The sequence below is a fragment of the Saccharopolyspora oryzae genome, from assembly GCF_027853915.1.
In the GTDB taxonomy this organism is placed as follows: domain Bacteria; phylum Actinomycetota; class Actinomycetes; order Mycobacteriales; family Pseudonocardiaceae; genus Saccharopolyspora; species Saccharopolyspora oryzae.
The window spans coordinates 1-48,781 of sequence record NZ_JAQGLA010000056.1; the positions used below are offsets into that span (position 1 = coordinate 1).

A 48,781-nucleotide genomic window follows, 5' to 3' on the forward strand; every position below is an offset into this window, starting at 1 on the left:
CTCCGGGACACCGGCGAAGAGGTCGTCCTCCGGGACGGTGGTGGGCACCTCCGACCTGGCGAGGTGGTAGTCCTCGGTCGGCCAGACCTCGCGCTCGATCTCCCTGGGGTGGGCGAAGAACGGGCTGATGACCGCTGTCCTGGACGGAACCCTGGACGCGCATTCCCGCGACGACCTGACCCGGATGCCGGCCCGCGAAGCAGCCGCCGAGCAGTACGAGAACGAGTTCGCCCGCTGCACCAGCCCTCGGGAGTGGTGGCGGGTCGCGACGCTGCCCGGTGGTGAGCCGGTGGGATTCGTCCTCCCGACGCACAACGGCTACAACGCCTCGATCGCCTACATCGCGGTCCTGCCCGCCCACCGCGGCAACGGCTACATCGACGACGTCCTCGCCGAGGGCACCCGCGTGCTCGCCGAGCAGGACGTCCCCCGCATCCGGGCCGCCACGGACCTCGGCAACACGCCGATGGCGAACGCCTTCCGCCGCGCCGGGTACGTCAACTTCCAGCGCGAGCTCAAGATGGCCTGGATCTGACCGACTCCGGGACACCGGCGAAGAGGTCGTCCTCCGGGACGGTGGTGGGCACCTCCGACCTGGCGAGGTGGTAGTCCTCGGTCGGCCAGACCTCGCGCTCGATCTCCCTGGGGTGGGCGAAGAACGGGCTGTCCGGTCCCATCTGCGTGGCGTGCGCGAGCGCGGCCCGGTCCCTGGTGGCGAAGTGCTCGGGGCAGTGCACGCGGGTGGTGACCTCGAGTTCCGGTGCGTCGTCCGGCCATTCGTCGAGCACCGGCCCGATCAGCGAGGGGACGCCGCGGTCCAGCATCGCCTCGTGCAGGGCCTGGAACCACCTCCGCGACAACGCGGCCTGGTAGTAGAGCTTGAGCGGTTGCCACGCGCGCCCGGCCTCCGGGTACCGCCGCGGATCGCCCGCCGCGTCGAAGGCCTCGACGGTGACGACGTGGGTCCTGATGTGGTCCGGGTGCGGGTAGCCGCCGGACTCGTCGTAGGTGATGACCACGTGCGGCCGGAACTCGCGGATCACCGAGACCAGAGCTCCAGCCGCCTCGTCCAGAGGCGCCAGGGCGAAGCAGCCCTCCGGCAGCGGATCTCCGTCCGCAGGCAAGCCGGAGTCCACGAACCCGAGGAATCGCTGCCGCACGCCGAGGATCTCGGCAGCGGCGGCCATCTCCTGCCTTCGGACCCCGGCGAGGTCGTCCCGGACCTCCGGCCGGTCCACCGCCGCGTTGAGCACATCGCCGCGTTCGCCACCGGTGCAGGTGACGACCAGGACCTCCACCCCTTCCGCCGCGTAGCGGGCCAGCGTGGCCGCCCCCTTGCTGGACTCGTCGTCGGGGTGGGCGTGCACGCTCATCAAGCGCAGGGTCATGCCGTTTCCTTCTGCCGGGACGGGAACAGGAATGCGGGGACGAGGCTCAGCGCGGTGATGCCCGACGCCCACCAGAACGTGGTGCCGAACGCCACCGCCGGGTCCGGATCACCGTTCTGCAGCACGACGACCAGCACAGCCGTGCCGAGCGAGCCGCCGATGCGGTTGAGCACGTTCAACGCGCTCGCGGCCCGCGGCGCCTCGTGCCGGGCGACGCTCCGGTAGACCGCGGCCATGCCGGGCGCCATCGTCAGGCCCATCCCGATGCCGCGCACCACCAGGGAAGCGACCAGCAGCCAGACCGGCGGCTGGGTGGCGAGCTGGGTGAAGGCGAAGGTTCCCGCCAGCGACACGACGATCCCGGTGACCAGCAGCGGGCGCGGGCCGATCCGGTCGGCCAACCGTCCCGCCAGGTAGGTGGTGATCGCGGTGCCCAACGCCTGCGGCGCCAGGAGCAACCCGGCGTCCAGCGCGCTGACCTGCTGGACCTGCTGGTAGTACAGCGGGATCAGCAGCATCGAGCTGTACAGGGATGCGCCGAGCAGGAACGAATTGCTGGTCGCAGCGGCGAATCCGCGCCGGGCGAACAACCTCAGATCGATCAGCGGCGTCGCATCACCGCGCAGCGCGTGGACCGCGTAGGTCGCCAGCAGCGCCGCACCGAGCAGAAGCGGCGCGAACGCGCCGGGTTCGGCGAAGCCGCGCGCCTCCCCTGCCGCGGTGAACCCGTAGACCACCGCGGCCAGCCCTGGCGAGATCAGCACGAGACCGCGCAGGTCCAGCCGGTTCTGCGGGGAGCGGGCGCCGATCGACGGCAGCGACCGCACCGCGATCATCAGCACGACCGCGCCGATCGGCAGGTTGACCAGGAACATCCACCGCCAGTCCAGGCCCTGCACGATCACACCGCCGAGCACGGGGCCCAGGACCGGCGCGAACATCACCGGCACCGAGCTCACGGCCATGATCCGCCCCATCCGCGACGGGCCGGCCGCCTGCGCCACCATCGCCTGGCCGATGGGCTGCATCATCCCGCCCCCGATGCCCTGCACCACGCGGAACGCGATCAGCGCCGCGGCGGACTGCGCGAGTCCGCACAGCGCTGAGCCGCCGACGAACAGCGCCACGGACAGCAGCCACATCCGCTTGGCGCCGAACCGCTCCGACGCCCAACCCGTCATCGGCATCACCACGGACACCGCGAGCAGGTAGCCCGTCATCACCCACTGGACGGTGCTCAGCGGCGCACCCAGGTCGTTGGCCACCGCGTCGATGCCGACGTTGACGATCGTCGCGTCCAGCCCTGCCAGGACCGCCGCGCACAGCAGGATCCCCGCCGTGCGCCGCAGCTCGGCGTCGGTCTGCTCGGCCGATCGCGCCGCGCGGACGCCGGTCGAAGCCGTCATGGTCACCTCCTCAGCTCGACCATGAACTTAGGTCCGACCTAGTTTTTAGGTCAAGCCTAATTTTTAGGTCTGGTCTAAACTGACGAGCATGAGCACGACGGGATTGCGGGATCGGCGCAAGCGGCAGACGCGGCAGGAGATCTCCGACATCGCCACCCGGCTGTTCGTCGCGCGCGGCTTCGACGACGTGACGATCGCGCAGGTGGCCACCGCTGCCGGGGTGGCCAAGATGACCGTCACCAACCACTTCCCGCGCAAGGAAGACCTCGTCCTCGACATCCACGAGGAGTTCATCGCCCGCCTCGGCGAGGTCGTCGCGGGCCGCGACGCCGGCGAATCACCGCTGGCGGCGCTGCGGCGCACCTACTTCGAGGACCTGGCGCAGCGCGATGCGATGCTCGGCTTCTCCGGCCAGGACTTCGCGCGGCTGATCGCCGGGAGCCCGACGCTGCTGGCCCGGTTGCGGGAGATCCACGAGGAGCGGGAAACCGCCCTGGCGGCCGTGCTGGCGCGCGAGTTCGACGAGTTCACCGCCGCGATCACCGCCGCGCACGTCATCGCCGTGCACCGGACGCTGGTCGGCGAAGTGCAGCGGCGCACGGTCGCCGGGCAGGCGACCGATGAGATCGCCGAAGCGCTCGAACCCCTTGCCGCGCAAGCATTCGACGCGCTGGAGCGGCTGGTCGACGCGGGCTAAGCGTGGTCCGGCGCCGGGACGGCGTCGAGGTGTTCGGCGATCAGGTCGAGCAGCAGGTCGACCTCGTCCGGGTCGTAGCCGCCCGCGTCGACCTCGCGGAACTGCGCGAAGCGCACGTCGGCGGCGGCGATCGCGTCGGCGCCTCGCAGGGTGGCCGACACGCGGTCGAGCAGGTCGTCGACCTGGTCGACGTCGTAGCCCTGCTCCCCCGGCGGGGCTTCGTTGAGCACCACACCGCTGATCGCTTCCGCGGTCAGCTTGGGCGTGTCGCGCACCCGGCGGAAGGCTTGGGCGATCGGCATCCGCTGCGCGGGAATCGCGCGATTGCGCGGCGACAGGTGCTTGATGCTGGTCGACACCATCACCAGGAACGCGACCACGCTGGCCTCCTGGTATCCGGGGTGGCCCGGCTGCGGCGGGTTGAACCGGGCGGTCAGCAGGTCCTGCGCGGTCAAGGTGTCCTCTCCGCGCAAGGTCGCCGAGACGCGGTCCACGAACGCGTCCACCTCCGCCTTGTCCACCGCGGCCTGCTGCGGTCCGGCCTGGTCGAAGCCCGCGTGAGGCACCAGATCGGTCGGCTTCGGCTCGGCCGACGCCTCGCTGCGCCGCACGATCTCGGTCTTCGGCGGGACCAGCTCGGCGCGCCGCACGATCTCGGGTTGCGACGGCTCCGCGAGCTCGGTGCGCCGCGTCCGCTGCGCGGTTCGCTCCGCCCTCTGCGACGCCCGGACCTCGCGCTTCATCAGGGTGAGCGCGACCTTGTCCAGGAAGGCGTCGACCTGCGTCCTCTTGTAGGCGCGGCCGCCGCGCTTGCGCGGGCTGAACTCGACGGTCAGCACATCGCGCGCGGTCACCGCCTGCTTTCCGCGCAACGTCGCCACGACTCGCTTCAGGAAGGCATCGACCTCGGCTTCGTCGTAGCCGCGTTCGCGCCGCCATGCCCTGGCGAAGACAACGTCGAGCACGTCGTCGGGGGTGAGCATCGGTGTGCCTCCAGGCGAGCTGGTCTCCACCGGACGCATTCCGGCCACCACGCCGGACCCCGACTCGCCCGTTCTGCGCCGCACAGCTTGCCCAACCCGGCGCGCCAGATCAAGTCCCGATCCACCCGCGCTGGGCCGAATGGCGCATCTCACGCAGCATGGTGACTGACCGGACGCAGGTGGTGACGCTCCGATTCGTCGTCCTGGTCCGGCGGCTCGGCCGTTCCACCGGCGCTCGCGCGCTGGCCGGGCGACTCCGCAGCACCGGGTCTCGGAGCACCGCGCTGGTCGTGGCGCACCAAGACCAGCAGCACCAGCCCCGCGACCAGGAAGCCGTGCGAGAGCAGTCGCGCCGCGGGGACCGCATCGTTGATCAGGTCCACGACGCTGAACCCGGTCAGCACCACCAGGAAGGCCGAAAGCACCGGCAGCAGGCCCGAAACCGTCCGCGGCCTGACCGCGCTCAGCAGCAGACCCACGCCCAGCGCCACGTTCCAGGCCGTACTCTCGTTGAACAGGTGCGCGCCCATCGACTCGCCGTGATCGCCGTGGCCGAGCGCGACCAGGCCGGTCGCCTGCACCAACCCGAGCAGCAGCTGGCACACCGCCACGCATCCGAGCAGCAGCCGCGGCCAGCGCCGCCGGTGCGGCTGCGCCGCCAGCACCCCGCTGACCAGGTCTGGAACCGGTTCGGCCGGGCGGATGCGCAGCCGCCTGGTCAGGTCGACGACACCGCGCTGCCACTCCCGGCATCCCGCGCAGGCTGCCAGGTGCTCGTCGAGCTCCGCCGCGGAGATCTGCGGCTCCTCGCCGTCCAGCCGCGCCGAGATCCCCTCGCGAAAGTGCGAACAGTCCACGTCCATCCAGTCGTCGCCCGCGTTCCCGTAGTTCCCGGTCTCACCCGATTTCTTCGGACCGCCGAAGGCGATCCCCCAGCAGGTCCTCCCGCGCCCGCGCGACCCTGGAGCGCACAGTACCGATCGGACAGCCGCACACCTCGGCGGTCTCCTGGTAGGAAAGCCCCAGCACCTGGGTGAGCAGCAGCGCTTCCCGGCGTTCCGGGTCCAGGCCGTCGAGCATGACGTTGAGCTCGACGATCTCCTCGAACCTGCCCCGCTGCGGACGTTCCACCGCCGAGGCGTCGACCGGGGACACCGGCCGCGCGCGCTCGTAGCGCACCTGGTCGACGGCCACCCGCCGGGCGATCGCGAGCAGCCAGGTCCGCGCCGAGGAACGTCCTTCGAAGCGGGGCAGGCTGCGCAGGGCGCGCAAGTACGTCTCCTGGGCCAGGTCGTCGGCGCTGCTGGGGGTGGCGAGGTGCGCCAGGAAGCGCCACACGTCTCGTTGCGTGGCACGCACGAACGCCTCCAGCGCGGCCCGGTCACCACGCCCTGCCGCCAGGGCCAGATCGGTCAGTCGAGCGTCCTCGACCGCGGAGTTGCTCATGATCACGCACGTTACCGGCGGATCAGGCGCACGAGAATGCTTGCGCAGCAGGCTTTCCCGCCCGGCAAGCGGCTACTCGTTTCGGGTGTTGCGCCGGATCGCCGGGAACCGCGACGCCCCCTGGCGCGACTGCTGATCCGACGATGCCGATCAGGGCGAGGAGCAGCATGCCAGTCGAGGAGTCCACCGTTCGGGAAACGGCGGAACCACCGCAGCGCTCGGACGAGCCGTGGTGGCCCGCCCTGAGACCGCTGGTGCGGCGCCTGCACTTCTACGCCGGGGTCTTCGTCGGTCCGTTCCTGCTGGTGGCCGCGCTCACCGGGCTGCTCTACATCTTCACGCCACAGCTGGAGCAAGCCGTCTACGACCACGAGCTGCACGTGCCACCGAGCCCGACCACGCAGTCGCTGGCGGCCCAGGTCGATGCCGCGCGCGACGCGCTTCCCGGCGCCGAGCTCAACGCCGTGCGCCCGGCACCGACGCCCACCGACACCACCCAGGTGATCTTCAACGCACCCGACGCGCCGTCCGACAGCTACCGCCGCACGGTGTTCGTCGATCCGCACACCTCCGAGGTCCGCGGGGTGCTGGACACCTACGGCAGCAGCCAGGCGCTGCCGGTGCGCACCTGGATCGACGAGCTGCACCGCAGCCTGCACGTCGGTGACGTCGGCCGGATCTACAGCGAGCTGGCCGCCAGCTGGCTGTGGGTCATCGCGCTGGGCGGGCTGCTGATGTGGTTGCGGCGCAAGCGGAACAACGCCCGCTCGCTGGTCGCTCCCCGACTCCGCGGCGAGGGCCGGCGACGAGTCCTGTCCTGGCACGGTTCGGTGGGTTTGTGGGCGTGCGCGGGCTTGCTGTTCCTGTCCGCGACCGGCCTGACCTGGTCGCTCTTCGCAGGTGAGAACGTCAGCCAGCTGCGCTCGGCGCTGTCGTGGGAGGCGCCGGGGGTGTCCACCGATCTGCCAAGTCCGGCCACCGGCGATGTCGGCTTCGACCGCGTGCACGCTGCTGCGATCGAGCGCGGTGTGGCCGGCCCGGTGGAGATCACCGCGCCCGGCGACGGCGCATACACGGTCACGCAGACCGAGCGGCACTGGCCGACGCAGCTGGACTCGGTCGCGGTGGACCCGGGAACCGGGCAGGTCGTGTCGGAGCTGCGCTTCGCCGACTTCCCGCTGATGGCCAAGCTCGCCCGCTGGGGCGTCGACGCGCACATGGGGCTGCTGTTCGGGTTGCCGAACCAGCTCGTGCTCGCAGCGCTGGCGATCGGGCTGATCAGCATGGTGGCCCTGGGTTACCGGATGTGGTGGCTGCGCAGGCCGACCCGCGGTTTCGGCTCACCGCCGGAGCGCGGGGCGTGGCGGCGCGTGCCCGGCCGGGTGCTGGCGCCGATCATCCTCGCCGCCGCGTTCATCGCGTACGCGTTGCCGCTGCTGGGCGCTTCGCTGCTGCTGTTCCTGGTCGTCGACGTCGCACTCGGCGCCCGCCGCACGACGGGAGTCTGACCGTGGTCGAATCACTGCTGCTCCGCTGGATCCTGACCGTCCTGTTCACCGCCTCCGCGCTCTGGGGCCTGCACCGGATCATCCGGGCGGAACCGATCTCACCGCTCTCCGGCCGGCTCACCGATCAGGACCGGGACGTTCCCGGCAGTCCCGCGGTGCGGATCAACGCCGCTTGGCACGTGGTCATGAGCGCGGCGATGGTCGCGATGTGCTGGCCGTGGGGCATGGCGATCCCCGCCACCCCGCAACTCGTGCTGTTCGCGGTCATGGCCGTGTGGTTCCTGGCGCTGACCACCGATCTCGTCGGGTGCACCGGTCATCGCCGCTGGCAGGACGCGCACCACGCGGTGATGGCGCTCGCGATGTGCTGGATGCTGACCGCGATGCCGTCGCTGTTGTCGCACGGGGAAACCGGTTCCGAGGACGTCCACCACCACTCGATGGGTTCCGGGATCCTGGCTTCGGCACCGGATCCGGCGCAGGAGAACGGGATCGCCGTGGTGTTCGCGCTGCTCGGCGTCTACTTCGTCCTGACGTCGCTGCCCTGGCTGTCGACTGCGGTGGACATCGGCCGGAAGGCCAAGACCCGACCGCAGCGCGAGGCCGCCTACGAAGCGACCTGCCACGCCGCGATGGCGGCGGGGATGGGCGTGATGTTCCTGGCCGTGAGCTGACCGGTCCGCTCACAACTCCACAGTGGACGATCAGGCCGCGCGCAGGACCGCGACCGGGCAGGGCGCGCGGTTGACCACCGCGTGGCTCACCGAACCGAGCAGGCTGCGCCGGACGCGACCGCGGCCGTGGCTGCCCACGACCAGCAGCGAAGCCTGCTCGGCTTCGCGCAGCAGCGCCTGCCGGGGCTTCTCCGGGGTGACCACGCGCCGGACCTTGACGTCCGGGTACCGCTCGCCCCAGCCCGCCAGCGATTCCGCGACCAGCCCCTCGGCGTCCTCGCGGACCTCCGACCACGGCAGTTCCCACTTGCCCACCCACGAGAACGGATCCAGCGGCAGATCGCTCCACGCGTGCACGCCCACCAGGTCGCAGCGGTTCCGGGAGGCGAAGTCGAAGGCGAAGCCGATCGCGGCGCGGCTGGTGGCCGAACCGTCCACGCCCACCACCACCGGCGCCGACTCCGCGATGTCGCGGCCGTCGCGGACCACCACGACCGGGGAGCCACCGCGCGTGGCCAGCAGTTCCGCCGAGGTCGCGCCCAGGCCGACCGCCGCTTCCAGCTGCGGCCCGCCGAGCACCAGCAGCTCGGCGTCGACGGCCATCGCGGCGAGCACCTGGACCGGATCGCCGAACGGCAGTTCGCTGCGCACCTCCATGCGGGGGTCGACCTCGTGGCACTCCTCGACGAGTCCGGCGAGCTCGCGCCGCAGCGCCTGCTGGAGGGGCTCCACCACGTTGCCCTCCCCCGGCACCCTGATCGCGGCGTGTTCCTCGAACGGCCAGGTCAGCACATGCACCAGCAGCAGCGACCGGCCCCGGCCGGCGGATTCCCGGGCCGCCCACCGCACTGCCCGCCGTGACGACTCCGACAGGTCGAACCCCACCACGACCGCGCCGCTGCTGGTTCCGGACATGACGCTCCCCCTCCTCCAGGCCCGACCTCCAGACTGCGCCACCTCTGGACCCCGACGTCAGAGCACTTCGTCACCCACTGGGATGGTGACCATCGGCTCTACCTGATCCGCCGGTGCACCAACAGGCTGGAAGAGCATCGGGGCGACGGAGGGGTCACGATGAACGCGAGCATCACGGCAGTGGGCAGCCTGACCGTCGACGAGGTCCGCGAGGTCCTGATCGCGGCCACCGCCGCTCCATCGCTGCACAACACCCAGCCCTGGCGGTTCCGCTGCACGCCGAACGCGATCGAGCTGCACGCCGATCCCGACCGCGCGCTGAAGGCCGCCGACCCGGATCACCGCGAGCTCGTGCTGGCCTGCGGTGCGGCCCTGCTGAACCTGCGGCTGGCCATCCGCTCCTTCGGAGCCGTGCCGGACGTCCGGCAATTCCCCGAGCACGAACGCCCGACCCTGCTGGCGGCCGTGCGCGCGTGCGCGCGACGACCTGCCACACCGGCCGAACGGGAGCTCGCGGCGGCGATCCCGAAGCGCCGGACCAACCGCAAGCCGTTCCGCGAAGATCTCGTTCCGACCGTGCTGCAGGAGCACCTCCGGCAGGCGGCCGAGGCCGAGCGCGGGTGGCTCGCCGTCCTGGACCGCTCGCAACGATCCGTGCTGAGCGCGCTGAGCCGGAAGGCGCACCAAGCGCAGCTCGACGACCCGGAGTTCGTGGCCGAGTGGCAGCACTGGACCGGACGCTCCGACCACGAGCGCGACGGAGTTCCCGCCCGGACCAGCGGCCCCACGCCCGAACCCCAGGACGAGTTCGTGGTGCGGGACTTCAGCGGCGGCAACTCCCGCACCCGCGTCGCGGGCAAGGACTTCGAGCCCGAGCCGCTGATCTGCGTCCTGGGCTCGTTCCAGGATTCCCGGCACGCGCAGTTGCAGGCGGGGATGGCCATGCAGCGGGTTCTCCTGACCGCGACGGCGAACGGGCTGGCCAGCTCGTTCCTCTCGCAGGTGGTGGAGGTCCCGGACACCCGCCGCGAACTGCGCGAACTCCTCGGGTGCGGCCTGTGGCCGCAGATCGTGCTGCGCATCGGCTACGGATCCCCCGTCCCGGCCACGCCACGACGTCCGCTCGAGGACGTCGTGACCGCCGAACATCGCGGCTGACCCACCGCGAGTCCGCAGTGGACACCATGTGAGCAGTGCTGATCCGACGAACCCAGCACAAGTGACACCTGCGTTGACGGACGTCCGGACATCGCTGGTAGCGTTTTAAATCAGTCAGTTGATTTAAAAATGCCGCAGCGCTGCGGCCAGCGCCACCGATGCGAGAAGGGTCAGCATGCCGACGCTCCCGCCGCAGGTCCCCGAGGAACTCGAGTTCGACCCCGACGCCCTGCGCGAGCGGTACCGCGCGGAACGCCAGCGCCGGGTCCGCCCGGACGGCAGCCAGCAGTACCAGCGCGCCGAGGGCCGGTTCGGCTACTACGCCGAAGATCCCCACGCGGAACCCGGATTCACCAGGGACCCGATCCACGACCAGGTGGACGCCGTGGTGATCGGCGGCGGCTTCGGCGGTCTGCTGGCCGGTGCGCGGTTGCGCCAGGCCGGGCTCGAGCGGATCCGGATCGTCGAGAAGGGCGGCGACTTCGGCGGCACCTGGTACTGGAACCGCTACCCGGGCATCCACTGCGACATCGAGTCCTACGTCTACCTCCCGCTGCTGGAGGAGGTGGGCCACGTCCCCGAGTGGAAGTACGCGCCGGGCGAGGAGATCCGCCAGCACGCGATGGCGATCGGCCGCACCTTCGACCTCTACCGCGACGCGTGCTTCCAGACCGCGGTGCGCGAGCTGCGCTGGGACGACGGCGAGTGGATCGTGCGCACCGACCGCGGCGACGAGATGCGGGCGACGTACGTGGTGGTGTCCAACGGGACCCTGGACCACCCGAAGCTGCCGGGCATCCCCGGCATCGAGTCCTTCACCGGGCACACCTTCCACACCAGCCGCTGGGACTACGGCTACACCGGAGGCGGGCCGGGCGGCGGTCTCACCGGACTCGCCGACAAGCGCGTCGCGGTGATCGGCACCGGCGCCACGGCCGTCCAGGTCGTGCCGCACGTGGGCCGCGACGCCGAGCACCTCTACGTCTTCCAGCGCACACCGTCCTCTGTGGACGTGCGCGGCAACCGGCGCACCGACCCGGAGTGGGCAGCTTCCCTGGAACCGGGCTGGCACTCCCGGCGCCGGGAGAACTTCCAGGCCGCGGTCACCGGGCACGAGGTGTCCGAGGACCTGGTGGCCGACGCCTGGACCAGCAGCGGGCACGTGCTGGGCAAGATCATCGCCACCGACGCCCACGCGCACCTGCCGCGCGAGGAGTGGGAGCGGATCGAGGAGATCCTCGACTTCCAGAAGATGAACCAGTTGCGCAGCCGCGTCGACGAGGTCGTCGACGACCCGGAGACCGCGGAGCGCCTCAAGCCCTGGTACCGCTACGGCTGCAAGCGGCCCACCTTCAGCGACGAGTACCTGCAGACGTTCAACCGCCCCAACGTCACCCTCGTCGACACCGCGGACCACGGTGGCGTCGAGCGCATCACCGAACGCGCTCTCGTGGTCGGCGGCACCGAGTACGAGGTGGACTGCATCATCTTCGCCACCGGTTTCGAGGTCGGGAAGTCCGATGCGATGACCGGGCGGCTCCCGGTGCACGGCAGGGACGGGATCGGGCTCCTGCAGTCGTGGGCCACCGGAGGTGTGCGCACGCTGCACGGGTTCTGCAGCAACGGCTTCCCGAACCTGTTCCACCTGGGATCGCTGCAGAACGCTCCTTCGGTGAACTTCGTGCACGTGCTCGACGAGCAGGCGATCCACGTCGGCGCCGTGGTCGCCGAGGCCCGCCGCCGCGGGGCCAAGTGCGTCGAACCGACTCCGGAGGCCGAGCAGGCCTGGGTGGAGACGATCCGGTCGACCGCACCGGACCAGGAGCGCTTCGCGGCGGAGTGCACCCCCGGCTACTACAACAACGAGGGCGTGTCCCGCGGCCCCCGCATGACCTACGGGCCCGGTCCAGCGGCCTTCCAGCGGCTGCTCCGCGAGTGGCGCGAGGGCGAGGGCATCGACGAGGTGCTCGGCGATGCGAGCTGAGCACCACCGCTACCGCGGATCCGGCCGGCTGCCGCGCAGCGAGCGGTGGCGGATCGAACGGCTCACCGAGGCGAACCCGCTGTGGGGATCCAACGGCATCGCCTTCGGACCGGACGGCAGGCTCTACGTCGCGCAGTACGTGGCGGGCCGCATCAGCGCCGTGGACCTCGGATCCGGTGACGTCGAAGTGGTGGTGGACCTGGACGGCCCGGTCCAGTCGCCCGACGACCTGGCGTTCGGCGCCGACGGGTCGATGTACATCACCGACCTCACCCCCGGCCGGGTGTGGCGGCGCACGCCGGACGGCGCGTTCACGCTGGTGTCGGACGAGGTCGCGGCGCCCAACGGCATCGCGTGCGTCGGTGATCGCGTGTTCGTCAACGAGATGCGCGTGGGCGGTCGCGTGCTCGAGGTGACCCCCGGCGCCGAACCGGTGGTGCTCGCCGAAGGGCTGGCGATGGGCAACGCGATGCAGCTCGGCCCGGACGGCTGCCTGTACTACCCGCACATGATCACCGGCGAGGTGCACCGCGTCTCGCCGGACGGCGGAGAACCGGAACTGGTCGCCGAAGACGTGCACGCGCCGGTGGCGGTCCGGTTCGACCGGGGCGGATCGCTGACCGTGCTGTCTCGCGGCGAGGAGGGCATCGTCACCCGGATCGACCTGTTCGGCTCCGGCGACCGCTCGGTCGTGCCGGGCGAGGTGTCCGGAATGGACAACGCCGCCTTCGACGCCGAGAACCGCATGTTCGTGTCCAGCTTCGCGGCGGGCGGGATCGCGGAGCTCTCCCCGGACGGACGAGCGCGCGAGGTGGTGCCGACCGGGCTCGTCGGACCGTTCGGGGTGGCGGCGCACCGCTCCGGCACTGTGTTCGCCGGGGACAACTACCGCTTGGCCGACGTCGACGACGGTCAGGTGACGACGCGCGAGCTGCTCGTGTTCAGCCATGGTGTGGCCACCGACGACCGAGGGCGGGTGCACCTCACGTCGCAGTTCGGCGACGTGCGCACCTACGAGCCGGACGACCGGGTGCTGACCACCCGCGCGCGGGAGCTGTCCCGGCCCACCGGCGTCGCCGCGCGCCGGGACGGAAGCCTCGTGGTGGCCGAGACCGGCAGGGGGCGCGTGGTGACCATCGCCGAGGACGACGCCTTGGACGTCCTGGCCGAGGACCTGGACTCCCCGGTCGACGTCGCCGTCGACGGGCAGGACCGCTGCTACGTGAGCGACGAGCGGGCCGGCACGGTGTCGCTGGTCGACGGTTGCGGGATCGCGCTCGTCGCCGAAGGGCTCGAGGCACCGCAGGGCATCGCCGTGCTCGACGGGGAACTGTTCGTCGTGGAGACGGGTCGGCGCAGGTTGCTCGCGATCGACCTGGCCACCGGTGAGCGGCGCGTCGAGGCCCGAGACCTCGCCGTCGGCCTGCCGCCGGGGACGGCACGTGCGCAACCGGCGCTGTTCCAGCACGGCCTGCCGGGCGTGCCGGTGCCGTTCGCGGGTGTGGCCGCGGGAGCCGACGGCTCGCTCTACATCTCGGCCAACGGCGAAGGCAGCGTGCTCCACCTGCGACGCCGTTCGCGCGAATAGCGCCTCCTGGAGCGCATTTCGGCCTAGAAGCCGGTTCGTCCGCTTTCCGCACTGATCGTCTTCTCGCGGAGTTCGGATCTCGCACACCGGGTGTTCACCACCGGGTGGTTCGGTGATCGAAACCGGAGTGCGGGATCCCAGGAAGGCGGTCGATGATGGCCCTCGTCGAGCTCGGGCGCCGGAAGGCGTTGAGCACCGCGGTCGCGGTCGGCGCGTTGCTGTTCTCCACGCCGGATGCGACAGCCACCGAATCGCTGCGCACCGAGACGCAATTGGCACCGGGCGTCGCGTACCGGTCGTTCGAGATGTCCACAGCGCACGGTCCGGTGGTGGCCTACCTGCTCACCGCCGACCTGAGCGTTCCGACCGTGGAGCTCGACCTGCTGCACCCGGACTCGGTCGCCGCGCGCGACGAGATCCCCGACATGACCAACGCCCAGCGGGCGGTCGCCGGCGTGAACGGCGACTTCTTCCACATCAGCGAGTCGCACGAAGGGATCCCGGCCACCGGATCGTCGGTGGGCCCGGCGATCGCCGACGGCGAGGACCTCAAGGCCGCAGTGCCCAACGGCCAGCGGTTCGGTCCCGCGCTGCCCGCCGGGACTTCCACCGAGGACGTCTTCGGGGTCGGCGCCGACCGGCGGGCGCGCGTCTCGAGCCTCGAACTCGACGGGTTGCTCCGCAGCGGTGGCCGAACCGCCGAGATCTCCGGGTTGAACCAGTACGCGCTGCCGGTGGACGGCATCGGCGTCTACAACTCGGATTGGGGCGAGGTTTCGCGCGCGAGGGCGGTGTGCGGAACCGACACCGACCGCTCGGCGCCGTGCAGCGAGCAGACCGAAGAGGTCGTTGTCCGCGACGGCGTGGTCACCTCCGCGCAGGACCAGCCCGGTGCCGGGGACATCCCGTCCGGAACGGTGGTCCTGGTGGGCCGCGAGGGCGGTGCCGCCGAGCTGGAGAAGCTCGCCGTCGGTGATCGCGTCGTCGTCGAGACGCACCTCTCGGCAGCCGAGGAGCCGCCGCTGGACTTCGCGGTCGGCGGTTTCCCGATCCTGCGCGGCGGACGTCCGCTGCCCGACCTCGACAGCGGAGAACTGGCTCCGCGAACGGCGGCCGGGGTCAGCGCGGACGGCAGCACGGCCTACCTGCTGACCGTGGACGGGCGTTCGGCGGCCAGCACCGGGTTGAGCGTGCGCGAGACGGCCGAGCTCCTGCAGTCCTTCGGCGCGGTCGACGGGATGAACCTCGACGGCGGCGGTTCCTCGACCGTGGCGGTCCGCGAACCCGGCGAGGACGCGGCGACGGTGCGCAACGTGCCCTCCGACGGTGTGCCGCGACCGGTCGCCAACGGAGTCGGCGTCTTCTCCCGCTGAAATCAGATACCCTGCAGGGGTATCTGACACGGGACGGGGAAACCGATGCGCACTCTCCTGCACCTGCAGCGGACGCACGAATGGCGCCGAACGCACGCCAGGCTGGAAGCCGTCGTGCACCTGTGCTGCCGCCGGCTCGTCCCCGCCATCACCGCCGAGTTGAGCCGCGGCGGCACCGCCGGCGAGCTGACCGCGCGGATCACCGCCCGCGCCGCAGCCCCCTGCCGCGGGAAGCGCTGATCGCGCTCACCGGAACGTGCGCTTGGCGAACTCGGCGACCGCCTTGCCCGCGTTCGCCTTGCGGGCGATCTTGTGGTTGGCGCCGAGCAGCAGGCGGAGCTGGTAGGCGCTCTCCCAGCGGAACGCCTGCCACGGGGAAACGTGCCAAACCCGCTGGAACAGGCGCTTGGTCGCGGCCACCGAGTCCGGGGAGCGGGTCGCGAGCTGCTCGGCCAGCTCCACCGCCGCCGCGTGCGGATCGTTGCCGACCTCGGTGACCAGGCCGAGCTCGTGCGCCTTGGTCCCGTCGAAGACCTCCGCGGTCATGGCCAGGCGCTTGGCGACGTCCATCGGCAGCAGCTCGCGCAGCGTCGCGGTGCCGCTCATGTCCGGCACCAGCCCCCACTTCGCCTCCATCACGGAGAACTGCGCGTCCGGCGTCGCGAACCGGAAGTCGGCACCCAGAGCCAGCTGGAGCGCACCGCCGAAGCAGTGGCCGCGGATCACCGCCAGCACCGGGACCGGCAACCGCCGCCAGGCCCAGCACGCCTCCTGGTAGAGGTTGGTCGAGCGCCACGGGGGCCGGAGGAAGTTGAGCATCATCTGCCCCTGCTTCTCGCCCACCGACGCGAAGTCGAGCCCGGCCGAGAACGAGCGCCCCGCACCGCTGAGGACGACCGCCCGCACCGACCGGTCGGCGCGCACCTTCGCGGCGGCGTCGATCAGGGCGCGCAGCATCTCCAGGTCGAGCCCGTTGAGCCGGTCATCCCGGGTCATCGTGACGTGGGCCAGCGGCCCGTCGGTCTCGACCGACACGCGATCCGACATCTGCGACTCCTCGGGTTCAGCGGTGGACCACCCGATCCTACTGGTCGGTAACATCGCTGGTCGACACCCCTCGATCATCGACCCCCGGTCACGGGACGTGTTCTTCATCGCCCTTTCGGTCCAGCGTCGCCGAACTGTTGACAACGGAACGTGTTCGATTCAGGCTTCGTGCTGTGAACCTGTCTGACAGCCGGACAACCGGTCTCCAGCGCGTCAGCGCGATGGAGGCCCTGCTCGCCCACCTCCGCGACGCCATCGCGCGCGGCGAGTACGCCGTCGGCGCCAAGCTGCCGTCCGAGGCCGCGCTGGGCAGGGAGTTCCAGGTGAGCCGATCGGTCGTGCGGGAGGCGCTGCGCGGCCTGCAGGCCCTCGGGCTCACCACGTCGCAGGCAGGCAAGGGCACCTTCGTCGTCGCCGACGAACCCGTCGACAACCCCAGATTCGGCTCGTACTCGGCGCGGGACCTGCTGGAAGTGCGGCGCCACGTGGAGATCCCGGCCGCCGGTTACGCCGCCCTGCGGCACACCCCCGATGACCTGGGCCTGCTCACCGACCTGCTGGAGCGGATGACCCGCGAGACCGACGACACCGCGTGGGTGGCGCTGGACTCGCTGTTCCACATCACCGTCGCCCAGGCTTCGGGAAATCCCGTGTTCGGCAAGGTCATCGAGGAGATCCGGGACGCCCTGGCCCGGCAGTCCGCCTTCCTGAACCAGCGCGGCGACCGCCGCGCAGCCTCCGATGCCGAGCACCGCGAGCTCGTCGATGCCATCGCCAGCGGCCAGGACAGCGCCGCGGCCGAGGCGATGGCCCACCACCTGGCGAACGTCGAGCACGCGCTCGGTGACCTCGTCAGCCGCCCCTGAACACCCCGCAGCCGGATCCGACCGCGCCCCACGAGGAGGCCCCCGAATGAACCCTGCTCCCCCGACCGGGGTGCCCGCGCACGCGCCGCTGGTGCACGTCCTGCGCGACGGCCTGGTCGAAAGCGTCCACCACGGCTCGGTCGTGGTGCTGGGACCGGACGGCTCGACGCTGTTCCAGGCCGGTGACGTCGACAGCGCCTTCTACCCGCGTTCGGCGGCCAAGCCGGTGCAGGCGGTGGCCATGGTCCGGCTCGGCCTGTCGCTGCCGCCGGAGCTGCTCGCGCTGACCGCCGCCAGCCACTCCGGTGAGCAGGTCCACCTCGACGGTGCCCGGCGCGTGCTGGCCGCGAGCGGATCCACCGAGGACGACCTCGGCAACCCGGCGGACCTGCCGTTCGACCCGGTCGAGCGGGACCGCTGGATCTCGGCGGACCGACCGGCGCGCAAGCTGGCGCACAACTGCTCGGGCAAGCACGCGTCCATGTTGCGCACCGCGCAGGTGAACGGTTGGTCCACAGCGGACTACCTGGATCCGGACCACCCCTTGCAGCGGGAGATCGCGGCCACCGTCGAGGAGCTCACTGGGCAGCGGATCGCGCACGTGGCCGCGGACGGGTGCGGCGCGCCGTTGTTCGCCGTGTCGCTCCGCGGCCTGGCCGCGGCTGCCGGGCGGATCGCCAGCGCACCGGACGGGACGCCGGAAAGCGCTGTCGCGAAGGCGATCCGGTCGCACCCCGAGATGGTCGGCGGAACTCGGCGCGATGCCACCGCGCTGATGCGGGCGGTGCCGGGGCTGATCGCCAAGGACGGTTTCGAGGCGGTGCAGATCGCCGCGCTGCCGGACGGCACGGCGATCGCGCTGAAGATCGCCGACGGCACCGACCGCGCACGGCTTCCGGCAACGCTGGCGGCGTTGGCCCTGGCGGGCGTCGCCCCGGAGGCGCTGGAACCGTTCGCCGATCCGCGGTTCGCTGTGGTCGACGAGTTGTCGCCCGACCTGCGCGCCGCCTGATCCCACCGGCCTTCCACGGCCTCCGACTTCGTCCACATCAGACGGTCTCCGTGATGCACCTCGCCGCGCTGTCGATTAATTCGGTGGCGTCGCGCGGGGAAACGCGTGATCATTGACGAGTTCCAGGAGTTCGGAGGAAGGACGATCATGCACACGGCAGTCGACGGCGCCAGGGTGCCGATCCGGATGTGGGCGGATCCGCAGACCGTGGAAGACGCCGCGATGCGCCAACTGCACAACGTCGCCAACATGCCGTGGGTGCACGGCCTGGCCGTGATGCCCGACGTGCACTACGGCAAGGGCGCCACCGTCGGCAGCGTCATCGCCATGCGCGACGCGGTGTCGCCGGCCGCGGTGGGCGTCGACATCGGCTGCGGGATGAGCGCGGTGCGCACCTCGCTCACCGCGAGCGATTTGCCCGACGACCTCGGCGTGCTGCGGCGGCGGATCGAGTCGGCCGTCCCGGTCGGCTTCGCCGTGCACCGCACCCCGGTCAACCCCGCCCGCGTGCACGGCACCGGCGGATGGCAGGAGTTCTGGTCCGGTTTCGGCGACCTGCACCCGGGCGTGCAGAACATGCAGGACCGGGCGCGGGCGCAGGTCGGCACGCTCGGCGGCGGCAACCACTTCATCGAGGTCTGCCTCGAGCAGGGCGGTCCGGACGCCGGCCGCGTGTGGCTGATGCTGCACTCCGGTTCCCGGGGCATCGGCAACGAGCTGGCCAAGCGGCACATCGACATCGCCCGCAAGCTCCCGCACAACGCCGACCTGCCGGACCCGGACCTCGCGGTGTTCGTGGCCGGAACCCCGCAGATGCAGGCCTACCGCCGAGACCTGTTCTGGGCCCAGGACTACGCGGCGCGCAACCGCGCGACGATGCTGTCCCTGGTGCAGCTGGCACTGGCCGACACGGTGCCCGGAACCCGCTTCGACGCTCCGATCAGCTGCCACCACAACTACGTGGCCGAGGAGGTCCACGACGGGGTCGAGGTGCTGGTGACCCGCAAGGGCGCGATCCGCGCCGGGTCGGGCGACCTGGGCATCATCCCGGGGAGCATGGGAACCGGGTCGTTCATCGTGCGCGGCCTGGGCAACGTCCGGTCCTTCGAATCGGCCTCGCACGGCGCAGGTCGGCGGATGTCCCGGACTAAGGCCCGCAAGACCTTCACCGAGGCGGACCTGGCAGCCCAAACCGAAGGCGTGGAGTGCCGCAAGGACGGCGGCGTGGTCGACGAGATCCCGGCCGCCTACAAGGACATCGAGTCGGTGATCGCCGCGCAGACCGACCTGGTCGAGGTCGTCACGCACCTCAAGCAGGTCGTCTGCGTCAAGGGCTGACCCCCGCGAATGCGCCGTGGCCGTGCCGCGGCGCCTTCGCGCGTCCGGGCATGCACAGCCGGAAAACGGATTGGCTCACCGCACGTCGCCGGTGACTTAATAGGGCTGAGCGCAGGTGGCGCGGAGAGGCCTCCGCGCCACCTCGCCCGCCGCGTCAGTTCCGGACCTTCGGTGCGTTGGCCTTGGTCAGGGCCGGGTCGCTGATCACGACCGGGTCCAGGACCTCGTCGATCTTGGCCAGCAGGTCCCCGTCGAGGCGCACGCCCGCGGCCTTGACGTTCTCGGTGACCTGCTCCGGGCGGGAGGCGCCCATGATGGCCGCGGAGACGTTGGAGTTCTGCAGCACCCACGCCACCGCCAGCTGGGCCATCGACAGCCCCGCCTGGGCAGCGAGCGGTTCGAGCTGCTGGACCCGGGTCAGCACGTCGTCGCGCAGCCAGCGGGCGACGAAGTTCGCGCCGGTCTCGTCGGTGGCCCTGCTGCCCGCGGGCGGTGGTGTTCCCGGGCGGTACTTCCCGGTCAACACGCCCTGCGCGATCGGGGACCACACGATCTGCCCGATCCCGAGCTCCTCGCTCGTGGGCACCACTTCGCCCTCGACGATCCGCCAGAGCATCGAGTACTGCGGCTGGTTCGACACCAGCGGGATCCGCAGTTCCCGGGCGAGCCGGTACGCGGCGCGGATCTGCTCGGCAGTCCACTCCGACACCCCGATGTAGAGCGCCTTGCCCGACCGGACCACGTCGGCGAACGCCTCCATGGTCTCCTCCAGCGGCGTTTCCGGGTCGTACCGGTGCGCCTGGTAGAGGTCGACGTAGTCGGTCTGCAGGCGGCGCAGGGACGCGTCGATCGATTCCGCGATGTGCTTGCGGGACAGCCCGCGGTCGTTGCGGCCCGGTCCGACCGGGAAGTACACCTTCGTGAAGATCTCCAGCCCGGCCCGGCGTTCACCCCGCAACGCGCGGCCGAGCACCTCCTCGGCGCGTCCTTCCGCGTAGACGTCGGCCGTGTCGAAGGTGGTGATCCCGGCGTCCAGCGCGGCGCGGATGCACGCGGCCGCGGCCTGCTCCTCGACTTGGGAACCGTGCGTCAGCCAGTTCCCGTAGGCGATTTCGCTGATCACCAGACCGCTGCGGCCGAGGTGGCGGAATTCCATGGCTTCTCCCCGCTCGTCGACTGATCGTTCCCGGAGCCCCGCGGGCCCCGGGGCCGAGTATCGCCCGCGCCGGGAATCCCGACCGGCCGCGCCGACGGTCAGGAAGCGGTGTCGCGGGCGAAGGTGGTGAGGAGGAGTTCGTTGAGCCGTGCCGCGTCCGCGTGCAGCGCGACGTGCGCGTTCCGCTCGGACTTCGAGTCGGGTCGCGTGTCGATGACGGTCCGCCCCACCGTCAGCGGGCTGGCGGTCTCCACCTCGACGGGGAAGGAACGGGTGGAGATCACCTCGGGTTCGACGAGGTAGGCGGTGCACACCACGTCGTGCACCGGCGCCGCGTTCCCGGCCACGGCCATCTGCTCGTAGGCGGCGATCCGGCGCGAGATGAACCGGGCCGCGGCCGTGCCCGCCGGGGTGCCCAGTCCTTCCAACGCATCGCAGGTCGTCTGCGGGACCAGCGCCTGGTGGGTCGCGTCGAGCGTCACCAGGGTGAGCGGGTCGAAACCGGCGGATAGCACCACGCTCGCCGCCTCGGGGTCGGCCCAGATGTTGAACTCGGCGGACGCGGTCACGTTGGCGACGGCGTGCCCGCCGCCCATCACGACCAGTTGTTCCACCGCGCCGGCCAGCGACGGGTCGATCGCGAGCGCGGTGGCGACGTTGCTCAGCGGCCCGACGGCCACCAGGGTGATCTGCTCCGCGGTCGCGCGCAGGGTCTCCACCAGGTACTCCACCGCGCCGGTGTCCTGCGCCGCGATGCGCGGGGCCGGGATCGGCAGGGCGGTGCCGTGCGGGTCGTGGTCGTCGTCCTGCTCGAAGTGCCGGCCGCCGGGGAACCCGCGCCGGACGATCGGTCTCGGCACGCCCGGGTGCACCGGGATGCCCGGGCAGCCGATCCAGTCCAGCACGCGAAGCGTGTTGTCCGTGGTGTTCTCCAGCGGCACGTTGCCGTTGACCGTGGTGACGCCGAGCAGGTCGAGATCGGGGTGCAGCGCGGCGAACATGATCGCCACGGCGTCGTCGGTGCCGGTGTCGACGTCGAGGATCACCTTGCGGGCCATGGGTTCCCTTCCGCTGTCCGGGCGAGTCACGGGGTGTACTTGGCGACGTAGCGCTTCTGCCAAGGGGTTTCGACCGCGCGCGGGTCGTAGTGGGCGCGGACGTAGGCGACGGCTTCGGCCGCCGGGACTCCGTCGATGACCGCGAGGCAGGCCAGTGCGGTGCCGGTTCTCCCCTTGCCACCGGCGCAGGCGAGCTCCACCCGCTCGTGCTCGGCCCGCTCCCACGCTTCGCGGAGGACCTGGCGGGCCTCGGCCCGGTCGGCGGGCAGCCGGAAGTCCGGCCAGCGCAGCCACCGGCTCTCCCACTCGACCTGAGGTGGCTGCTTCCCCAGCAGGTACACGGCGAAATCCGGTTGCGGTCCAGCGGGAAGCGGCTTGCTCAGACCGCGTCCGCGGATCGAACGCCCGGAAGGAAGTTGGAGCACACCGACCGCGGTCGGTTCCCACAACTCGATCATGCCGCCAGCCTACCGCGATCGCGGTGCGACCCGGTCCAACAGCGGCGACCGAACGTGCGGCACCCTGGTGCGCGACTCCTACGACGAAGGGATGGCGGCATGGACCAGGTGCCGGGCGCGGATGGCTTCGCGGGCAAGGTCGCGCTGGTGACCGGCGCGAGCGGGGGCATCGGCAGCGGGATCGCGCGCCGGTTCGCGCAGGCCGGAGCTCGGGTGGTGGTCCAGTACCACCGGGACGAGGCCGGTGCGGGCGAGGTCGTTCGCGACGTCGAATCGACCGGTGGCAGCGCCGTCGCCGTTCAGGCCGACCTCCGCTCCCCCGACGACGCCGACCGCGTCGTGCAGGTCGCGCTCGACAGCTTCGGGAGCTTGGACGCCGCGGTGCTCAACGCCGGGGTCCAACCGCTGCAGCCGCTGGCCGAGATGTCGCTCGCCGACTTCCGCGCGGTGCAGGAATCCAATGTGGACGCCACGTTCCTGGTGCTGCAGGCCGCGCACCGCGCGATGTCCGCGCAGGACGGAGGTGGCGCCGTGGTCGCCATCGGATCGATCGTCGGTTCCCAGCCCAAGCCGGGATCGGCGCACTACGCGGTGTCCAAAGCGGCCGTCGGCATGCTGGTGCGCTCGGCCGCGCTGGAGTACGCGCGCGACGGGGTCCGCGTCAACCTGGTCTCCCCCGGCCTGATGGACCGCCCGACGATCCGGGCGGACTGGCCGGAAGGCGTGGCCCAGTGGGAAGCCGGCAACCCCATCGGCCGGCTCGGCCAGCCGACCGACATCGCCGATGCGTGCCTGTTCCTGTGCGGTCCGGGCAGCAGCTGGGTGACCGGGCAGGAGCTGGTCGTCGACGGTGGCGCCTCGGTGCGCCCCACCTGGTGAACGGGAGGAGCAGCATGCACATCGGTCTGCCCGGTGGGGACGATCCGGCCGTCGGCCGGGCGCTGATCGAGCGGCTCGGCTTGGAGCCGCTCGAAGGGGAAGGCGGTCACGTCCGCAAGATGTACGCCGACGAGAACATGTCGTCGGCGATCTACCTGATGGTCGCGCCGGACTTCTCCGCCCTGCACAAGCTGGACTCCCCCGAGGTCTACCACTGGCAGGGCGGAGCGCCGGTCCGGATGCTGGTGCTCGATCCCGACGGCACCAGCCGCCGGGTCACGCTCGGCCCGGACCTCGATGCCGGTCAGGTGCTGCAGGTCGTCGTCCCGGCCGGCGCCTGGCAGGGCTCCCGCCCGGGCGGCGCGTGGTCGCTGGTCGGGCTGACGCTTTCCCCGCCGTTCCGGTTCGAGGGGTTCGCCCTGGGCGACCGCGCCGACCTCCGCCGGGGTTGGCCGGAGGCCGCCGACGAGATCGACGCGCTGACCCGCTGACCGGTCACAGCTGGACTTCGCCCTGGATGCAGGTGATCGCGGTTCCGGCGACCCAGATGGCGCCGTGCTCGTCGCGGTCGATCGAGATCCGGCCGTCCGCGCCGACCGCGGTGCCCTGGTGCGCGGTGTAGTGCTCGGGGGCTCGTCCGGTCCCGATGAGCCACTGCGCGATGCCCGCGTTGAGGCTGCCGGTGACCGGGTCCTCGAGCACTTGGCCGCCCTCCGGGAAGAACGCGCGCACCTCGAACTGGTACTCCCCTCCCGGCGGGTGCGGGCCCACCACGCCCAGCGGCGGAAGCGTCGCGGGTGGGGCGGACACGTTCAGCACCTCGTCCGCGCTGTCGAGCAGGACGCCCACCCAGCCCGGTCCGTTGTCCACCCACTGCGCGTCTCGGAGGCGTCCCAGCCAGCTGGCGAGCTCGTCGCGCAGCTGGTCGTCGACCGGTCCCTCGCGGATCAGCGGCGGCGCGACGAAGGCGTAACGACCGCTGTCGGCGCGCAACTCGATCAGGCCGGCGGCGCACTCCTGGACGATCCGCTCCCCGACCGCGTCCGGTCGCCGGGAGAGCCAGGCGTGGCAGCTGCCGAGCGTGGGGTGCCCGGCGAACGGCAGCTCACCCGCTGGGGTGAAGATCCGGACCCGGTAGTCGGCCTCGGACGTGGTCGGCGGGAGCAGGAAGGTCGTCTCGGAGAGGTTGGTCCAGCGCGCGAACCGCTGCATCTCCTGATCGGACAGCCCGTCGGCGTCGAGCACCACGGCGAGCGCGTTGCCGGTGCAGGGATCCGCGCCGAACACGTCGACCTGGGCGAAGGGACGGCGTACACCACCAGATGTCGTCACCGCCCCATGCTCGCAAGAACACCCGACCGCGCAAGGTCCAATCGCGGTGCACTGGCATCGCGGAAAATCGGTGGCCCCGCTGGAATCCCGGCCGCTAGCCTCCGGCCCATGGTCTACGAGCACCCCCTGGCGTACCTGCTGGGATTGGAAGGCGTGGCGCTGCTTCGCAGTTTCACCGGGGAGCACGACCGGGAGTTCGTGGCCGCGCGGATCGCCGAGGTCCGGCGGCTGATCGATGACGGATCGCTGGCGGACGCGGCAGTCGAGGCCGAGCGGGTGGACACCGTGACCGGCTACCGGACCTGGTCGGGGACCTACGACGACGGCCGCAACTCGGCGTTCGACTTCGACGAACCCGTGGTCGAGAAGATCCTCGACGGGCTGCCGGCGGGTACCGCGGTGGACGCCGCGTGCGGAACCGGGCGGTTCGCCGAGATCCTGGCCGGGCGCGGGCACCGGGTGGTCGGGGTGGACAGCTCCCCGGAGATGCTCGAGCGGGCGCGCGAGCGCGTCCCGGAGGGCGAGTTCTCCGTCGGCGACCTCACCGGCCTGCCGGTCGGTGACGCCACCGCCGACCTGGTCGTCTGCGCGCTGGCGCTGACGCACGTGCCATCGCTGGGACCGGTCTTCGCCGAGTTCGCCCGGGTGCTGCGCCCCGGCGGGCACCTGGTCATCTCCGACATGCATCCCGGCCGGGTGATGTTCGGTTCGGTTCCGACGGTGCGCGACGCCGAGGGCAAGCCGGGGCGACTGGTCAGCCACCGGCACGAGATCGGCGACTACCTGCGCGTTGCGCTGCCGCTGGGATTGCAGGTGCGCGGCTTCGAGGAACCCGCCCTGCCCGGGATGCCCGCATCGGGCCCCGCTGCGGCGGAGCCGGGCCCGTGGGACTTGTGGCCGTGGTCGCTGGCCGCCATGGTGCCCGAGGCCGCTGCGGCGGCGAGCGCCGACATGCCCGCGACGATGATCTGGCACTTCCAGCTGGACGACCAGGAGTAGCCGCCGAACCGGCCACAGTGGACGCACAGGCGCGCGTTTGGTGATCAGCGCTGCGGGCCAACCACGTGCTGTGGGTGATACCGGCGCGAGCGGGATTCCCCGCGGTCTGCGCGTCGCGGCTGCGGTGGGGTGGCGGCTGCTCGTGCTGGTCGCCGTGGCGTGGGTGCTGTGGCAGGTCTTCGACGTGCTCTACGGCGAGGTCATGTCGGTCGCGGTAGCCGGTCTACTCGCCGCGCTGATGGCACCTGCGGTGAACTGGCTCGTGCGCAAGGGGATGCACCGCACGCTGGCGGCCCTGCTCGTGCTCGTCGGCGGGCTCTGCGCGCTCGGCGCGGTGCTGGCGGTGGTGATCAACACGCTGGTGGCCGGGGTGGCCGGGCTGAGCGAGCAGCTGGTCGCCAGCTTCGAGCAGATCCGCAGCTGGCTCATCCGCGGCCCGCTGAGCCTGAGCCAGCAGCAGCTCAACGAGGTGTTCCAGCAGCTCACGCAGGCGCTGCGGATCGACCAGAGCGGGTTGCCGACGACTGCGCTGGCCACCACCGGCACGCTGCTGCGGTTCCTGGCCGGGATGCTGCTCGGGCTGTTCACCCTGTTCTTCTTCCTCCGCGACGGCGGCCGGATCTGGTCGTTCGTCGTGCAGGTGACGGTGCCGCGAACAGTCCGCCAGCGCGTGCACGTCGCCGGCCAGCGCGGCTTCGCAACGCTCGTGGCCTACGTGCGCGCGACGGCGGCCGTGGCCTTCATCGACGCGGCGTTGATCGGCATCGGAGCCCTCGTGCTCGGGGTCCCGCTGCCGTTCGTGCTGGCCGTGGTGATCTTCCTCGGCGCCTTCGTCCCCTACGTCGGAGCGGTGGTCACCGGCGGACTGGCCGTGCTCGTCGCGCTGGCCGCCAACGGGTTCGTCACGGCGTTGATCCTGCTGGCCGTGGTGGTGTGCGTGATGCAGCTGGAAGGCCACGTGCTGCAGCCGTTCCTGCTGGGGCACGCCGTGCGGCTGCACCCGTTGGCGGTGGTGCTCAGCGTGACGTCGGGCTTCACCATCGCCGGAGTGGGCGGAGCGGTCCTGGCCGTGCCGCTGGTGGCGACCGCCAACACCGTCGTGCGATCGCTGGTGACCGATTCGCGCGCCTCCCCCAGCACCAACGGACAGGTGCGGTGACGCTCCGGACTCGTCTTTGATCCTGGTTCTTCATCTTTGATGCGCCGCCAGGCGCATAGCCCACTCCCGCAGCCGGCACCGCCGCGGGTTCTCAGCGTTCGCCTGGCGAGGACGGCCCGACTGCCGTGTATTGGCATACATAAAGTCGGGCACCCGCAGTCCAGGCGGGCGCTGAGGTTCCGCCACCTGCACCGCCACGCAAAACGAGTCAAAGACAGCGTTCAGGCCCGGAAGTGGGCCAGGCGGTGCTCCAGCTCGTCGCCGGCATTCGGCATGCGGAACGCCGGCGGCAGCACCAGGCCCGGGCTGCGGCCGCGGACCGCGTCGGCCAGGAACCTCCGCACCACGCTCGGGTGCGGGAGGATGTCGCCGCCGAGGAACTGCAGGGCGGTGGTGTCCCCCGTGCCGTCGGTCTCCACGCGCAGCGCCCACCCGCTGACCTCGTCCCAGGTCAGCAGCAGCGGGTAGTCCAGCAGCGTCGGCACGCGCGAGCACACCAGGATGATCGCGGTGGCCAGGCCGTCGTCGAAGTCGACGTCCACCTCCGCCACGTCGTCCCCCAGCGCGTCCGCCACGGACCGGATGTAGTCGACCAGACCGCTGGCCGCCTGGCTCCTCGTGTCCATCGCCGTCCCCCCTCGGTTCTCGGACATCGCTCCCCACGGGTATCCACGCCGGACGCGGCGCAGACGTACCGAAGGCGTGAACCGTCCGCAGTGGACCTTTCGGTGGACGCGGCACCCCAGCCGCAACACCAGCACCGTCGGATCCCACCCGCCACCACCTCGCCCGGCGGGGAATGCCCCGGGCAAACGGCGGGTAGTCGTGGGGTCACCGTTCGGACGAAGGAGTACCACCATGGGGATCCTCAGCTGGATACTGTTCGGGCTGATCGCCGGGGTGATCGCCAAGTTCATCCTCCCCGGCCGAGATCCCGGCGGGATCATCGTGACCACCCTGATCGGCATCGTCGGCGGGTTCCTCGGCGGCTGGATCGCGTCCCACCTCACCGGCGGCGGCGTCACCGGCTTCAACCTGATGAGCTTCGTGTGGGCGGTGATCGGGTCGCTGATCCTGCTGCTGATCTACCGCCTGATCTTCCACCGGAGTCACGCTTGACCGGCACCACCGGGCGAACCGCCGAACGGGTCGTTACCCCCTTAGCGGGAAGCGAAAACCTGCACCGCCGCACGGGATCTGCCAGTGTTGGGCACCCGCGATCACGCCTCCGGCCGCCACCCCGACCGGAGCGATGCGCGAAGTTCCCTCCCGTGCCGCTCCAGCCAGGTCACAACGCTTCCCGGAGGTTCCCATGGCACTGCCGTTCCCCATCTCCGACTCCCGACGCCGCGTGCACCTGGTCGGTTCGTTGCCGCCCGACATCGCCCCGGACGCCGTTTCGGGCATGCGCTGGGTGCTCGAGCACTCCGGGAACGCCGAGCTCACCGCGCTGCCCTGCGACGTGGACCCGAACTGGATCATCGACTACCTGCTGGCGCGCGCCGAGGTTCCCGGGCTCGAGACCGCGAAGTCCGGTGATGGGAGCAGCTACGCCACGATGCCGGTCTACCGGGTCCGATCCGGGCACCGGCTGACCACCGACGACATCGCGCTGGGCCGCCCGCCCGAGGTGGCCGCGGCGGTCGCCGCACGTCGCCGGCTCGACGCCGGGCCACCCGTCCAGGTCAGCGTTCCGTCCTCTTTGGACCTCTCGATCTTCACCCTGGGCGTCGGGCAGACGCCGCGCTTCCACGCGGTTTTCGAGCAGATGGTCATCTCCGAGGTCACCCGGATCGCTCAGTCCCACGGCTCCGAAGTGACCTTCCAGCTGGAGTCCCCGGCGGTCCTCTACGTCATGCACCGGGCACCGGCCGCGGCCCGCCGGGCGGCGGCACGCCTGCTCGCCCACCAGCTGGCCAGGCTCATCACCGCCGCCCCGCGATCCGCCCGGTGGACGCTGCACCTGTGCTACGGGGATCTCGGGCACCACGCGCTGTTCCGACCGGCAGGCCTGCGCTCCGCCGTGCAGGTGATCAACGCGTTGGCGACGCGGCTGCGGCACGTCGGTCATCCGCTGCCCGCCATGCACATCCCGCTGGCCCACGGCGATCAACCACCGTCCAGCTCCGCCACGAGCTACGCGCCGCTGCGCGACCTCACCCGAGGCGTCGAGGTGATCGCGGGCTGCGTCGACGAACACCACCCGGAGCTGTCCGCCCGTGCACTCCGGCACACCGAAGCCGCCCTCGGACAACCCGTCGCCGCCGTGGCTGCCGCCTGCGGGCACGGCCGTCGGACACCGGAGGAAGCACGGCTCAACCTCGAACTCGCCGAGCGACTCGCGCAGTCGGTTCCGGCCCGACGACCTGCCGGCATCAGGTGAGCTCGTCGAGCAGGGCCGCGGCGATCGAAACGTCGTCGGACAACGGGCGATCCTGCACGTCCGGGTCGAGTCGGCAGCACGCCTGTTCGTAGAGCTCCCGGACGGGTGCCTCGATCCGCGACTCGAGCATCCGGTGCGCGCGCACCGCTGCGACGAGCTCGCACGCCAGCACCAGGCGGTACGCGTCGGCCAGCTGTTCGGTCTGCCGTGCCGCCTGGGAGGCGAAACCCGCGTGGTCTTCGGTTCCCCTGGACAGCACGGCGTGCCCGAAGGTCGCGGGGAAGGCAGCGGCGCGCAGTTCGGCCAAGGCCGATCCCGCGCTGTACTCGAGCAGCATGATTCCCGAGCTTCCCGGCGGCCCGGCGGCGAGGAACGGCCGAAGACCGGTGTGCTCCGGTTCGGTGAGCATCGACAGCCTGGCCGCGGACAGCTGCGCGGTGGCCAGCACGGCCAGTCGCAGCCGGTCCAGGGCGAGGGCCAGCTGCGCGGTGTGCGAACCGCCGTGGTGGAAGGCACCGACCGGGGTGATCAGCGGGTTCTCCGCAGCCGCGTTGATCTCCGCGGACAGCACCGACTCGGCATCGGCCACCGCCTCCAGCGCAGGCCCGTGCACCTGCGGGAAGCAGCGCAGTCCGAACGGGTCCTGAACGCGCCGGCCCGGGATCGCCGCGCCGCCCAGCTGCGCGAGGACTTCGGCGGCCACCCGCTTCGCTCCGGCGTGCGGCCGGTTCCGGTGCACTTCCGGCGCGAACGGTTCGGTCGCACCACCGACCGCGCACAGCGTCAACGCGGTGACTCGCGTCGAGGCGTTCAAGAGCTTTCGGACCGTCGCGACGGCCAAGGCCGCCCGGCCGATCGTCAGCGCGTTGCTGCTGATCAAGGCCAGCGCATCGCCTTCCTGGAAGGTCACCGGACTCGGCGGCTGCCCGTTCCACCTGCCGGCACCCGTGAGGGCCAGGCCGAGCTCGGCCAGCGGCCCGAGGTCACCCGTGCCGACCGAGCCGTGCTCGTGCACCTGCGGGTGGGCTCCGCTGTTGAGCACGGTCACCATCGCCTCGGCGATGGCCGGTTGCAGACCCGACCCACCGCGCAACACCTGGTTCACCCGCACCGCCAGCATCGCCCGGACCTCGCGCTCCGGCACCGGATCTCCGATCGCGCTCGCATGGCTGCGCAACAGCCGCATCCCGTGTCCAGCACCGGACGCGCACTCACCGCAGTTGCCGCCAACACCGGTGGTCCTGCCGTAGACCGGTTGCGTCAGCTCGCAGGCCGCCTGCCAGCTCCGCCGCAGACGTTGCGCGCCGCTGGCCGCGATCGTCACGCGTGCCGCGCCGTCCGCTATCCGCCGGAGGTCCGCAATGGACAATCCGGTGCCGTCGAGGGCCACGACGGACATCGGTCCTCCCGGAACGGCTCAGTGCGAGGAGTTCGCGAAGTCGCCGACCGGGCGCAGCTCGTCGGCGTAGGACACCGAGATGCGCCGGAGCACGCCGTCGAGCAGCGCGTACTGCCCCATCCGCCACAGCGGTGGCGAGTAGGCGTGGATCGAGACGCTCTCGTTCGCCTTCCCGGTCAGCCGGTGGATGTGCTCAGGGCCGGAGCCGTAGACGTGCCCAGCAGCGACCTCGGTCCGCAGGCTGCGCCCGCCCAACGTCGGGTTGTGCTCGACCAGAGCTCCCCGGACCACTGCGACGGCGAACGAGGAGACGTCGTGGTCGTGCCAGCCGGTGTCGTTCTCCGGGGTCCAGCACAGCAACCACACGTCGACATAATCGTCTCGGTGCAGCGAGGCGTAGTGCCGCTTCTCCCCGCTGAACGCAACGTGCTGCTCCCACGACTCAGGTCGGCGGGTCAGGTCCGCGACCACACCGAGCAGCTCCCCCACGTCCAGGAAACGGCCGGGCAGAGCGTCGAGCGCCCGCACTCGGTCGACGGGGAGCGCGCGCCGCGCGGGTACCGCGAAAGGTTCACCGAACACCGCTGCCTCCTCCCGGAGCGACGGCCGGACCGGCCCGCCGCACGAAGGCCGCCGCCCTTGTGAAGCGCTTCAGTGAATGGTTTCAGTGAAGCGCATCACCGAGGTCCCGGTCAAGCTGTTCGGGCGGCCGGAGTCGGCGTGCGCGCTAGGCTTTTCGGGTGCCACGCCGCAAGCGCCCCACGATCAAGGACATCGCCGCGGAAACCGGGCTTTCCCCGGCGGCGGTCTCCTACGCGCTGCGCGGCCTGCAGGTGCCCGAGGAGACCCAGCAGCGCGTGCGGGAGGCCGCCGACCGCCTCGGCTACGAGGCCGATCCGGTGGCCCGCGCGCTGGCCAGCGGACGCACCGGCATGATCGGCGTCCTGTGCAGCTCGCTGGAAGACCTGTGGCAGCAGAAGTTCGCCACCACCCTCGGCCGCAGCTTCCTCGCCGCGGACCGCAACGCGCTGTTCATGGACTCCGCAGCCGATCCGGAGCGCGAAGCCCTGCTGGCCAAGAACCTGCTGGACCAGCGGGTCGACGCACTGGTCACCATCCCGGTCGACCCGACCTCCCGGCACTGGGCGCTGGCCGCCGAGCGGACGATGCTGGTGGCGATCGGCGACCCGCTGCCCGGCGCCCCCACCGCCGCCGAAGTCGTGTTCGACAACGCCCTGGGCGTCACCCACGCGCTGAACACGCTCGCCGAAGCAGGGCACCGCGACGTCCTGGTGCTGACGCCGGGACCCCGGCTGCTGCGGCAGCGGCCTGCGGAGAAGATCGTCCAGGACGTCGCGCAAGACCTCGGCATGGAGCTGCGCGTGGTGGCATGCCCGAACGACCTGACCGAGGCGGCGGAGACGGCGCGCACCGCGCTGGCCGATGCGCCTCGACCGACTGCGGTCTTCTGCCTGACCGACTCGATGGCTTACGGCGTCTACGAAGCCGCGCGCGATCTCGGCCTGGACATCCCGGCGGACCTCTCGGTGCTCGGCTACGACGACCACCCGGTTTCCCGCCTGCTGACCCCGGCCCTGTCCACCTACCGCTGGGACGTCCGAGCAGTGGTCGACGCGGTGGTGCAGCGCGTGCTCAAGGCGGTCGACGAGAACCGCCGCAGCCGCCGGAAGCTGATCGCCCCGGAACCGAAACCGCGAGGCTCGGTCTCCGCACCCCCCACCCGGTGAAGCCGGACAATTCCGATCAAGCGGTCTACGGGAGTACCCGCTCCGGAAACCTGATCTTCATCTGACGTCCCTTCCGGGCGTTCAGGCTGGCGTTCGTCGTCGATCTGAACGGAGCACGATGAGCGCGTCACCAACCGGCCTCGACCGGCGCACGTTCCTGCAGCTGGCCGGGGTCACCTCGGCGGCGGTCGCCCTGGGCATCTCCGCGCCGGGCGCGGCAGGCGCCGTGCCGGGAAATCCGCTGCCCGACGGCACTTTCAGCCTCGGGGTGGCCTCCGGCGATCCCCGGCCGGACGGCGTCGTGCTCTGGACCCGGTTGGCCCCGGAACCGCTCGCGCCGGACGGACACGGCGGCATGCCGCAGAGCCAGGTTCCGGTGCAGTACGAGGTCGCCGAGGACGAGCGGTTCAGCCGGATCACCCGGCGCGGCACGGTGATCGCCTCACCCGAGCTCGCGCACGCGGTGCACCCGGAGGTCGGCGGCCTGCAACCGGGCCGCGAGTACTTCTACCGCTTCCGCGCCGGGAACCAGCTGAGCCCGGTCGGACGCACCCGGACGCTCCCGGCGCCCGGCGCGCAGGTGGCGACGTTCAACTTCGCGACGGCCTCGTGCCAGGCCTGGTACCACGGGCACTTCTCGGCCTACCGGCACATGGCGGCCGAAGACCTGGACGCGGTGGTGTTCCTCGGCGACTACATCTACGAGTACGGCATCACGTCGAGCAACCTGTGGCGGCGCAGAGCACCCGAGCTCGGAGCTGAGCACCAGGTCGAGATCGAGACGCTGGAGCAGTACCGGCTGCGCTACGCGCTGTTCAAGACCGATCCGCACCTGCAGGCCGCGCACGCCGCCGCACCGTGGTCGGTGACCTGGGACGACCACGAGGTGCAGAACGACTACGCCGCCGACCGGTCGGGTTACGGCATCTCCCCGCAGCACTTCCTGCACCGCCGCGCGGTGGCCTACCGGGCCTTCTACGAGCACCTCCCGCTGTCGGTGGCCGCGCTGCCGGAAGGCCCGACGGGCCACGTGCACCGGCGCTTCGACGTCGGGGCGCTGGCTCGCTTCAACATCCTCGACACCCGCCAGTACCGCGATCCGGTGCCCGCGGACTCCGCGGAGCAGCACGACGAAGCGCGCACGATGCTGGGCCGCGAGCAGGAGAAGTGGCTCCACGACGGGATGGTGGACTCCCCGGCGCGCTGGAACGTGGTGGCCAACGGCGTCGCCGTCGCCGCGATCACCGAGAACCGCGTCGACCAGTGGGACGGGTACCCGGCGGCGCGGCGACGGCTGATCGAGGCGATGCAGCGCACCAGCAATCCCGTGGTGTTCACCGGTGACATCCACAAGCACGTCGCCGCCGAGCTCAAGGCCGACTTCGCCGATCCGGCCTCGCGCACCGTCGGCGTGGAGCTGATCTGCACCTCGATCGCCTCCGACGGAGACGGCGCGCCGACCGACGACTACACCGAGGACTGGTTGCAGCACCCGTACGTCAAGCTCTACGACGGCCGCCGCGGTTACGTGCGGTGCAGCCTCACCCCGGACGAGCTGGTGTCCGACTTCAAGGTCGTGCCGTGGATCCAGGCGGACGCGAACGCCCCGGCCGAGACCGTCGCCCGCTTCAGCACCCCGGCCGGAGAGCCCGGTCTGCACAGGAAGGCCTGACCCCGCGATGCCAACCGCACCTCCGCCCACCGCAACCGGTTTGCGCGGCCGGGGCGAACTCGCCCGCATCCTGCTCGACTGGGAGCCCGCGCCGTGGGAGACCGTGGTCGACCACTACGCGGTGCACGGCGCACCCGGCGCCGACGTCGCAGTGTCCCCGGAGACCTTGCTGGTCAAGACCGTCTACCCGCACTTCGAGCACAGCGGACTCGGCGGCGCCGCGCAGCAGTGGACCTACCGAGTCGTGACGGTGGACGCCGCCGGTGCGCGCAGCGAACCGAGCCGGCCGGTCACGGTCACCAGCCGGGAATCGGTCAGCCGGTCCGGGATCCCGCTGGCCGTGGTGGGCGAGTTCGACGGCAAGGGCCTCGAGTTCGCCCTGTCCCCCGCCGGCTACGCCGACTACCCGGCCGCTTTCCCCAACGGCGTCGACTTCCGCGTCGGCGTCGACGACCCCCGCACCGGCTGGAGCTATCTGCATCCGGGCCCGGCCGATGGCTGGGCCGGACGCCGGGACCACCGGTTCCGGCTGACCTTCGAGCTGACCGACCTGCCGACCAGCGGCGCGGACCTCGCGGTGTGGCTCATCGACAGCCACGCGCCCAAAGCGGGGTCGGCGGTCTTGAGCATCAACGGAACCCCGGTCGACCGCCTGCGGTTCGCCGGTGGTGCCACCAAGGGATCCACGCAGGGCGACAGCACGGTGCCCGGCTCCCCGCTGAAGCCGTCCTACCTGGAAGTGCCCCTGCCCCAGGTGTTCCGCGTCGGCGAGAACACCATCGAGCTGCACAAGGACGACGGCTCCTGGATCGCATACGACGCGATCGGAGTCTTCGCCAGGCGCTGAGCACCACTTCCGTCGTGGCGGGATCGACCCTACCTGGATGGGGTGACCGGGTCCGCCTCGCCGTCATCGAGGCTGAGATCGTTCGCCGCGACGTTCTCCTCCAGGTGGTCGAGCGACCCGGTCCCCGGAATCGCCAGCAGGGACGGCGAAATCGCGAGCAGCGAGGCGAGGTGCACCTGCACAGCGGTCGCGCCCAGGCGAGCTGCGATCGCGGACAGCCGTTCGGCGTCGAGCGGGCTGACACCACCGCCGAGCGGGAAGTACGGCACGTACGCGATGCCCGCGTCCTCGCATTCGGCGAGCAGGCCCACGTCATCCGCGTACCGGTTCTGCACCGCTGCGACGGGCGCGATCTCCTGGGCCTCGGCGAGCTGCGCGGCGTTGACGTTGCTGACGCCCAGGTGCCGGATCAGTCCTTGCTCGCGGAGTTCCGCCAGCACGGCGAAGCGTTCGGCGATCGACCCGCCGGCTGGCTCGGTCATCCCGTCAGCGCGCAGGTAGACCAGGTCGAGCCAGTCCAGGCCGAGGGAGCGCAGATCCGCCTCGACCAAGCTGCGCAGCTGATCGGGCCTCGCGTGGCCGCTCAGCACGCCGTCCGGGGTGGGCAGCGGGCCGACCTTCGACGCGATCACCAGATCGTCGCGGTACGGGGAGAGCGCGCGGCGGATCAGCTCGTTGGCCTGCACCGCTCCCCTGCGGTAGAAGCCGGCCGTGTCGATGTGGTTCACCCCCAGCTCCACCGCGCGCCGGAGCACCGCGATCCCGGTCCCGGGGTCTCGCGGCGGGCCGTCGACGGAGTCCGCGACCAGGCGCATCGCGCCGAAGCCGAGCCGGTTGATGGTCAGGTCGCCGCCGAGGGCGAAGGTCTTGATCGTCATGCCGACCATGCTGTCGATCCGCCGCGTCACCACGCGAGCTCGTGGCAGCTTGCTGCCAGACTCGGGGGATGCGGAACGAGCAGGTGTTCTCCGTCCGAGGGGACGCGGAGTTGATCGCGCGTGCCGGCCATCTCTTCGAGTCCGCGCGGACCGAGTTCCTGTGCGCCGCCCGAGATCTCAAGACCTTCTCTCGGCCCCGGACCGGAGCGGCGGGCCAGATGCGTGCTGCGCACTCCCCGGACTTCGTCCCCCGCAAGCTGTTCAGCCCGGTCGCGCTCGCCGATGAACAGGCCCGCGCGCATCTGCGGCAGGTGCAGAGCCGGGGAGCGCTCGTCCGGATCAGCGGCTCCCGGCTGCCGCACGAGACCATCATCATCGACCGGCGGGTGATGATCCTCGCCGGAGCGGAGACCCCGACCGGGCGCGAGTACACCGTGACGACATCGCAGATCCTGGTCGATGGCGTCCACTCGCTGTTCCAAGCCATCTGGGACACCGCCGTCGACCCGGACACCTATCTGCGGAGGAACATCCCCGATCTCGACGCCGACGGCCGCGTGATCCTCAACGCCCTGGGTTCGGGGCTCACCGACGAAGCGGCGGCCAAGCAGACCGGCCTCTCGCTACGCACGTACCGGCGGCGCGTGGCCGACCTGATGGTCGAGCTCGAGGCCGATTCCCGCTTCCAAGCCGGACTGCGCGCGGGCGAGCTGGGACTGCCCCGCTGAGGCGGGCCGGAGCACGTGTAGCGGATTCGGCCCCACCCCGCCGGATTCGAGGGCAGCATGGGGTCGTGCTAAAGAAGCTGATCAAGGCCAGTGGCTGGACCGCCATCGCGGTGGTCGCCACGGTGCTGGTGGCAGTCGTCGTCGCTTCGTTCGGGGCATTGCCCGGTTACGTCCTCGACCACTCCTCGTCGGCGTCGTCGTTGCGCGGACTCGACCGGGTGAAGGCGGAGACCGACGTCCGGACAGCACTGCTCCAAGCGGTCGGCGGAGTGCTGCTGGTCATCGGCGCGGTCACAGCTTGGCGGCAGGTGCTCGTCGCGCGCGGTCAGCAGCAGGTGGCACGGCGTGTTGCCACCACGGATGCGTTCAGCAAAGCGGTGGAACAGCTCGGCAACACCGATTCCGCCGCGCTCCGGGTGGGCGGGATCTACGCGCTCGATCGGATCACCGACGACGACCCGGCAGAGCGGACGCGGGTCGCGGAGATCCTCTCGGCATTCATCCGCGAACGCGCGTCATCGACACCGGTTTCCCCAGACGTGGCGGCTGCTCTGACCGTGCTCGCACGTCGGGAGTGGCCATGCGCCCTCGACCTGGCCGCAACCTGCATCGCCGGGGCTCGGCTCCCCCGAGCCGCTCTCGGCCGCGCTCAGCTCAGGGGCGCGGACCTCAAAGGCGCCGAGCTGTGCGGAGCAGTGCTGCGAACCTCCGATCTCACCGATGCGGACCTCCGAAACGCGGACCTGTCCGGAGCCGACCTCCGAGCTGCGCAGCTATCCGGTGCGAAGTTCTCCGGCGCGATCGCGGACCGCGCCACCCGCTGGCCCGACGGCTTCGTCCCCGACGACAACGGGGTGCTAGTCCGCTGAGTCCTGCAGGCCCGCGAATCTCTCGGCCAGCTGGACGATCTGCACCGCTGCATCGATCGCCTGCGGAAGGTTCACGCTGGTCCGCTCCTCGTACCTGATTTCGCCGTCCAGCAGCTTAGGAACCAGGAGGAAGCCGCACGCGTGATCGGGCACCTCCAGGGGCGCCAGCTCGGCGGCCGCTGCTTCCAGCCACGACCTGGCTCGTTCCAGCTCGCCGAGCTGCACCAACGCGGTGGCCCCGTTGTAGCGGCTGAGCGCCCGCAGCTTCGGACCGCTGTCCTCTTGCAGGGCCTTCTCTGCCCAAGCCAGCGCATCGTCCGGTACGTCGCGGATCAGTGCGAGGTAGGACAGGTTGTTGGCGACCGTCCAGGACGGTTTGAATCTGAAGGCGGTGGTCAGGTGTTCTACCGCGCCTGCAACGTCTCCGGCGTTGTAGCACGGGAAGGACTCGTGGATGTGGCGGTTCGCCATCTTTCGCCTTGCCTTCTCCCCAGCGTTGGCGACCAACCAGTCCTGGACCTCCGCACGCTGCCGCAACTCCAACCGCAGCCGTTCTGAGTGCAGTTCACCTCCCAGCGCACGCACTCGCTCGCAGGCCGCGCGGAATATCGGAAGCGCGGCCAGCTCGATATCCGCCGCAGCCGTCGAGTACACCCACCGCACTGCTGTCGTTCCGGCGAAGCTGCACTTCACAGTGGTGATGTCCAGCGCCGCCGGGAACCCGCACCCCACGATCGCCTCGTAGAGGAATTCGATGTTCGCGGGCAGCTGCGCGTTCTCCTCCAACGCGCCCAGGGCGGCGAGGCCAGCGTCCACGTACTTCTGCGACATCCAGTAACAGCAGGTGGAAAGTTGCTCAGCAGGGAGATCGGCGATGGCGTCGTCGATCGCGCACACGAGCCGGCGGGTCAGCAGTGCCCGAAAGGCGGACCTGCTGACCAGCTGGGGATGCTGCAATGATCCGACCTTGTTGAGGGTCCACAGCCTGACGTAGATGTGGTCGAACTGGTCCCCTGACACCCGGACTTTGCCGTTGTCGATCTCGACGATCTGCTTCGCCACGAACCGGGCCCGGAAGTCGTCGAACTCCGCACGAGTCATCGATGGTTCGCCCGCGATGCAGTGGGCGAACCAGATCTCGTCGACGGTGCTGGTCTCCAGGGAGGAGCACAGCAGGTTGAGCGCTACCAACTCGTCCCGCGTCATCTTCCGGACCGCCGAGATCAGCGGGCGGTCCTGCACCTGGCCGCCTGCCTCCATGACCTCGCGCAGGCTGTCGAGCGTCCCCGGAGACAGCACCATTTTCTGCGTTTCCCCGGACTGCCAGCGGTGGAACATCACGTGGCAGAAGAGTTGGATCTCGTAGGGGTTTCCGTCGGTGAGCGACATCAGGTCGTGCACTATGCCGTGGAAGTCCTCGAAGCAATCATGCGGATCCAGCCCCAACGCCACGAGCGGACGGGATACGCAGCTCAGCACGTCGGCGAACTCGAAGAACTGCTCAACCTTGACCGGTTCGAGCTGCCTCAGCAGCGGATCGAAGACCTCGTTGATGCGCACCAGGAGGTCCGCAGTTCCTGCAAAGACGAAGACGTAGCCGCGCAGCTGCATTCCCAGCGTCCGCAAGGTGGACAGCACGTCCATCTGGTCGGCGACCAGTTGTGCCTCGTCCATCAGCAGCACGATCGGCCGCCCCACCTGTTCGGCCAGGTACTCGAGATCGGCTCGCAGTGCCAGCTCGGAGAGCCGCCCTCCGTCTGCTGCCTGCGCGAGGCTCTCCGGGAACTCCAGCGGCAATTCGTCCTGCACTGCACCATGCACGATTCGCCGCACCAGTCGGGGCGTGATCCTCCGGCCGTCCGGCGCGGTCAGCTCCACAACCGACCCGACCGCGTGGATCAGCACCTCGTAGGCCTTGGAGAAGAAGGTCACCGGATCCGCATCGGCAGGCACCAGGTCCAACCGCGCCGTGACATGGCCGCGCTTTTCCGCCATTCTCTGCGTCATGTTCAGCAAGCTCGTCTTGCCTGCAGCGCGTCGCCCGTGCAATGCGATGTAGCCCGCCGGGCGTTCCGACCCCGCCTGGTCCAGCACGTACCCAATCCGCGAAAGCTCGGGCGTGCGTCCCGCGAACAGATCGCCGCTGCGCACTGGGTTGGCGTAGTCGAACGGGTTGCGCAACGCGGAGATGTCCAACAGTTCCTCCAGCCGTGACACCGCAGACCAAGAGGTCACGATAGTTCAGCCGCTGTCCGGAAGTGCCCGCGTTGAGCGAAGAAGCACGCAAAACGAACGGCAGTCCGCCGCGGCTTCGCGACCGCGGCGGACTGCCGGTTCGGTTCACGCGATGGCTTCGCGCTGGTCCTCCTTCGAGCGCGCTCCGCTGCCGACCAGCGGGGTGATCAGCGCTGCGACCACCATCGACGAGGCCATCATGACGAAGGAAGCCGCCGTGGAACCGGTGGCGTCGTTGAGCCAGCCGACCAGGTAGGTGCCGACGAAGCCGCCGATCGAACCGGCCGTGTTGACGCAGCCCACGCCCGCTCCGGCGAAGTTGCGCGGCAGGATCTCCGCGACGTGCGCGAAGTACGGGCCGTAGGGCGCGTACATGGCACCGCCCGCGACCACCAGCAGCGCGAACGCCCACCAGAAGTGGTCCGGTCCGACCACGTAGGACAGCAGGAAGCCGATGCCGCCGAGCAACAGCCACGGCCAGATGTAGCCGACCCGGGAGCCGGAGCGGTCCGACATCCGCGAGTTGAGCACCATCAGCAGCGCCGCGACGCCGAACGGGATCGCCGACAGCAGGCCGCTGCGGCCGATGCCCTGGCCGGTGCCTGCCGCCACGATGCTCGGCAGCCAGAACACCAGGCCGTACACGCCGATGCTCCACAGCAGGTACTGGATCGACAGCAGCACGACCGGGCGGGAGCGGAACGCCGCCGCGAACGAGCTGGCCGGGGTGGCCTGGCGGCGTTCGGCGGCCAGCTCCGCGAGCAGCGCGTCCTTCTCCGGCTCGTTCAGCCACTTCGCCTCGGACGGGTGGTCGCTGACCAGCGCCCGGAAGACGAAGGCCCAGACCACCGCGGGCAGGCCCTCGATGATGAACATCTCCCGCCAGCTGGTCATCTCGACCAGGTAGCCGGAGACGGCGTTCAACCACATCACCGTGATCGGGTTGCCCAGGATCAGGATGGCGTTCGCGCTGCCGCGCTCGCGCTTGGTGAACCAGCGGGCCAGGAACACCACCATCGCGGGCAGCACGGCGGCTTCCACCGCGCCCAGCAGGAAGCGGACCAGGATCAGCAGCGCGGCGCTGTGCAGCAGGCCCTGCACCGCGGCCAGCAGACCCCACGCCAAGGTGCACCAGAAGATCAGCCCGCGAACGCTGCGCTTCTCGGCGTAGAGCGTGCCGGGGATCTGGAACAAGCAGTACCCGAGGAAGAAGGAAGCGCCGATCAGCGAGGACATCGAACCGCTGAGGGCCAGGTCCTCCTTCATCCCGCCGGCGACTCCGATCGAGAAGTTCGACCGGTCCAAATAGGCCAGCGAGTAGGTCACGAACGCGACCGGGAGCAAGCGCAACCAGCGCTGCCGCCCCGGATCGACGGGTGATGTCAAGGCCGACTCCTTCGTCGCCTTTACCACGATGCGGTAAACCGTTCTTTATCGCGGGATAACATAGAGATCTTCCGGGGAAGCTGTCAACGCGACCGGTAACGTCTGCACGACCGATGCGGAAACGGAGGAACGAGTGCCGGAACCGTCCAAGGCACCGCGCGACGACATGGTGCGCAAGGCGTTGCGCCTGCTGGTGCTGCTCGGCGAAGCGCCGCGCGGCACCACGCTTTCCGACCTGGCCCGCCAGGCCGGCTACCCGGTCAGCACCACGCACCGGCTGCTGAAGTCCATCGCCCAGGAGAACTTCGTCGCCCTCGACGAGGAGAAGCGGTGGAACCTCGGCCTTCGCCTGTTCGAGCTCGGCCAGCGGGTGCTGCACGCCCGCGGGTTCACCGAGGTCGCCACCCCCGTCCTGGAGCAGGTCACCCGGCAGACCGGCGAACCGACGCTGATGGCGGTGCTGGACGGCCACGACCTGCTCTACGTGCACTACGTCGAAGGCACCCAGCACGTCCAGATCACCGGCGAGCCCGGCCGGCGCGGACCGCTGCACTGCACGTCGATGGGCAAGTGCCTGCTGGCGTTCGCCCCGGAGCAGCAGCGGGAGCAGCTGCTGGCCGAGCTGGAGCTGCCGTCGCTCGGCCCCAAGTCGATCATCGACCGGGAGCAGCTGGCGCGCGAGATCGAGCAGGTCCGGCAGCAGGGTTACGCGACCGCCGACGAGGAGCACGAAGCCGGCATCCTCGCCATCGGCGTCCCCGTGCTCAACCCCGCCGGGGTCGCGGTCGCGACGCTGTCCACCGCCGCTCCCGCCTTCCGCAGCTCGCTGGAGGAACTGCACACCTACCTGGAACCGCTGCACCGCGCGGCGAAAGAGCTGGCCATCGGCCTCCCGCGCCGCTGACCGTCCGGTGTGGACCGGCGAGTTCGAGCCGAACAGTGGCCCCGAGCGGGTTCGGTGCGGTCGAATGTGATCTCCGCACCAACCGCACCAACCGCACCAAGGAGGGCACACGTGCGTCCACCGGTCCGCCGCAGCATCGCCTGCACGATCGCCTCGGCAACCCTGGCGCTGCTGGCACCCGTCGCCTCGCAGGCCGCACCCGACTGCTCCGACCGGTCACGTCCGCTGACCGTCGAGGAGCAGCGGCTCCCCCGGCCGGAACCGCAGGAAGTGCTGGCGCGCAGCGGGTTCGACGACATCGGCCCGCAGTTCGCCGCAGCGCTGTGCGGCGTGGGCGACCTCGCCGCCGCGGAACGGCTGATCAGTTCGAGCGGCGATCAGGTCTGGGACCGGGCCACGGCCCGCGCACAGGGCCGCGGCAGCGGTGACCTGCCGACCGTCGACGACCGCCCGCTGTACTGGGCGCGGTTGAGCATGACCACGGCGCTGCGCCAGTGGACGCCGTCGTTCTCGCTCGACGAGTCCCAGCGCGATCAGCTGCTCTGGAGCCTGGAACGCCACTCGCGCGGGCAGACCTCGGTCGACTTCCAGCGCGGGAAGGGCATCAAGCGGGTGCTGATCAGCGGTTTCGACCCGTTCCAGCTGGACGGCGACATCCGCCGCAGCAACCCCTCCGGCGCATCCGCGCTCGCCCTCGACGGGACGGTGCTCAACACCGAGTCCGGTCCGGTCCGCGTCGAGGCCGCGATGTTCCCGGTGCTGTGGAAGCCCTTCGAGCAGGGCATGGTCGAGCAGACGTTCCTGCCGCACGTGCAGCCCGGCGCGGACCAGGTCGACCTGTTCGCCACCGTCAGCCAGGGCCGCCCCGGGCAGTTCGACATCGAGCACTGGAACGGGCGCTGGCACACCGGCGTGGACAACAACAACGAGCAGCGCGACGGCGTCGCCGAGATCCCGCCGGGCATCCCGACCGTCGAGCCGCCGCAGGAATTCGTGCCGACGACCCAGCCCTACGCCGCGATCGTGCGCGCCAACACCGGCCGCTTCCCGGTGTTCCACAACACCGAGGTCACCGAGATCCCGGCCGGCGGGACCGAACCGGTGGTGCGCCCGGACGGTCCGACGCCCGGCTCGGCCGCACGCGCAGGTGGCGGTGGGAGCTACCTGTCCAACGAGATCGCCTACCGGACGACGCTGCTGCGCGACGCCGTGGGCGCGGATCTCCGCGGCGGGCACGTCCACACCCCGGTGCTCACCTTCGCGCCGGACAACGAGGACGCGATCGTCGATCCGGTCTTCGCGCAGAACCTGCAGGACATCGTGTCCCAGGTCGGTGCGATCGTCGAAGTCGCGGCCACCGCGCGCGGCGACGAGACCACCGCTGATGTGGCGAAGACTCCGCGCGACCGGACCGGGCGCGTTCCCGCACCGTCGATGTGACCCCGAGGAGGGGTGGAGGTCTTCCGACCACCACCCCTCCTTTCGGTCGGATCCGATCAGCCGATGGATGTTGGTCCGTTCGGGTGTTGCCACTACGCCGTTCAAACCTGTTGCCGGATCTCGACTTTCGCGCCTGCGAAGGCAGAACGTGTTTCGTCGACGCGGGTTCTCGAATGCGGTCCCGGCTGTCGGTGGGCTGGACTACCTTGATCAACAATGCTCGTGATCTTCGAGCAGGTGAGGATGGAGGACACCAGCAATGGTCGAGAAATTACGGGCGCGCAAGCGCACCGCCGCACTGGCGGCGGTGGCTGCGGTCGGCGCGCTGTCGAGCTTCGGCACGGCGCACGCCGACGAGCCCCAGGGCGGCGTGACGCCCTACATCATCGGCGGCTCGCCGGCCGATCAGACCTACTCGTTCATGATCTCGCTGGAGTACGAGCGCGACGGGAACCCGGACTCCCACCGCTGCGGCGGCGCCCTGATCAACCCCGAGTGGATCGTGACGGCGGCGCACTGCATCGCCGGCGACAGTCCTGACGGCACGCCCGTCCTGGACGACCCGGCGATGTTCCACGCGCGGATCGGCTCCACCGACCGCACCACCGGCGGCAGCATCTCCAAGATCAAGGAGATCGTGGTGCACCCGGACTACAAGGCGTTCGCCGAGCGCTCCGAGGGCAACGACATCGCGCTGCTGCACCTGGACGCGCCGAGCGACCAGGTCCCCGCGCCGATGGTCGGCAAGGCGCCCAAGCCGGGAACGGCGGTCCGCCAGATCGGTTGGGGTTACGTCTCCAACGACGACCAGGGCGACCCGAACAAGCTCCCGACGCAGCTCCAGCAGCTGGACACCACGATCATCCCGCCGAACACGCCGAAGTGCGTGGCGGACGCGGGCGACGACTCGTGGGGAATCCGCGAGGGCGACCTCTGCACCGACAACCCCGAAGGCGTCCGCGGCCCGTGCGGTGGCGACTCCGGTTCGCCGCTGCTGGTCCGCGAGGGCGACGGCTGGCAGGTCGCCGGCCTGGACAGCCGCGGTGTCGGCTCCGTGTGCGGCGCGACGCCGGACATCTACACCAACGTGGCCAACTACCGCGGGTGGATCGACAGCGTGATCTCCTGATCCGGCGTGGGTCCCGTCCGCGTTCCTTCGCGGGCGGGACCCGCTGCTCCCGAACCAGCGGATCCGCAGCATCATCGTCCTTTATGGACGTTGTGTGCCCTGCGCAGATCACAGCGGCACTTCCGCCGATCCACCGAAATGGCTCGACCGGTTGCCCTAGGCTCCGAAGCCTCGAGATCGGGGGTTCTGGTGGGTGTTCTCGGCAGGGACGAATCGCTGCGGCAGCTTCGGGAGGCTGCGGTAGCAGCGCAGGACGGGCGTGGCGGCCTGTTCGTGGTGCGCGCCGATCCCGGTCTCGGGTTGTCCGCCCTGCTCGACGCCCACCTCGACGAGATGCGGTCCGCGGGTGTGCCGACGCGGCGGATCGTGGTGCTCGCGCCGCACGGCAGGACTGCGCTGTCCGAAGGTGCGGCGGAATGGCCGGAACGCGGCGTCGTCGTCATCGACGACCTGCACCGAGCCGACGATGCGACGCTGCTCGCCCTGCACGCTCTCGCTGACGAGTTGAGCGAGAAGCCCTTGCTGGTGGTCGCCGGCAGGCATCCCGGTGCCGTCCCCGCGCGATTCGCCCGTCTCGACCGGATCGCCGTCGTGCACGACCTGGCCCCGCTGGACGACGGCGCAGCGCGCGCCCTGCTGACCGAGCTGACCGGATCGGAACCACCGCAGTCATCGCTGCAGCTCGCCGCGGGCAACCCGTGGCTCTTGTCCCAGCTCAGCGCGGACGACCGAGCCGTCGAGGTGACGGCGTGGGCAACCGGACTGGCGGGGGCGGATTCGCCGCTGTTGCGCTACGCCGCGCTCCTGGCCGAGCCCGCGTCCGTCGAAGACCTGGCCGCCGTGCTCGATTCCACTCCGGTGGACGTGCTGGCCGGTGTCGAGCGGCTGACAGCGCTGGGACTGGTCGACGCGGTGGAGGGCGCGGTGAGGCTGCGCCACCCGGTGGTGCGCCACGACCTGGCCTCGACGTCAGCGGGGCTGCGCAGCACAGCAGCCAAGGCGTTGATCGACCGAAACGCCCCGGCAGCGACGATCGCCGAACACCTCGTCCACTCCCCCGTGTCCGCCTGGACCACAGCTTGGCTGAGCGAGCACGCCGACCAGGTCTCCCCGGCACCAACGCCTGCCGTGCTGCATCTGCTCGAACGCACCGTTGCCAGCCTCGTTCCGGGTGCCCCAGAGATGCTCCCGCTTCGAGCCGCGCTGGCCGAGGCCCAGCTGTGGTCGGGCCGGTCCGAACAAGCCCGTCACACCGCCACCGCGACCCTGGCGGCCCGGCCGGAACCACCGATCAGACACCGGCTGCGGGCGACGCTCGCACTGAGCCACATCTTCGCGATGGATCCCGAGAATGCAGCACAGGCCCTGGATCCGGAACGCGAGCACGGCGAGCTCCCACCGCGCTTGGCCGTGATCGACGCCACCGCCCGGCTGCTCACCGGAGACCTGACCGGGGTGGAGCGCGCGCTGGAGATCGCCGAACCGCACGCCGCGCACGATCCGGTCGTCGCGCTGTACCTGCTCAACATCCACGCCACCGGCCGGCTCGTGTTCCGCGACCTGAGCGGGGCGCTGGAGCTGCTGGACCAGGCGGACGCGCTGCTGGAGGTCGCAGCCGCCGACCGCGGGCAGTGGATGATGACCACCCTGCTGCGCGCGGTGGTCCAGGACCTGCGCCAGGACGGGGCCGCGCTGGAAACCCTCGAGCGGGCGCGGCCCGTCGCCGGCGAACTCGGCGCGGGGATGCGGGTCTGGCTGCACACCATCACCGCGCTCGCCCTGTTCAACAACGGCCGCTGGGACGAGTCCCTCGCCGAGGTCGAGGCCGCGACCGCACTGCCCGACCTGCACAGCTTCGACGGCCCGCTGCACGGCATCGCCGTCACGATCCTGCTGTACCGCGGGGATCTCCCCGCCGCCCGCGTGCACGCCGAGCTCGCCAAGCGCGCGAAACCCCGAGGTATCGCCCTCTTCTACGAGCAGATCACCGCGGTGGTCCACGCCCTGATCGCCGACTTGGAAGGCGATTCGCAACGAGCGCTGGAGGTCGTGCGCACCCTCGCCGCCGGCCAGGTGGGCGTGCACGACGGGCACGCCGTCGCCACCATCAGCCCCCTGCTCGTGCGCATCGCCGTCGACGGCGGTGACCGGGAGCTGGCGGAACAGCTGGTGGCGCAGCTGCAGGAGCTCATCTCCGGTGACTCGGTCGGCGAACGCGTCGCCCTCATGTACTGCCGAGGACTGCTCGACGGCGACGTCGAGGTGCTGCTCGACGCCGCCCAGCAGTTCGCCGAGAACGGCGCAGCGGTCGCAGCCGCCCGAGCTGCCGAGGACGCGGCCAAGGCGCTCGCCGCATCCGGTGCGGCCGCGGATGCCCGATCCGCGTACCTCACCGCGGTCGAACGCTACGCGGCCCTGACCGCCACCGGCGAGATCCAACGCGCTGACGCCGAGCTGCGCGCCTTCGGCGTCCGGCGGGGTGCGACGGGACCGCGTCGCAGGCCCAAGCACGGCTGGGACAGCCTCACCACGGCTGAGCTCCGGGTCGCCGAGCTCGTGGCGCAGGGCTTGACCAACCGGGAAGCGGCGGAGAGGCTGATCGTGTCGGTCCGGACGGTCGACTCCCACGTCTCGCGGATCCTGGCCAAGCTCGGTTACTCCTCCCGGGTCGAGATCGTCCTAGGCTTCGACCGCCGCACCTGACCGCTGTACCGATCTGCCGGTTTTCGGTACTGCCCCGCGGACACCGGATTCCGCCCTCGCCCAACCGGATCGAGCTGCAGCACGGTCGGTTTCGCCGCTGGTCAGACCGCCTCTTGCCGAACATCAGCAATGTTGCGGATGTTTTTCCGGTGCGGTCCTGGTGATCTTGAGCAGGTGCCCGCGCCTGGGGGTGGTGGGCACCGGACGGAATTCCGGGCGCGCGAGCCCGCGCCCCGTCGAAACTCGTTGGCCGTGATCGGCGCACCTCGGTGGTGCGCCGCTCTGGGAGGCGGAGAACCGGAGATGAGCGAGGAACCCGCAGCGAACCTCATCGATGCGGCATCGGCAGGTGTGCAGGACTTGGCCGCTGCTGCCACCTCCACGTTGCGGCAGGCGGGGCCTGCCGGAGAGCTGTTGACGCCCGTGGTGGATTCCCTGCGCAACGTGTGGGAGGGGTACTTCGGGGCGCCGATCCCACCCGACGGCACCAACTGGAACGCCTACAGCCACGAAGAGCTCTACCAGATGCTGTGGCAGAACGCCGACGTCGGCGACGTCAGCTCGATGGCCGCCGAGTGGGGTCAGCACCGCACCGAGCTGGCCGACCACGCGGAGTCCATGCGCCAGGAGCGCACCGCCATGCAGGCGAACTGGAACAGCGAGTCCGCCGGGCTGGCGACGAACCAGCTCGGCAAGCTCGGCGACCGAACGTCCGGGATCAGCGACCGCGCGGGCACCGTGCAGGGCGCGACCCAGGACGCGGGTGACGCGCTCGCGGTCGCGCGCAACACGATGCCACCTCCGCCAGGCGACCCGACCGGATCCGCGCTCACCAGCGCGGTGGCCGGTGCCGGGGCCGGGGCGGTCGTCGGCGGCATCGTCGGCGCAGGTGCCGGTGGTATCGGTGCGGCCCCCGGTGCGGCGATGGGTGCCGCCATCGGCGCGGTCGCCGCGGGCGGGGGCAGCTTGTTCATGTCCAACGTCGCGGCCGCGCAGAAGAAGGCCGAGGCGGTGCACGTCATGCAGCAGTACGAGGCGAACCTGCGCAACAGCAGCGAGGCGATCGCGCCTCCCGGGTCCACCGAGGCCGCCGGGTTCAACGCGCCCGCGTCGACGACCGCCGCCGGCTTCGGCGGCGGCGCGACCACCGGTGGTGGTGGGGTGCCGTGGAACCGCCTGGTCGGCGCCGACCAGCTCGGGTCGGGAGCGCGCAGCGGCATCGGCGCGCTGGATGCCGCGTTGGCCCGTGCCGGTGGGATGTCCGGGCTTTCCGGTCGTGGCGGAGGTGCCGGCGCGATGTCGCCCGGCGCCGGCGCGCGGCGCGGTCAGGAGGACGACGAGCAGGTGCACGAGAACCGGATGCCCACCATCGACCAGAAGCTCTTCGAGGACGACCGGCCCGCCAGCGCACCGGTCATCGGCTGAGCACAGGAGCGCAACGTTGACTTCCGAAGCAGGATCGGGGCACGGCTACCAGGTCGCGCCGCAGGGACTTTCCGCTCAGGTGGAGGCGCTTTCCGGCCTCCGCGAGCGCACCACCGGCCTGGCCGGTGCGGCCAGCAGGCTGGCTGGTCGGCTGCCGCAGCTCGGCACCGCACCACCGGCGCTGCACCTGGCGATGCGGTTGCGCGAAGCCGGTGGGCAGGCCGGGCTCAGCGGTGAGATCAGCGCGGCCGACACCGAGCTGAACAACTTCCGCACCGCGCTGGGCGAGACCGTCAGCGGCTACCTGAGCACCGATGACGACGCCGCGCAGGCATTGCGCAACACCGGCGGTGACCAGGCATGACCGCCGCGACCGCGCGACGCGCGCCCATCGAGTTCGGGCAGGTCGAGCTGGACCTGCTGGCCACGCACGCCGGAGTGCCGCTGCCGTTCCCGCTGCGCGTGCCGTCCTTCGGCCGCATCGCCGGTGAGCGGGAGGTCCTGCTCGCCACCGCGGGCCGCGCGCTCGAGGTGCGCGGGTTCGCCGACGAATCCGGGCCGGTGGGCGCAGCGGCCGAGGTGGTCAACGCGCTGCACCAGCACCGCGGGAC

At 70.9% G+C, this 48,781-nt stretch carries 47 protein-coding genes and 1 pseudogene; 30 read left to right on the forward strand and 18 right to left on the reverse strand.

Features of this window, described 5'->3' with window-relative positions:
- Window positions 1-126: pseudogene (locus OU415_RS26090) on the reverse strand (mycothiol conjugate amidase Mca); the annotation flags it as partial.
- 1 nt (window position 127) lies between these two features.
- On the opposite strand from OU415_RS26090, the gene OU415_RS26095 reads away from it, so the two are divergent.
- Window positions 128-535, forward strand: coding sequence for a GNAT family N-acetyltransferase (locus tag OU415_RS26095; protein ID WP_270951871.1), 408 nt, complete (start codon window positions 128-130; stop codon window positions 533-535).
- Here OU415_RS26095 and mca read toward each other — a convergent pair.
- Both mca and OU415_RS26105 read right to left on the reverse strand, forming a co-directional pair.
- Complete coding sequence (mca, locus tag OU415_RS26100; protein ID WP_270951872.1) at window positions 516-1,388, reverse strand: mycothiol conjugate amidase Mca; 873 nt, start codon at window positions 1,386-1,388, stop codon at window positions 516-518. The genes OU415_RS26095 and mca overlap by 20 nt on opposite strands.
- Entirely contained in the window at window positions 1,385-2,794 is a 1,410-nt protein-coding gene (locus tag OU415_RS26105; protein ID WP_270951873.1) for a DHA2 family efflux MFS transporter permease subunit, read from the reverse strand. Before OU415_RS26105 ends, mca begins: the two co-directional genes overlap by 4 nt.
- Window positions 2,795-2,882: 88 nt before the next feature.
- Between OU415_RS26105 and OU415_RS26110 the strand changes: the two genes are divergently transcribed.
- Window positions 2,883-3,491, forward strand: a complete 609-nt coding sequence (locus OU415_RS26110) for a TetR/AcrR family transcriptional regulator (RefSeq protein WP_270951874.1) — start codon at window positions 2,883-2,885, stop codon at window positions 3,489-3,491.
- Here the strand turns inward: OU415_RS26110 and OU415_RS26115 are convergent.
- The 3 genes from OU415_RS26115 to OU415_RS26125 all read right to left on the reverse strand — a co-directional run bounded on the left by OU415_RS26115 (window position 3,488) and on the right by OU415_RS26125 (window position 5,920).
- Window positions 3,488-4,474 (reverse strand): DivIVA domain-containing protein, encoded by a 987-nt coding sequence (locus tag OU415_RS26115; protein WP_270951875.1) that lies wholly within the window; start codon window positions 4,472-4,474, stop codon window positions 3,488-3,490. The genes OU415_RS26110 and OU415_RS26115 overlap by 4 nt on opposite strands.
- 149 nt (window positions 4,475-4,623) lie before the next feature.
- Window positions 4,624-5,331 carry a zf-HC2 domain-containing protein gene (locus OU415_RS26120; RefSeq protein WP_270951876.1) on the reverse strand — a complete coding sequence of 236 codons (708 nt, stop codon included), beginning with the start codon at window positions 5,329-5,331 and terminating at the stop codon, window positions 4,624-4,626.
- Window positions 5,332-5,371: 40 nt separating this feature from the next.
- On the reverse strand, window positions 5,372-5,920 hold the full coding sequence (locus OU415_RS26125; protein ID WP_270951877.1) for a sigma-70 family RNA polymerase sigma factor: 549 nt from the start codon (window positions 5,918-5,920) through the stop codon (window positions 5,372-5,374).
- A gap of 167 nt (window positions 5,921-6,087) precedes the next feature.
- Between OU415_RS26125 and OU415_RS26130 the strand changes: the two genes are divergently transcribed.
- Together OU415_RS26130 and OU415_RS26135 are read left to right on the forward strand one after the other, a co-directional pair.
- On the forward strand, window positions 6,088-7,428 hold the full coding sequence (locus OU415_RS26130; protein ID WP_270951879.1) for a PepSY-associated TM helix domain-containing protein: 1,341 nt from the start codon (window positions 6,088-6,090) through the stop codon (window positions 7,426-7,428).
- Window positions 7,429-7,430: 2 nt separating this feature from the next.
- On the forward strand, window positions 7,431-8,102 hold the full coding sequence (locus OU415_RS26135; RefSeq protein ID WP_270951880.1) for a DUF5134 domain-containing protein: 672 nt from the start codon (window positions 7,431-7,433) through the stop codon (window positions 8,100-8,102).
- Between the two features lie 30 nt (window positions 8,103-8,132).
- On the opposite strand, the gene OU415_RS26140 is transcribed toward OU415_RS26135, so the two are convergent.
- Entirely contained in the window at window positions 8,133-9,017 is an 885-nt protein-coding gene (locus OU415_RS26140) for a universal stress protein (protein ID WP_270951881.1), read from the reverse strand.
- Between the two features lie 159 nt (window positions 9,018-9,176).
- Here OU415_RS26140 and OU415_RS26145 point away from each other — a divergent pair, with 159 nt between their 5' ends.
- The 5 genes from OU415_RS26145 (at window position 9,177) to OU415_RS26165 (ending at window position 15,360) form a co-directional block, all read left to right on the forward strand.
- Entirely contained in the window at window positions 9,177-10,175 is a 999-nt protein-coding gene (locus OU415_RS26145) for an Acg family FMN-binding oxidoreductase (protein WP_270951883.1), read from the forward strand.
- Between the two features lie 175 nt (window positions 10,176-10,350).
- Complete coding sequence (locus tag OU415_RS26150) at window positions 10,351-12,159, forward strand: flavin-containing monooxygenase (protein WP_270951885.1); 1,809 nt, start codon at window positions 10,351-10,353, stop codon at window positions 12,157-12,159.
- Entirely contained in the window at window positions 12,149-13,747 is a 1,599-nt protein-coding gene (locus tag OU415_RS26155; RefSeq protein ID WP_270951887.1) for a virginiamycin B lyase family protein, read from the forward strand. Before OU415_RS26150 ends, OU415_RS26155 begins: the two co-directional genes overlap by 11 nt.
- Before the next feature lie 152 nt (window positions 13,748-13,899).
- The gene (locus OU415_RS26160) at window positions 13,900-15,120 is read left to right on the forward strand and encodes a phosphodiester glycosidase family protein (protein WP_270951888.1); all 1,221 of its coding nucleotides are present in this window, start codon (window positions 13,900-13,902) and stop codon (window positions 15,118-15,120) included.
- 45 nt (window positions 15,121-15,165) lie between these two features.
- Window positions 15,166-15,360, forward strand: a complete 195-nt coding sequence (locus OU415_RS26165) for a hypothetical protein (RefSeq protein ID WP_270951890.1) — start codon at window positions 15,166-15,168, stop codon at window positions 15,358-15,360.
- Window positions 15,361-15,366: 6 nt separating this feature from the next.
- Here OU415_RS26165 and OU415_RS26170 read toward each other — a convergent pair whose 3' ends face one another.
- Complete coding sequence (locus OU415_RS26170) at window positions 15,367-16,167, reverse strand: crotonase/enoyl-CoA hydratase family protein (RefSeq protein WP_270951891.1); 801 nt, start codon at window positions 16,165-16,167, stop codon at window positions 15,367-15,369.
- 221 nt (window positions 16,168-16,388) lie between these two features.
- Here OU415_RS26170 and OU415_RS26175 point away from each other — a divergent pair, with 221 nt between their 5' ends.
- From OU415_RS26175 to OU415_RS26185, 3 genes are all read left to right on the forward strand, one after another.
- Window positions 16,389-17,033, forward strand: a complete 645-nt coding sequence (locus OU415_RS26175; protein ID WP_270951930.1) for a FadR/GntR family transcriptional regulator — start codon at window positions 16,389-16,391, stop codon at window positions 17,031-17,033.
- Window positions 17,034-17,079: 46 nt separating this feature from the next.
- Window positions 17,080-18,045 carry an asparaginase gene (locus tag OU415_RS26180; RefSeq protein ID WP_270951893.1) on the forward strand — a complete coding sequence of 322 codons (966 nt, stop codon included), beginning with the start codon at window positions 17,080-17,082 and terminating at the stop codon, window positions 18,043-18,045.
- A 147-nt stretch (window positions 18,046-18,192) separates the two neighbouring features.
- On the forward strand, window positions 18,193-19,383 hold the full coding sequence (locus tag OU415_RS26185; RefSeq protein ID WP_270951895.1) for an RtcB family protein: 1,191 nt from the start codon (window positions 18,193-18,195) through the stop codon (window positions 19,381-19,383).
- A 154-nt stretch (window positions 19,384-19,537) separates the two neighbouring features.
- Here the strand turns inward: OU415_RS26185 and OU415_RS26190 are convergent, their stop codons facing one another.
- From OU415_RS26190 to OU415_RS26200, 3 genes are all read right to left on the reverse strand, one after another.
- Window positions 19,538-20,539, reverse strand: coding sequence for an aldo/keto reductase family protein (locus OU415_RS26190; protein WP_270951896.1), 1,002 nt, complete (start codon window positions 20,537-20,539; stop codon window positions 19,538-19,540).
- A 98-nt stretch (window positions 20,540-20,637) separates the two neighbouring features.
- Entirely contained in the window at window positions 20,638-21,597 is a 960-nt protein-coding gene (locus OU415_RS26195) for a nucleoside hydrolase (RefSeq protein WP_270951899.1), read from the reverse strand.
- A 26-nt stretch (window positions 21,598-21,623) separates the two neighbouring features.
- Complete coding sequence (locus tag OU415_RS26200; RefSeq protein ID WP_270951900.1) at window positions 21,624-22,055, reverse strand: protein-tyrosine phosphatase family protein; 432 nt, start codon at window positions 22,053-22,055, stop codon at window positions 21,624-21,626.
- 99 nt (window positions 22,056-22,154) lie between these two features.
- On the opposite strand from OU415_RS26200, the gene OU415_RS26205 reads away from it, so the two are divergent.
- Both OU415_RS26205 and OU415_RS26210 read left to right on the forward strand, forming a co-directional pair.
- Window positions 22,155-22,934, forward strand: coding sequence for an SDR family NAD(P)-dependent oxidoreductase (locus OU415_RS26205; RefSeq protein WP_270951901.1), 780 nt, complete (start codon window positions 22,155-22,157; stop codon window positions 22,932-22,934).
- 14 nt (window positions 22,935-22,948) lie between these two features.
- Entirely contained in the window at window positions 22,949-23,425 is a 477-nt protein-coding gene (locus OU415_RS26210; protein WP_270951902.1) for a cupin domain-containing protein, read from the forward strand.
- Between the two features lie 4 nt (window positions 23,426-23,429).
- Here the strand turns inward: OU415_RS26210 and OU415_RS26215 are convergent, their stop codons facing one another.
- A complete protein-coding gene (locus OU415_RS26215; protein WP_270951903.1) occupies window positions 23,430-24,266 on the reverse strand; it encodes a PhzF family phenazine biosynthesis protein in 837 nt (278 codons plus the stop codon).
- A gap of 108 nt (window positions 24,267-24,374) precedes the next feature.
- Between OU415_RS26215 and OU415_RS26220 the strand changes: the two genes are divergently transcribed.
- Together OU415_RS26220 and OU415_RS26225 are read left to right on the forward strand one after the other, a co-directional pair.
- Window positions 24,375-25,265 carry a class I SAM-dependent methyltransferase gene (locus OU415_RS26220; protein ID WP_270951904.1) on the forward strand — a complete coding sequence of 297 codons (891 nt, stop codon included), beginning with the start codon at window positions 24,375-24,377 and terminating at the stop codon, window positions 25,263-25,265.
- A 70-nt stretch (window positions 25,266-25,335) separates the two neighbouring features.
- A complete protein-coding gene (locus OU415_RS26225) occupies window positions 25,336-26,424 on the forward strand; it encodes an AI-2E family transporter (RefSeq protein ID WP_270951906.1) in 1,089 nt (362 codons plus the stop codon).
- A 221-nt stretch (window positions 26,425-26,645) separates the two neighbouring features.
- Here OU415_RS26225 and OU415_RS26230 read toward each other — a convergent pair whose 3' ends face one another.
- On the reverse strand, window positions 26,646-27,050 hold the full coding sequence (locus tag OU415_RS26230) for a DUF6292 family protein (protein ID WP_270951908.1): 405 nt from the start codon (window positions 27,048-27,050) through the stop codon (window positions 26,646-26,648).
- Window positions 27,051-27,282: 232 nt separating this feature from the next.
- Here OU415_RS26230 and OU415_RS26235 point away from each other — a divergent pair, with 232 nt between their 5' ends.
- Both OU415_RS26235 and OU415_RS26240 read left to right on the forward strand, forming a co-directional pair.
- Window positions 27,283-27,543: a GlsB/YeaQ/YmgE family stress response membrane protein gene (locus OU415_RS26235; protein ID WP_270951910.1), complete on the forward strand. Its 261-nt coding sequence runs from the start codon at window positions 27,283-27,285 to the stop codon at window positions 27,541-27,543.
- A 193-nt stretch (window positions 27,544-27,736) separates the two neighbouring features.
- The gene (locus OU415_RS26240; RefSeq protein ID WP_270951911.1) at window positions 27,737-28,807 is read left to right on the forward strand and encodes a hypothetical protein; all 1,071 of its coding nucleotides are present in this window, start codon (window positions 27,737-27,739) and stop codon (window positions 28,805-28,807) included.
- On the opposite strand, the gene OU415_RS26245 is transcribed toward OU415_RS26240, so the two are convergent.
- Together OU415_RS26245 and OU415_RS26250 are read right to left on the reverse strand one after the other, a co-directional pair.
- A complete protein-coding gene (locus tag OU415_RS26245; RefSeq protein WP_270951912.1) occupies window positions 28,800-30,206 on the reverse strand; it encodes an aromatic amino acid ammonia-lyase in 1,407 nt (468 codons plus the stop codon). The two genes, OU415_RS26240 and OU415_RS26245, sit on opposite strands and share 8 nt — an antisense overlap.
- An 18-nt stretch (window positions 30,207-30,224) precedes the next feature.
- Window positions 30,225-30,788, reverse strand: coding sequence for a cysteine dioxygenase (locus OU415_RS26250; RefSeq protein ID WP_270951913.1), 564 nt, complete (start codon window positions 30,786-30,788; stop codon window positions 30,225-30,227).
- A gap of 158 nt (window positions 30,789-30,946) precedes the next feature.
- Here OU415_RS26250 and OU415_RS26255 point away from each other — a divergent pair, with 158 nt between their 5' ends.
- The 3 genes from OU415_RS26255 to OU415_RS26265 all read left to right on the forward strand — a co-directional run bounded on the left by OU415_RS26255 (window position 30,947) and on the right by OU415_RS26265 (window position 34,473).
- The gene (locus OU415_RS26255) at window positions 30,947-31,954 is read left to right on the forward strand and encodes a LacI family DNA-binding transcriptional regulator (RefSeq protein WP_270951914.1); all 1,008 of its coding nucleotides are present in this window, start codon (window positions 30,947-30,949) and stop codon (window positions 31,952-31,954) included.
- 118 nt (window positions 31,955-32,072) lie between these two features.
- Window positions 32,073-33,626, forward strand: coding sequence for an alkaline phosphatase D family protein (locus OU415_RS26260; RefSeq protein ID WP_270951915.1), 1,554 nt, complete (start codon window positions 32,073-32,075; stop codon window positions 33,624-33,626).
- A 7-nt stretch (window positions 33,627-33,633) separates the two neighbouring features.
- Window positions 33,634-34,473: a polysaccharide lyase family protein gene (locus OU415_RS26265; protein ID WP_270951916.1), complete on the forward strand. Its 840-nt coding sequence runs from the start codon at window positions 33,634-33,636 to the stop codon at window positions 34,471-34,473.
- Between the two features lie 29 nt (window positions 34,474-34,502).
- Here the strand turns inward: OU415_RS26265 and OU415_RS26270 are convergent, their stop codons facing one another.
- Window positions 34,503-35,351 carry an oxidoreductase gene (locus OU415_RS26270; RefSeq protein WP_270951917.1) on the reverse strand — a complete coding sequence of 283 codons (849 nt, stop codon included), beginning with the start codon at window positions 35,349-35,351 and terminating at the stop codon, window positions 34,503-34,505.
- Window positions 35,352-35,419: 68 nt separating this feature from the next.
- On the opposite strand from OU415_RS26270, the gene OU415_RS26275 reads away from it, so the two are divergent.
- Window positions 35,420-36,079: a DNA-binding response regulator gene (locus OU415_RS26275; RefSeq protein WP_270951918.1), complete on the forward strand. Its 660-nt coding sequence runs from the start codon at window positions 35,420-35,422 to the stop codon at window positions 36,077-36,079.
- 65 nt (window positions 36,080-36,144) lie between these two features.
- On the forward strand, window positions 36,145-36,948 hold the full coding sequence (locus tag OU415_RS26280; protein ID WP_270951919.1) for a pentapeptide repeat-containing protein: 804 nt from the start codon (window positions 36,145-36,147) through the stop codon (window positions 36,946-36,948).
- Here the strand turns inward: OU415_RS26280 and OU415_RS26285 are convergent.
- Window positions 36,937-39,144, reverse strand: coding sequence for an ATP-binding protein (locus OU415_RS26285; RefSeq protein ID WP_270951920.1), 2,208 nt, complete (start codon window positions 39,142-39,144; stop codon window positions 36,937-36,939). The genes OU415_RS26280 and OU415_RS26285 overlap by 12 nt on opposite strands.
- 144 nt (window positions 39,145-39,288) lie before the next feature.
- On the reverse strand, window positions 39,289-40,569 hold the full coding sequence (locus tag OU415_RS26290) for an MFS transporter (protein WP_270951921.1): 1,281 nt from the start codon (window positions 40,567-40,569) through the stop codon (window positions 39,289-39,291).
- A gap of 133 nt (window positions 40,570-40,702) precedes the next feature.
- On the opposite strand from OU415_RS26290, the gene OU415_RS26295 reads away from it, so the two are divergent.
- The 7 genes from OU415_RS26295 to OU415_RS26325 all read left to right on the forward strand — a co-directional run.
- Entirely contained in the window at window positions 40,703-41,473 is a 771-nt protein-coding gene (locus tag OU415_RS26295) for an IclR family transcriptional regulator (protein WP_270951922.1), read from the forward strand.
- A 111-nt stretch (window positions 41,474-41,584) separates the two neighbouring features.
- Complete coding sequence (locus OU415_RS26300) at window positions 41,585-42,913, forward strand: pyroglutamyl peptidase (protein ID WP_270951923.1); 1,329 nt, start codon at window positions 41,585-41,587, stop codon at window positions 42,911-42,913.
- A gap of 259 nt (window positions 42,914-43,172) precedes the next feature.
- Window positions 43,173-44,042: a S1 family peptidase gene (locus OU415_RS26305; protein WP_270951924.1), complete on the forward strand. Its 870-nt coding sequence runs from the start codon at window positions 43,173-43,175 to the stop codon at window positions 44,040-44,042.
- A 189-nt stretch (window positions 44,043-44,231) separates the two neighbouring features.
- Window positions 44,232-46,745 carry a helix-turn-helix domain-containing protein gene (locus tag OU415_RS26310; RefSeq protein WP_270951925.1) on the forward strand — a complete coding sequence of 838 codons (2,514 nt, stop codon included), beginning with the start codon at window positions 44,232-44,234 and terminating at the stop codon, window positions 46,743-46,745.
- Window positions 46,746-47,048: 303 nt separating this feature from the next.
- A complete protein-coding gene (locus OU415_RS26315; RefSeq protein ID WP_270951926.1) occupies window positions 47,049-48,170 on the forward strand; it encodes a hypothetical protein in 1,122 nt (373 codons plus the stop codon).
- A gap of 16 nt (window positions 48,171-48,186) precedes the next feature.
- Window positions 48,187-48,534: a hypothetical protein gene (locus OU415_RS26320; RefSeq protein ID WP_270951927.1), complete on the forward strand. Its 348-nt coding sequence runs from the start codon at window positions 48,187-48,189 to the stop codon at window positions 48,532-48,534.
- Window positions 48,531-48,781: ESX secretion-associated protein EspG (locus OU415_RS26325; RefSeq protein ID WP_270951929.1), on the forward strand; the 251-nt coding region annotated here is incomplete at its 3' end. The genes OU415_RS26320 and OU415_RS26325, both read left to right, overlap by 4 nt.

Coding starts and splice junctions, on each gene's coding strand:
- OU415_RS26175 (WP_270951930.1), top strand. CDS start 16,389: ATGGAGGCCCTGCTCGCCCACCTCCGCGACGCCATCGCGCGCGGCGAG.
- OU415_RS26190 (WP_270951896.1), bottom strand. CDS start 20,539: ATGGAATTCCGCCACCTCGGCCGCAGCGGTCTGGTGATCAGCGAAATC.
- OU415_RS26140 (WP_270951881.1), bottom strand. CDS start 9,017: ATGTCCGGAACCAGCAGCGGCGCGGTCGTGGTGGGGTTCGACCTGTCG.
- OU415_RS26110 (WP_270951874.1), top strand. CDS start 2,883: ATGAGCACGACGGGATTGCGGGATCGGCGCAAGCGGCAGACGCGGCAG.
- OU415_RS26095 (WP_270951871.1), top strand. CDS start 128: ATGACCGCTGTCCTGGACGGAACCCTGGACGCGCATTCCCGCGACGAC.
- OU415_RS26265 (WP_270951916.1), top strand. CDS start 33,634: ATGCCAACCGCACCTCCGCCCACCGCAACCGGTTTGCGCGGCCGGGGC.
- OU415_RS26315 (WP_270951926.1), top strand. CDS start 47,049: ATGAGCGAGGAACCCGCAGCGAACCTCATCGATGCGGCATCGGCAGGT.
- OU415_RS26165 (WP_270951890.1), top strand. CDS start 15,166: ATGCGCACTCTCCTGCACCTGCAGCGGACGCACGAATGGCGCCGAACG.
- OU415_RS26305 (WP_270951924.1), top strand. CDS start 43,173: ATGGTCGAGAAATTACGGGCGCGCAAGCGCACCGCCGCACTGGCGGCG.
- OU415_RS26270 (WP_270951917.1), bottom strand. CDS start 35,351: ATGACGATCAAGACCTTCGCCCTCGGCGGCGACCTGACCATCAACCGG.
- OU415_RS26115 (WP_270951875.1), bottom strand. CDS start 4,474: ATGCTCACCCCCGACGACGTGCTCGACGTTGTCTTCGCCAGGGCATGG.
- OU415_RS26150 (WP_270951885.1), top strand. CDS start 10,351: ATGCCGACGCTCCCGCCGCAGGTCCCCGAGGAACTCGAGTTCGACCCC.
- OU415_RS26125 (WP_270951877.1), bottom strand. CDS start 5,920: ATGAGCAACTCCGCGGTCGAGGACGCTCGACTGACCGATCTGGCCCTG.
- OU415_RS26260 (WP_270951915.1), top strand. CDS start 32,073: ATGAGCGCGTCACCAACCGGCCTCGACCGGCGCACGTTCCTGCAGCTG.
- OU415_RS26145 (WP_270951883.1), top strand. CDS start 9,177: ATGAACGCGAGCATCACGGCAGTGGGCAGCCTGACCGTCGACGAGGTC.
- mca (WP_270951872.1), bottom strand. CDS start 1,388: ATGACCCTGCGCTTGATGAGCGTGCACGCCCACCCCGACGACGAGTCC.
- OU415_RS26180 (WP_270951893.1), top strand. CDS start 17,080: ATGAACCCTGCTCCCCCGACCGGGGTGCCCGCGCACGCGCCGCTGGTG.
- OU415_RS26130 (WP_270951879.1), top strand. CDS start 6,088: ATGCCAGTCGAGGAGTCCACCGTTCGGGAAACGGCGGAACCACCGCAG.
- OU415_RS26235 (WP_270951910.1), top strand. CDS start 27,283: ATGGGGATCCTCAGCTGGATACTGTTCGGGCTGATCGCCGGGGTGATC.
- OU415_RS26185 (WP_270951895.1), top strand. CDS start 18,193: ATGCACACGGCAGTCGACGGCGCCAGGGTGCCGATCCGGATGTGGGCG.
- OU415_RS26220 (WP_270951904.1), top strand. CDS start 24,375: ATGGTCTACGAGCACCCCCTGGCGTACCTGCTGGGATTGGAAGGCGTG.
- OU415_RS26275 (WP_270951918.1), top strand. CDS start 35,420: ATGCGGAACGAGCAGGTGTTCTCCGTCCGAGGGGACGCGGAGTTGATC.
- OU415_RS26195 (WP_270951899.1), bottom strand. CDS start 21,597: ATGGCCCGCAAGGTGATCCTCGACGTCGACACCGGCACCGACGACGCC.
- OU415_RS26245 (WP_270951912.1), bottom strand. CDS start 30,206: ATGTCCGTCGTGGCCCTCGACGGCACCGGATTGTCCATTGCGGACCTC.
- OU415_RS26240 (WP_270951911.1), top strand. CDS start 27,737: ATGGCACTGCCGTTCCCCATCTCCGACTCCCGACGCCGCGTGCACCTG.
- OU415_RS26170 (WP_270951891.1), bottom strand. CDS start 16,167: ATGTCGGATCGCGTGTCGGTCGAGACCGACGGGCCGCTGGCCCACGTC.
- OU415_RS26200 (WP_270951900.1), bottom strand. CDS start 22,055: ATGATCGAGTTGTGGGAACCGACCGCGGTCGGTGTGCTCCAACTTCCT.
- OU415_RS26210 (WP_270951902.1), top strand. CDS start 22,949: ATGCACATCGGTCTGCCCGGTGGGGACGATCCGGCCGTCGGCCGGGCG.
- OU415_RS26205 (WP_270951901.1), top strand. CDS start 22,155: ATGGACCAGGTGCCGGGCGCGGATGGCTTCGCGGGCAAGGTCGCGCTG.
- OU415_RS26155 (WP_270951887.1), top strand. CDS start 12,149: ATGCGAGCTGAGCACCACCGCTACCGCGGATCCGGCCGGCTGCCGCGC.
- OU415_RS26230 (WP_270951908.1), bottom strand. CDS start 27,050: ATGGACACGAGGAGCCAGGCGGCCAGCGGTCTGGTCGACTACATCCGG.
- OU415_RS26160 (WP_270951888.1), top strand. CDS start 13,900: ATGATGGCCCTCGTCGAGCTCGGGCGCCGGAAGGCGTTGAGCACCGCG.
- OU415_RS26105 (WP_270951873.1), bottom strand. CDS start 2,794: ATGACGGCTTCGACCGGCGTCCGCGCGGCGCGATCGGCCGAGCAGACC.